The sequence below is a fragment of the Halomonas sp. IOP_14 genome (genome assembly GCF_021021315.1).
GTDB classification, from domain to species: domain Bacteria; phylum Pseudomonadota; class Gammaproteobacteria; order Pseudomonadales; family Halomonadaceae; genus Vreelandella; species Vreelandella titanicae.
Map to the genome: position 1 here is coordinate 1 of NZ_JAINWD010000029.1, position 56,493 is coordinate 56,493.

Annotated in this window: 53 protein-coding genes and 2 pseudogenes (1 of these 55 only partly in view); 24 read left to right on the plus strand and 31 right to left on the minus strand. The window is 53.9% G+C overall.

The window, feature by feature from the left end; translation table 11 throughout:
• Nucleotides 1-266 precede the first annotated feature (266 nt).
• Together thpD and K7H09_RS16980 are read left to right on the plus strand one after the other, a co-directional pair.
• Nucleotides 267-1,178, plus strand: coding sequence for an ectoine hydroxylase (gene thpD / locus K7H09_RS16975; RefSeq protein ID WP_141440350.1), 912 nt, complete (start codon nt 267-269; stop codon nt 1,176-1,178).
• 5 nt (nt 1,179-1,183) lie between these two features.
• Entirely contained in the window at nt 1,184-2,176 is a 993-nt protein-coding gene (locus K7H09_RS16980; RefSeq protein ID WP_141440351.1) for a 2-hydroxyacid dehydrogenase, read from the plus strand.
• A gap of 22 nt (nt 2,177-2,198) precedes the next feature.
• Here K7H09_RS16980 and argE read toward each other — a convergent pair whose 3' ends face one another.
• From argE to K7H09_RS17000, 4 genes are read right to left on the minus strand one after another with little or no spacing between them, the layout of a single operon-like run.
• Nucleotides 2,199-3,386 carry an acetylornithine deacetylase gene (gene argE, locus K7H09_RS16985; protein WP_141440352.1) on the minus strand — a complete coding sequence of 396 codons (1,188 nt, stop codon included), beginning with the start codon at nt 3,384-3,386 and terminating at the stop codon, nt 2,199-2,201.
• A 35-nt stretch (nt 3,387-3,421) separates the two neighbouring features.
• Nucleotides 3,422-4,894, minus strand: coding sequence for a tripartite tricarboxylate transporter permease (locus tag K7H09_RS16990; RefSeq protein ID WP_039857670.1), 1,473 nt, complete (start codon nt 4,892-4,894; stop codon nt 3,422-3,424).
• 25 nt (nt 4,895-4,919) lie between these two features.
• Nucleotides 4,920-5,423 carry a tripartite tricarboxylate transporter TctB family protein gene (locus K7H09_RS16995; RefSeq protein ID WP_035555025.1) on the minus strand — a complete coding sequence of 168 codons (504 nt, stop codon included), beginning with the start codon at nt 5,421-5,423 and terminating at the stop codon, nt 4,920-4,922.
• 59 nt (nt 5,424-5,482) lie between these two features.
• On the minus strand, nt 5,483-6,448 hold the full coding sequence (locus tag K7H09_RS17000) for a Bug family tripartite tricarboxylate transporter substrate binding protein (RefSeq protein WP_035555028.1): 966 nt from the start codon (nt 6,446-6,448) through the stop codon (nt 5,483-5,485).
• A gap of 227 nt (nt 6,449-6,675) precedes the next feature.
• Here K7H09_RS17000 and K7H09_RS17005 point away from each other — a divergent pair, with 227 nt between their 5' ends.
• A complete protein-coding gene (locus K7H09_RS17005; protein WP_039857665.1) occupies nt 6,676-7,593 on the plus strand; it encodes a LysR family transcriptional regulator in 918 nt (305 codons plus the stop codon).
• 41 nt (nt 7,594-7,634) lie between these two features.
• A complete protein-coding gene (locus tag K7H09_RS17010) occupies nt 7,635-8,237 on the plus strand; it encodes a glutathione S-transferase N-terminal domain-containing protein (protein ID WP_141440353.1) in 603 nt (200 codons plus the stop codon).
• Between the two features lie 64 nt (nt 8,238-8,301).
• Here K7H09_RS17010 and trmB read toward each other — a convergent pair whose 3' ends face one another.
• From trmB to thiS, 3 genes are read right to left on the minus strand one after another with little or no spacing between them, the layout of a single operon-like run.
• The gene (gene trmB, locus K7H09_RS17015; protein ID WP_141440354.1) at nt 8,302-9,072 is read right to left on the minus strand and encodes a tRNA (guanosine(46)-N7)-methyltransferase TrmB; all 771 of its coding nucleotides are present in this window, start codon (nt 9,070-9,072) and stop codon (nt 8,302-8,304) included.
• A gap of 15 nt (nt 9,073-9,087) precedes the next feature.
• The gene (locus K7H09_RS17020) at nt 9,088-9,897 is read right to left on the minus strand and encodes a thiazole synthase (protein ID WP_041157303.1); all 810 of its coding nucleotides are present in this window, start codon (nt 9,895-9,897) and stop codon (nt 9,088-9,090) included.
• Nucleotides 9,898-9,907: 10 nt separating this feature from the next.
• Nucleotides 9,908-10,114, minus strand: coding sequence for a sulfur carrier protein ThiS (thiS, locus tag K7H09_RS17025; protein WP_022521266.1), 207 nt, complete (start codon nt 10,112-10,114; stop codon nt 9,908-9,910).
• A gap of 137 nt (nt 10,115-10,251) precedes the next feature.
• Between thiS and K7H09_RS17030 the strand changes: the two genes are divergently transcribed.
• Nucleotides 10,252-10,635: a DUF423 domain-containing protein gene (locus K7H09_RS17030; RefSeq protein ID WP_039857659.1), complete on the plus strand. Its 384-nt coding sequence runs from the start codon at nt 10,252-10,254 to the stop codon at nt 10,633-10,635.
• A 478-nt stretch (nt 10,636-11,113) separates the two neighbouring features.
• Here K7H09_RS17030 and K7H09_RS17035 read toward each other — a convergent pair whose 3' ends face one another.
• The 4 genes from K7H09_RS17035 to K7H09_RS17050 form a co-directional block, all read right to left on the minus strand.
• A complete protein-coding gene (locus K7H09_RS17035) occupies nt 11,114-12,784 on the minus strand; it encodes a phosphoethanolamine transferase (protein WP_230805294.1) in 1,671 nt (556 codons plus the stop codon).
• 24 nt (nt 12,785-12,808) lie between these two features.
• Entirely contained in the window at nt 12,809-13,495 is a 687-nt protein-coding gene (locus tag K7H09_RS17040) for a phosphatase PAP2 family protein (RefSeq protein ID WP_035539266.1), read from the minus strand.
• The gene (locus K7H09_RS17045; RefSeq protein WP_230805296.1) at nt 13,477-13,854 is read right to left on the minus strand and encodes a diacylglycerol kinase; all 378 of its coding nucleotides are present in this window, start codon (nt 13,852-13,854) and stop codon (nt 13,477-13,479) included. Before K7H09_RS17045 ends, K7H09_RS17040 begins: the two co-directional genes overlap by 19 nt.
• Nucleotides 13,855-13,931: 77 nt before the next feature.
• Entirely contained in the window at nt 13,932-15,122 is a 1,191-nt protein-coding gene (locus K7H09_RS17050) for a glycosyltransferase family 9 protein (protein WP_230805298.1), read from the minus strand.
• A gap of 217 nt (nt 15,123-15,339) precedes the next feature.
• Between K7H09_RS17050 and K7H09_RS17055 the strand changes: the two genes are divergently transcribed.
• From K7H09_RS17055 to K7H09_RS17065, 3 genes are all read left to right on the plus strand, one after another.
• Nucleotides 15,340-16,002: a response regulator gene (locus K7H09_RS17055; RefSeq protein WP_009286204.1), complete on the plus strand. Its 663-nt coding sequence runs from the start codon at nt 15,340-15,342 to the stop codon at nt 16,000-16,002.
• The gene (locus K7H09_RS17060) at nt 15,999-17,411 is read left to right on the plus strand and encodes an ATP-binding protein (RefSeq protein WP_141440357.1); all 1,413 of its coding nucleotides are present in this window, start codon (nt 15,999-16,001) and stop codon (nt 17,409-17,411) included. Before K7H09_RS17055 ends, K7H09_RS17060 begins: the two co-directional genes overlap by 4 nt.
• 202 nt (nt 17,412-17,613) lie before the next feature.
• Entirely contained in the window at nt 17,614-18,057 is a 444-nt protein-coding gene (locus tag K7H09_RS17065) for a DUF411 domain-containing protein (RefSeq protein ID WP_141440358.1), read from the plus strand.
• Nucleotides 18,058-18,068: 11 nt separating this feature from the next.
• On the opposite strand, the gene K7H09_RS17070 is transcribed toward K7H09_RS17065, so the two are convergent.
• Together K7H09_RS17070 and K7H09_RS17075 are read right to left on the minus strand one after the other, a co-directional pair.
• Nucleotides 18,069-18,485: a PaaI family thioesterase gene (locus K7H09_RS17070; protein ID WP_039857653.1), complete on the minus strand. Its 417-nt coding sequence runs from the start codon at nt 18,483-18,485 to the stop codon at nt 18,069-18,071.
• A gap of 85 nt (nt 18,486-18,570) precedes the next feature.
• Entirely contained in the window at nt 18,571-20,757 is a 2,187-nt protein-coding gene (locus K7H09_RS17075) for a malate synthase G (RefSeq protein WP_230805300.1), read from the minus strand.
• A gap of 217 nt (nt 20,758-20,974) precedes the next feature.
• Here K7H09_RS17075 and K7H09_RS17080 point away from each other — a divergent pair, with 217 nt between their 5' ends.
• Nucleotides 20,975-21,958 (plus strand): alpha/beta hydrolase, encoded by a 984-nt coding sequence (locus K7H09_RS17080; RefSeq protein WP_022521274.1) that lies wholly within the window; start codon nt 20,975-20,977, stop codon nt 21,956-21,958.
• A 72-nt stretch (nt 21,959-22,030) separates the two neighbouring features.
• Here the strand turns inward: K7H09_RS17080 and K7H09_RS17085 are convergent, their stop codons facing one another.
• Nucleotides 22,031-22,933: a LysR family transcriptional regulator gene (locus tag K7H09_RS17085; protein ID WP_009286202.1), complete on the minus strand. Its 903-nt coding sequence runs from the start codon at nt 22,931-22,933 to the stop codon at nt 22,031-22,033.
• A 140-nt stretch (nt 22,934-23,073) separates the two neighbouring features.
• On the opposite strand from K7H09_RS17085, the gene wrbA reads away from it, so the two are divergent.
• Both wrbA and K7H09_RS17095 read left to right on the plus strand, forming a co-directional pair.
• Nucleotides 23,074-23,685 (plus strand): NAD(P)H:quinone oxidoreductase, encoded by a 612-nt coding sequence (gene wrbA, locus K7H09_RS17090; protein ID WP_009286201.1) that lies wholly within the window; start codon nt 23,074-23,076, stop codon nt 23,683-23,685.
• 15 nt (nt 23,686-23,700) lie between these two features.
• A complete protein-coding gene (locus K7H09_RS17095; RefSeq protein WP_022521276.1) occupies nt 23,701-24,336 on the plus strand; it encodes a DsbA family oxidoreductase in 636 nt (211 codons plus the stop codon).
• Nucleotides 24,337-24,413: 77 nt separating this feature from the next.
• On the opposite strand, the gene K7H09_RS17100 is transcribed toward K7H09_RS17095, so the two are convergent.
• On the minus strand, nt 24,414-25,724 hold the full coding sequence (locus K7H09_RS17100; RefSeq protein ID WP_230805302.1) for an esterase-like activity of phytase family protein: 1,311 nt from the start codon (nt 25,722-25,724) through the stop codon (nt 24,414-24,416).
• Between the two features lie 219 nt (nt 25,725-25,943).
• On the opposite strand from K7H09_RS17100, the gene K7H09_RS17105 reads away from it, so the two are divergent.
• Nucleotides 25,944-26,522 carry an NADPH-dependent FMN reductase gene (locus K7H09_RS17105; protein WP_022521278.1) on the plus strand — a complete coding sequence of 193 codons (579 nt, stop codon included), beginning with the start codon at nt 25,944-25,946 and terminating at the stop codon, nt 26,520-26,522.
• A 22-nt stretch (nt 26,523-26,544) separates the two neighbouring features.
• On the opposite strand, the pseudogene K7H09_RS17110 reads toward K7H09_RS17105, so the two are convergent.
• Nucleotides 26,545-27,207 (minus strand): annotated as a pseudogene (locus K7H09_RS17110) (ATP-binding protein); the annotation flags it as partial.
• Between the two features lie 141 nt (nt 27,208-27,348).
• Between K7H09_RS17110 and K7H09_RS17115 the strand changes: the two are divergent.
• The 5 genes from K7H09_RS17115 to K7H09_RS17130 all read left to right on the plus strand — a co-directional run bounded on the left by K7H09_RS17115 (nt 27,349) and on the right by K7H09_RS17130 (nt 33,343).
• Nucleotides 27,349-28,029, plus strand: a complete 681-nt coding sequence (locus K7H09_RS17115) for a TnsA endonuclease N-terminal domain-containing protein (protein WP_120386061.1) — start codon at nt 27,349-27,351, stop codon at nt 28,027-28,029.
• Nucleotides 28,022-29,950: a Mu transposase C-terminal domain-containing protein gene (locus K7H09_RS17120; RefSeq protein ID WP_206477978.1), complete on the plus strand. Its 1,929-nt coding sequence runs from the start codon at nt 28,022-28,024 to the stop codon at nt 29,948-29,950. The genes K7H09_RS17115 and K7H09_RS17120 overlap by 8 nt, the downstream gene beginning before the upstream one ends.
• On the plus strand, nt 29,947-30,831 hold the full coding sequence (locus K7H09_RS17125) for a TniB family NTP-binding protein (protein ID WP_027957960.1): 885 nt from the start codon (nt 29,947-29,949) through the stop codon (nt 30,829-30,831). The genes K7H09_RS17120 and K7H09_RS17125 overlap by 4 nt, the downstream gene beginning before the upstream one ends.
• Nucleotides 30,831-31,919, plus strand: coding sequence for a TniQ family protein (locus tag K7H09_RS24625; protein WP_120386063.1), 1,089 nt, complete (start codon nt 30,831-30,833; stop codon nt 31,917-31,919). The genes K7H09_RS17125 and K7H09_RS24625 overlap by 1 nt, the downstream gene beginning before the upstream one ends.
• Nucleotides 31,920-32,437: 518 nt before the next feature.
• The gene (locus K7H09_RS17130) at nt 32,438-33,343 is read left to right on the plus strand and encodes a hypothetical protein (protein WP_027957958.1); all 906 of its coding nucleotides are present in this window, start codon (nt 32,438-32,440) and stop codon (nt 33,341-33,343) included.
• A 126-nt stretch (nt 33,344-33,469) separates the two neighbouring features.
• Here the strand turns inward: K7H09_RS17130 and K7H09_RS17135 are convergent, their stop codons facing one another.
• The 4 genes from K7H09_RS17135 to K7H09_RS17150 are packed head-to-tail and all read right to left on the minus strand — an operon-like array spanning nt 33,470 to nt 38,790.
• Complete coding sequence (locus K7H09_RS17135) at nt 33,470-34,513, minus strand: L,D-transpeptidase family protein (protein ID WP_035539261.1); 1,044 nt, start codon at nt 34,511-34,513, stop codon at nt 33,470-33,472.
• A 53-nt stretch (nt 34,514-34,566) separates the two neighbouring features.
• Nucleotides 34,567-36,099 carry an apolipoprotein N-acyltransferase gene (lnt, locus tag K7H09_RS17140; protein ID WP_027957957.1) on the minus strand — a complete coding sequence of 511 codons (1,533 nt, stop codon included), beginning with the start codon at nt 36,097-36,099 and terminating at the stop codon, nt 34,567-34,569.
• Nucleotides 36,100-36,103: 4 nt separating this feature from the next.
• A complete protein-coding gene (gene lspA, locus K7H09_RS17145) occupies nt 36,104-36,607 on the minus strand; it encodes a signal peptidase II (RefSeq protein ID WP_027957956.1) in 504 nt (167 codons plus the stop codon).
• Nucleotides 36,604-38,790, minus strand: coding sequence for a heavy metal translocating P-type ATPase (locus K7H09_RS17150; protein WP_027957955.1), 2,187 nt, complete (start codon nt 38,788-38,790; stop codon nt 36,604-36,606). Before K7H09_RS17150 ends, lspA begins: the two co-directional genes overlap by 4 nt.
• Before the next feature lie 86 nt (nt 38,791-38,876).
• Here K7H09_RS17150 and K7H09_RS17155 point away from each other — a divergent pair, with 86 nt between their 5' ends.
• On the plus strand, nt 38,877-39,335 hold the full coding sequence (locus K7H09_RS17155) for a MerR family transcriptional regulator (protein WP_027957954.1): 459 nt from the start codon (nt 38,877-38,879) through the stop codon (nt 39,333-39,335).
• Nucleotides 39,336-39,363: 28 nt separating this feature from the next.
• On the opposite strand, the gene K7H09_RS17160 is transcribed toward K7H09_RS17155, so the two are convergent.
• From K7H09_RS17160 to K7H09_RS17175, 4 genes are all read right to left on the minus strand, one after another.
• Nucleotides 39,364-40,146 (minus strand): ZIP family metal transporter, encoded by a 783-nt coding sequence (locus K7H09_RS17160; protein ID WP_016916429.1) that lies wholly within the window; start codon nt 40,144-40,146, stop codon nt 39,364-39,366.
• Nucleotides 40,147-40,258: 112 nt separating this feature from the next.
• Complete coding sequence (locus tag K7H09_RS17165; RefSeq protein WP_016916430.1) at nt 40,259-41,248, minus strand: M23 family metallopeptidase; 990 nt, start codon at nt 41,246-41,248, stop codon at nt 40,259-40,261.
• Entirely contained in the window at nt 41,248-41,925 is a 678-nt protein-coding gene (locus K7H09_RS17170) for a DsbA family protein (protein WP_016916431.1), read from the minus strand. Before K7H09_RS17170 ends, K7H09_RS17165 begins: the two co-directional genes overlap by 1 nt.
• A gap of 113 nt (nt 41,926-42,038) precedes the next feature.
• Nucleotides 42,039-42,953, minus strand: coding sequence for a cation diffusion facilitator family transporter (locus tag K7H09_RS17175; RefSeq protein ID WP_016916432.1), 915 nt, complete (start codon nt 42,951-42,953; stop codon nt 42,039-42,041).
• Between the two features lie 297 nt (nt 42,954-43,250).
• Between K7H09_RS17175 and K7H09_RS17180 the strand changes: the two genes are divergently transcribed.
• A complete protein-coding gene (locus K7H09_RS17180) occupies nt 43,251-44,078 on the plus strand; it encodes a bile acid:sodium symporter family protein (protein WP_230805306.1) in 828 nt (275 codons plus the stop codon).
• A 110-nt stretch (nt 44,079-44,188) separates the two neighbouring features.
• Here K7H09_RS17180 and K7H09_RS17185 read toward each other — a convergent pair whose 3' ends face one another.
• Together K7H09_RS17185 and K7H09_RS17190 are read right to left on the minus strand one after the other, a co-directional pair.
• Entirely contained in the window at nt 44,189-45,958 is a 1,770-nt protein-coding gene (locus tag K7H09_RS17185) for a hypothetical protein (RefSeq protein ID WP_027957951.1), read from the minus strand.
• An 80-nt stretch (nt 45,959-46,038) separates the two neighbouring features.
• Nucleotides 46,039-46,887 (minus strand): annotated as a pseudogene (locus tag K7H09_RS17190) (YifB family Mg chelatase-like AAA ATPase); the annotation flags it as partial.
• Nucleotides 46,888-47,096: 209 nt separating this feature from the next.
• Here K7H09_RS17190 and K7H09_RS17195 point away from each other — a divergent pair.
• Together K7H09_RS17195 and K7H09_RS17200 are read left to right on the plus strand one after the other, a co-directional pair.
• Nucleotides 47,097-47,432 carry a type II toxin-antitoxin system PrlF family antitoxin gene (locus tag K7H09_RS17195; RefSeq protein ID WP_141440366.1) on the plus strand — a complete coding sequence of 112 codons (336 nt, stop codon included), beginning with the start codon at nt 47,097-47,099 and terminating at the stop codon, nt 47,430-47,432.
• Nucleotides 47,429-47,926 carry a type II toxin-antitoxin system YhaV family toxin gene (locus K7H09_RS17200; RefSeq protein ID WP_141440367.1) on the plus strand — a complete coding sequence of 166 codons (498 nt, stop codon included), beginning with the start codon at nt 47,429-47,431 and terminating at the stop codon, nt 47,924-47,926. The genes K7H09_RS17195 and K7H09_RS17200 overlap by 4 nt, the downstream gene beginning before the upstream one ends.
• A gap of 60 nt (nt 47,927-47,986) precedes the next feature.
• On the opposite strand, the gene K7H09_RS17205 is transcribed toward K7H09_RS17200, so the two are convergent.
• The 4 genes from K7H09_RS17205 to K7H09_RS17220 all read right to left on the minus strand — a co-directional run bounded on the left by K7H09_RS17205 (nt 47,987) and on the right by K7H09_RS17220 (nt 54,350).
• On the minus strand, nt 47,987-48,874 hold the full coding sequence (locus K7H09_RS17205; protein ID WP_230805308.1) for an ABC transporter substrate-binding protein: 888 nt from the start codon (nt 48,872-48,874) through the stop codon (nt 47,987-47,989).
• A 158-nt stretch (nt 48,875-49,032) separates the two neighbouring features.
• On the minus strand, nt 49,033-51,135 hold the full coding sequence (locus K7H09_RS17210; protein ID WP_230805310.1) for a TonB-dependent siderophore receptor: 2,103 nt from the start codon (nt 51,133-51,135) through the stop codon (nt 49,033-49,035).
• A 157-nt stretch (nt 51,136-51,292) separates the two neighbouring features.
• Nucleotides 51,293-52,291: a helix-turn-helix transcriptional regulator gene (locus K7H09_RS17215; RefSeq protein WP_174788334.1), complete on the minus strand. Its 999-nt coding sequence runs from the start codon at nt 52,289-52,291 to the stop codon at nt 51,293-51,295.
• 49 nt (nt 52,292-52,340) lie between these two features.
• Nucleotides 52,341-54,350, minus strand: coding sequence for a TonB-dependent receptor (locus K7H09_RS17220; protein ID WP_230805313.1), 2,010 nt, complete (start codon nt 54,348-54,350; stop codon nt 52,341-52,343).
• Here K7H09_RS17220 and K7H09_RS17225 point away from each other — a divergent pair.
• On the plus strand, nt 54,328-54,657 hold the full coding sequence (locus tag K7H09_RS17225; RefSeq protein WP_230805315.1) for a hypothetical protein: 330 nt from the start codon (nt 54,328-54,330) through the stop codon (nt 54,655-54,657). The two genes, K7H09_RS17220 and K7H09_RS17225, sit on opposite strands and share 23 nt — an antisense overlap.
• 3 nt (nt 54,658-54,660) lie before the next feature.
• Here K7H09_RS17225 and K7H09_RS17230 read toward each other — a convergent pair whose 3' ends face one another.
• Nucleotides 54,661-55,008 carry an accessory factor UbiK family protein gene (locus tag K7H09_RS17230; protein WP_022521302.1) on the minus strand — a complete coding sequence of 116 codons (348 nt, stop codon included), beginning with the start codon at nt 55,006-55,008 and terminating at the stop codon, nt 54,661-54,663.
• A gap of 344 nt (nt 55,009-55,352) precedes the next feature.
• Between K7H09_RS17230 and K7H09_RS17235 the strand changes: the two genes are divergently transcribed.
• Both K7H09_RS17235 and K7H09_RS17240 read left to right on the plus strand, forming a co-directional pair.
• Nucleotides 55,353-55,691 (plus strand): P-II family nitrogen regulator, encoded by a 339-nt coding sequence (locus tag K7H09_RS17235; protein WP_007112359.1) that lies wholly within the window; start codon nt 55,353-55,355, stop codon nt 55,689-55,691.
• A gap of 45 nt (nt 55,692-55,736) precedes the next feature.
• A protein-coding gene (locus K7H09_RS17240) for an ammonium transporter (protein WP_009286189.1) crosses the window boundary here: on the plus strand, nt 55,737-56,493 show its 5' portion. The gene runs 491 nt beyond the window's last position; only the first 757 of its 1,248 coding nucleotides appear in the window; its start codon is at nt 55,737-55,739; the stop codon falls past the right edge of the window.

Below are 56,493 nucleotides of genomic sequence, written 5' to 3' on the forward strand. Positions count from 1 at the left end.
CATTGCTAGTCACGGTCTTTTTGCCGCTCCATTGGAGCGGCTTTCTTTTTTTAGCCCCTGCTACCCTCTCGCTTCCTATACTGCCTTTCGACTCCCGCTCCTCGCTTTCCGTCTCTTGTTTTAAAAACATGAATTTAAAAACGATGATTGCTGGCACGATGAGCCGGCTGACATAGCGTTATTGCTGTGGTGCGTTTTGGCGTCTACGTTTTATAAGTAGCCCCTAAAAGCGTTACTTGACATGGATACTAACGGAGGAGTTTGCCATGAACGATACACAAGACTTATTCCCTACTCGCTTGGAACGAAAGTTGGGAATGTTTGAACGCATCGATCCGGTGGTATACGGCGATGAGTCACAGCTTGCGAATGGCCCCTTAAGCAAATCAGAAATTGATGAGTACGAAAGAAAGGGATTTCTATCGTTTGAAGGATTTTTTGACGCTGATGACATGCAGGTTTTTCTTAAAGAACTGCGCGAATATGAAGACGATGCTGATCTGAAACTTTCAGAAGGCACTATTCTTGAACCTGGGCGTGAAGAGATTCGTACTATTTTCGGCATCCACGATGTTTCAAAACGCTTTCAGCGCTTGACCCAGGATCCCAAGCTATTGGCGATTGTTAAGCAACTTCTTGGCAGCGATGTATATATTCATCAGTCACGGATTAACTATAAACCAGGTTTTAAAGGCAAAGGGTTTGAGTGGCACTCCGACTTTGAAACATGGCATAGCGAAGACGGCATGCCACGTATGCGTGCGTTAAGTTGCTCCATCGTACTCACTGACAACGGTGAATTTAACGGCCCATTAATGTTGATCCCTGGCTCGCATCATTATTTTGTTCCGTGTGTCGGACGAACGCCGGAAAATAACTATAAAGAGTCGCTGAAAAGCCAAGAGGTGGGCGTGCCCCCAGCCAGTAGCCTTCGCGAGATAATGCTAGAAAACGATATCGAAGCTCCCAAGGGGCCTGCCGGTTCGCTGGTGATCTTTGAATGCAATACCATGCACGGCTCGAACATAAATATGTCTTGCTGGCCGAGAAGTAATCTGTTCTTTGTTTACAACAGTGTTGAAAACACGCTGCACGACCCTTACTGCGGTAACCGGCCCAGGCCGGAATTTCTAGCTAATCGTTCGGATTGGGAGCCGCTAAAACCGCTCAACGAGTAAAGCCCATGCGCATCGCCGTGTTTAGTGCTAAACCCTACGACCGCACTTTTCTTACACGCGCCAACTCGGGGCAACGCCACCACTTAAGCTTTTTTGAGGCGCGTTTAACTGAAGACACGGCGACCTTAGCCAACGGTTTTGACGCGATTTGCGCCTTCGTGAATGACTGCCTTGATGCCGCCGTGTTAGAGCAACTGCATAACGGTGGCACAAGATTAGTGGCGCTGCGTTCGGCGGGCTTCAACCATGTTGATTTGGCTGCCGCCGAACGGTTAGGCATCACAGTGGTACGGGTGCCTGCCTACTCCCCCCACGCAGTGGCAGAACACGCGGTCGCCCTAGTGCTGAGCCTTAATCGCATGACTTATCGCGCTTACAACCGTGTGCGGGAGGGCAATTTTGCCCTGGATGGCCTGCTGGGGTTCGACCTGCACGGTAAAACGGTAGGCATTATTGGAACTGGGCATATTGGGCTGATTTTTGCCGATATTATGCACGGCTTTGGTTGCCGGGTAGTGGCCAGCGACCCGTTTCCCAGCCCGGATGCTAAATCCTTTGTTGAGTACGTGCCGCTAGCAACGCTGTTTGCCAGCGCCGACATTATCTCGCTGCACTGCCCGTTGACGCCTGAGACTCACCATTTGATTGATGCCGATGCCATCGCGCAAATGAAGGAAGGCGTCATGCTGATCAATACCGGCCGCGGAAGGGTGGTCGATACCCAAGCCGTCATAGCAGGCCTGAAAAGCGGCAAAATCGGCCGCTTAGGGCTGGATGTCTATGAAGAGGAAGAGCAGCTGTTCTTCGAAGACCTCTCTCAAGGCGTGATTAACGATGACCAGTTTATGCGCCTGACGACCTTCCATAATGTACTGATCACCGGACACCAAGCCTTCTTCACCGCCGAAGCGCTAACCAATATCGCCGAGACGACGTTGGCTAATATTGACGCTTTTGAACGCGGTAGCGGAACCCTTCATCGAGTGACTACCCCATAATTCACCTTCACTCATGGGGGCGTTAGCGTTTCATCCAAGCATTTAATTCATCTAAGAATGCTAGGCACTGGCTAAGTTGATCAATTTCTATGAACTCATCGGGCTTGTGGGCTTGGCGAATAGAGCCGGGCCCAACAATCACTGAGGGTATGCCGCCATCGATCTCGAACACGCCGCCTTCTGAGCCATAAGATACCTTGCCGCCACGCTCGGGAAGAATGGGTTCAAGCTTTTTGAACATATCGCTGTCGGTGGCGTCCCCCATGGCGGGGTAGGCAAATAGCTCTTGCCACTCAATGGCGGAATCGGCTGATTGGCGCTGCATTTCGGGGAGTAGGGCAGTCTCTATATCGCGGATCAGTGCTTGAATGTCCGTGGCGGCTGCTTCCTGATCAATGCTGCGTAGCTCAAAGATAAAGCTGCAGGTATCAGGGGTAACGTTGGTCGCCACACCGCCTTCTATTATGGTGGTCAGCGTTGTGGCGTGGGGGACGGTAAAGTCGTGGTCGAAGGGGCCATCTTGCTCATATCGTCGTGATCGCTCGGCGATCATGGTGATGATACGCGAGGCATACTCCACCGCATTGACGTGTTGAGGGGAGAACGATGAGTGGCCCCCTTCTCCGCGCACCGTCACCCGCATGGCGATTTTGCCCTTTTGGCCGTTGATCAGTTTCATTTCGCTGGGTTCACCGATAATCGCCAGAGCTGGTGGCACCTTGAGCTCGGCTAAGTGACGAGCAATGGCGGGGGCACCCAGGCAGCCTACTTCCTCATCATGAGAGAAGCAGAAATAGAAAGGTCGGTGTAGTTCGCCGTTGGCAAACGCCGGTGCCGCCGCCATAACGCAGGCTGCAAAGCCTTTCATATCGCAGGTACCACGACCAAACAAGCGGTTGCCGCGTTGCTCCATTTTGAAAGGGTCGCTCTGCCAGTTCTTCGGGTTGGCGGGTACGACGTCCGTATGACCAGAGAGGACGATGCCAGCTGCGTCGGCCGGCCCCAGGCGGGCGACTAAATTGGCCTTTTCGCCGCTCTCATCGGGCAGCACCGTCACATCCGCGCCAAGACTGGCGAAGAACCTCTCGATGTGATGAATAAGCTCGAGGTTGGAGTAAGCACTCGTTGTGTCGTAAGCGATAAGGTCGGTGAGGTGTGATATTGCGGCTTCCAACTGCGGGTGAGCGTTAGGCGTAGCACTAGCTTGCATAGCGTTAAATCCTTGGCAATAAGGGAATCTTTGGCTCAGACCTTGGCTTTTTTAAGCTGCTGACGAATTGTCACTACCACCACGAATATCGCCAGCGAAGCGAATAACCAGGTGATAGGCGACGACACCAGGATGCTTGGATCACCGCGAGAGAGCGCAAGGGCACGACGCAGGTTCTCTTCCAGCATCGGGCCAAGAATGAAGGCGATTAAAAAGGGGGCGGCGGGAATGGCGAACAGGAACATGAAAAAGCCAAATATGCCCATCGCTAGCAGTACGATGACGTCATACATACTGTTGGAGATCGAAAAAATACCGAATACGCACAGAGCAAGTACGATCGGCGCCATTAAGCCGGGGGGAATGCGCGAGATATGCGAGAAAAAGCGCATCGTTGCTTTACCAGCACCAAACAGCAAAACAGAAGAGAACAACATGCCAATAAACAGCATGTAAACCTCATGAAGGTTGTTCTCAAATAGCATAGGGCCTGGGGTCATGCCGTGAATCATAAAGGCGCCCAGCATCACGCCCGTAATCACATCGCCCGGCACGCCCAGTGCTAACAAAGGGATCATGGTGGAGCCACAGCAACCATTATTAGCGGACTCTGATGCTGCGATCCCTTCTAGTTCGCCCTTACCAAAGTTCTCGCGATTCTTTGAGCTACGCTGTGCTTCCCCGTAGGAGGAGAAAGCCGCCGCCGAAGGCCCTATGCCGGGAATGGCCCCCATCACAACACCAATCATGCTGCCTTTGAGCATTGCCTTTAAGGATCGGCGCAGCTCGTCTCGCGTTACGCGGTTATCGCCCAACTGCATGGGCTTATGGCTTTGATTGTTACGAAAGACAATAATTTTAAGCAGCTCTGGGATCGCAAACAGACCAATGAGTACGGGGGCAACGGCAAGACCGCTCTGCATATCCACGGTTAGATCAAAGCGGAACGAGCCGTACATATCTTCGCCCACTGTGGCTAGTAGTAGCCCTAAGCACGCCGATACAAGCCCAAGCAGCAGCGAGCGCCCTGACACCCCAGCGACGGTGGTAAGTGCGAAAATCATCAACATAAAGTATTCGGGTGGCCCAATACGCAGCGCAAGTAGCGCCAGTGGCGCGGCAATAAAAATCAGCGAGAGATTGGAAATAAAATCCCCGGTACAGGAGGAATAGAGCGCCATGTTGAGGGCTTTGCCTGCCTTGCCTTGCTGGGCCAATGGGTAGCCATCAAGGGTGGTGCAGGCAGCCGAAGCAGTGCCTGGCGTTTTGATCAATATCGCGGATACCGAACCGCCGTAGGTCGAGCCTTTGTACAGTGCGACGAGTAACAAAATGCTCGGAATCGGCTGCATATAAAAAGTAAAGGGCAGCGCCAGCGTCACCGCCATGGTGCCGGTCATGCCTGGAATAGCGCCGATAATCACGCCGCCCCAAATACCGGCGGCCATGATCAGAAAGTTCTCAATGGTGGCAACCGCCTGGAAGGCAACCAGCAGGTCGTTGAGCATAGTGGTCAGTCCTATACGCGGTAAGTTAAATACCGATAGCCTTGAAAAGGCTGCCGACAGGGAAACGCGTATTGAGTGCGCTGGAGAAAAACAGGTAGAGGACCAGTGGGAGTGCAACGGCAACGATGGCCGCCACCACTTTGTGGCGCCAATAACCCGTCAATATCAGCATCGCCATTAACAGCAGAATGCTCGATAGCAAAAAACCGAGCAGCATCACTGAACCGATAAAGAGCGCAAAGGCGAGTACCGTCCAGCCGAAGCGGGTGAGCAGCGTGACAAGTGGCGTGTCACCGCGGATGGTGCTGGCATCTTCAGGGTCAGCGATTGCTTCGGTTTTGCGTGAAAAAGAAAGCCCGACGAGCAGTATGCCCAGTGCCATGCCGAGCATGGATACCGTGCGTGGCCACATATCAGGCGGTGGCGCGAACCCTGGAATAAAGCGCGGGCGGGGCACATAGGCGGGTATCAGTAAAAACAGCACGATACCGAACAGCACCGTAATAACTAAACCGCGTGTTATACCCATGACCCCTCCAGTGATGAAATGATGTATGCAGTGACGACAACGTGGTGCCTAACGCTGACTCACTCTAGATAGCCAAACTGTTCCGCTAAGGTGCGATAAAACTCATACTGCTCTTTTGCGTAGGTCTCCATATCGACGCTGCCAATAGTGGAAATTGAGCCACGATCGTCAGCACGACTGAGCCACATTTCATCTTCAGCCACCTGCTCCATTACCTCTGCCCAGGTATTCATGACCTCTTCAGGTAAATCTGGCGGGCCATACAGCGCGCTCCACCCCATCACCTGGCCAGCCAACTCATAACCCAACTCTTCAGCCGTCGGCACGTCCGGTAGTGCTTCCATGCGCTCTGGTGAGAACACCATTAACGGACGCATGTCACCGCTCTCGATATGCGGCATCAGAGAGGCTGCCGCGATGGCGAGAAAATCAACATGCCCACCCAGTAATGCTGTTGCGAGTTCGCCGCCCCCACGGTAGGGAATCAACGTAGCCGCCGTCAGCGGATCCATTTTCGCGTCAGCCAGTAGCGACTGCACCGTAAAGCCATCAATGGCGGTGGCGCCGGAAGCGGCGTAGCTCATCGCACCAGGGTCGTTTTCGATGCCTTCCAGTAAATCCTCAACGCTTTCATAGGGAGAGTCTTCAGCCACGGCAAGAATCATCGGTGTGGCTTCAAGCGGGCTGATGAAGGTGTACTCATCCCAATCAACACTGCTGTTTTCGTTGACCGCCGGTGATAGAGCCATGCCGACGCGGGCTAACAGCAGGGTGTAACCATCGGCGTCAGCTTGTGTCACATCGCGAGCGCCGGTCATTCCACCTGCGCCAGCTTGATTGACGACCGTGACAGGCTGTCCTAAATATTCGCGAGCCGACTCCGCTAGCGCCCGACCGGCCAGATCGGAGGCGCCGCCTGGGCCATAAGGGACTACCAGTGTGACGGGTTCGGAAGGGTAGCTCTGAGCATAGGCGGTGGAGGCAGCGAGCAGCGTTGCTGCCGCTAAGCTTAAGGTGAGTTTCATACTTATCTCCGCAATCGTTGTTGCATAGCTTTCATGGAGTGGATTTATTAATAGCATTTTTGAACCCAGCGCTTTTAACATAGACAGGTATGAAATTTGTTGCAACAATTCGATTTAGTATTCGATTTTGTTCTAGTGGTGAGCCAAAGTTGCAAGCTTATTGTTTATAAACGTTGTTTTTATTCGCTGTTTATTGAGTAAAAGACTTCTTGAGTGGGATTAACACCATGAAAATAAAAGAAATTGAAGCTTTTGATGCATTCATGAAGCATGGCACCACGAAAGCGGCTGCAGAAACGTTAGGAATCAGCCAGTCAATGGTAAGTCGTTTGCTCATCGGGTTAGAGGACGAGCTGGGTTTTGCTTTGTTCAAACGTGCCCGCAATCAGCTTTCGCCAACGTCAGAAGCGTTTTTATACCACGCGTCCGTTTTACGGCTAATGGCGAGTATTCGAGATACTCAAAAAGACGCGGATGCTATTGCTAATAACCAATTGGGCAGTGTCGTAGTCGCTGCACAACCCATTTTTTGCGATACCTTTTTACTCGATGTCATTAAGCGCTTTAAACAAAATCACCCTAATGTAGGCGTTCGGGTCATCGATGCCGGGTTGCAAGAGTTGCTTAAAATGATCGACAACAATACCTGTGATGTGGCGCTGGGAATAACGCTTGAAGCAGACACTTATGGAGCAACGGTTAGTAGTCTTGCACGCTGTTCTGCCAGGTGCATCATGCATCGTACGCACCCCCTTGCTAAGCAAGATGTGGTGGCGCTTACTAGCTTACAAAACCAGACATTCGTAGAGCTGATGGCGGATAGTCCTCTGCGTGCCCGCGTGGATTACATTATGCAGACAGTGGATATAAAGCGGCATATTGCCGCTGAAATGCGCCATATGCGGGGGGTGTGCGCATTAGTTGATCGCGGACTTGGGGTCGCAGTGATTGATCCCATTGCAGAACTGCTGTTGCAGGGAACAGCCGTTGTATCAAAGCCTATGGAGCCAACCATTGAGTGGGAAATTGCCTTACTTAAATCTAAACACAAGCCGTTAAGTAATGTGGCTGAATCCTTCTGCGAAGAGATATACGCTGAAATCGATAGCTTGCATCAAATGGGAATACTAACTTCACTAAAATAAAACAGTAACGACAAACATATGACTTAACAGGAGACCGCCCCATGCAGCTCTATTTAAATACCTCTTCTCCCTATGCACGTGTTGTGCGCGTGTGTCTCTATGAAAAGCAGCTGATCGAGCGCACTGAGCTTTGCTGGTGTGACCCTTGGGCGGCGGATAGCGAGCTTGTACAGATTACGCCGCTTAGCCGTATTCCAACGCTGGTAACCGATGAAGGAGACGTCATCACCGAGTCGTTGTTGATTGCTCACTATCTGGATGCAGTGGGTGAAGGGCCATCTCTGATGCCCAGTAAAGCACTAGCTGAAACCCTGGCGCTGGCAGGGTTGGGGCAGGGCTTGATGGACGCCGCTTTCAACGTGGTGATCGGCCGTAAGTATGCTGGTAATGAAGTGGATACGACGCTGTTGGGGCAGCGCCGTTTAAAAGCGATCGAACGCACCTTGATAACACTCAATGCCCACCCCAGCGTGCTAGCGGGCAGTGCCCAGCGCACCCTAGGGGCGATTACCGTTGCCGTTGCGCTGGCGTATATCAGCTTCCGCTTACCAGCCTTTGATTGGCAAAACCGCTACCCGACGCTACACGCCTGGCAGGCGAAGGTGGTGGAGGGTGAGAGCTTCGCGCTGACTGAATTTGAGTAGGAACCCACTATTTCAGATAGCGCATAAAGACTAGGCCATCGCGAGGTGGAGACAGCCCGTAGATTCACCCCTCCCGGCGATAGATCAAATCCCAAACCCCATGGCCGAGTTTCTCGCCGCGGGCTTCAAACTTGGTCAATGGGCGGAACGCCGGGCGCGGCACATACGGGGCGGTTTCCGCGCTGGCGGTATTGGCATAGCCGGGGGCCGCTTCCATTACCTCGGCCATCCACTCTGCGTAGGCTTCCCAGTCGGTGGCCATATGGAAGGTGCCGCCAGGCATCAGGCGAGTGCGAATCAGCTCAACAAAGGCAGGCTGAACGATGCGCCGTTTGTGGTGCTTCTTCTTCGGCCAAGGGTCGGGGAAGAACAGCTGCAGCGTGGTTAGTGAGCCTTCGGGAAGGCACTGTTCGAGCACTGCCAGGGCGTCCTCGCGGTAAACGCGCAGGTTGGTGAGACCACGCTTATCAACTTCATCGAGCAGTTTGCCAACGCCAGGAGCGTGGACTTCGATGCCGATAAAGTCGGTGTCTGGGTGAGTCTCGGCCTGTTCTATCAGCGAGTTGCCCATGCCAAAACCGATTTCTACTACCCGCGGTGCCTGACGGCCAAACAGCGCGTCCAAATCTTGGCGGCCGTCTGCGATGGTCAGGCCAAAACGCGGCCAAATATCTTCTAAGCCACGGTTTTGCGCCTGGGTCATACGGCCCGCGCGGATCACATAGCTTTTAATGCCGCGGCGATGCAGCGGTGCATCCGTACCTTCCGGCCCTGTAGTGGCGTTGCTTTCGGGCGCGGTGTGACTTTCTGGTACGGTATCGTTGGGTTCAGTCATGGGGTCTCGAATCAATTAACCGTTAATACGGCCAGCGAAAGGTGAAGAAGGATCGGCGGCTTGGCGGCGCGGCATACGGCCGGCTAGAAACGCATCGCGCCCGGCCTCCACGGCCAGCTTCATGGCGTTGGCCATGCGTAGCGGCTCGCGGGCGTGGGCAATGGCGGTATTAAGCAGTACGCCGTCGCAGCCTAGCTCCATGGCCATGGCAGCATCAGAAGCGGTGCCAATGCCCGCGTCCACGAGTACCGGTACCTTGCTCTGTTCCACAATCAAGCGCACGTTGTGTGGGTTCTGAATGCCATGGCCCGAACCAATCAGTGAGCCCAGCGGCATGATGGCGCAGCAACCCATAGCTTCTAATTCGCGTGCCACAATAGGATCGTCGCTGGTGTACACCATGACGTCAAAGCCATCGGCGAGCAGCGTTTCAGCGGCTTTTAGCGTCTCGACCACATTGGGGTAAAGCGTATGATCGTCGCCGAGCACTTCCAGCTTGACCAGATTGTGACCGTCGAGCAGCTCGCGGGCCAGGCGGCAGGTGCGCACCGCATCTTTAGCGGTGTAGCAACCGGCGGTATTGGGCAGCAGGGTGTAGCGATCGGGGGAAATAGCGTCTAACAGGTTGGGCGCATCGGCGTCCTGGCCTAAATTAGTACGGCGTACCGCAAAGGTCACAATTTCAGCGCCACTTTGGGCAATGGCGGCGCCGGTTTCGGTAAAGTCTTTGTACTTGCCTGTGCCCACCAGCAGGCGCGATTGAAAATCGCGTCCGGCGATGGTTAGCGGGGTATCGGCTAGCGCTACATGCGTTTGTTGGGTCATAGTGTTTCCTCTAACCGCCGCCAATCGCGTGGACAACTTCTACGTGGTCGCCATCGACCAGGCGGGTGTCGGCGTGCTGGCTGCGGGGGACGATCTCTTCGTTAATTTCGACGGCGATACGACGACCGCTAAGGCCCAGCTGTTCAACTAAGTCAGCGGCGGTTAGGCCGGTCGACAGCGTATGGGGTTCACCGTTTAGACGTATCTGGATAGACATAGATAGGCGTGTCTCATTCGTCGTGGTAGTTCGTTCTCTAAGGCATTCTCTATTGTAGCGGTTTCACACCGCGCAAGGTAAGCCGTAGGTGCAAACAGCGTGATGTATGCCAACCATAATAGGAGTAGGAGAGCAGCGTGCAGCGAACAGATAAAGTGTGGTGGTGTATAGCGGCCCTTTCAGGCGCCATACTGGTGATGCTAGGCGCCTATGCAGCCCATGGTTTGGCGGCGCGCACCACAGAAGCGATGGTGAGTGCCGTTGAAACCGGTGTGCGTTACCAGGCCTGGCACACGCTGGCCATCATGATCGTGCTGGTATGGCGCCAAGTGCAGCCGCTTGCCGGACAGCGTTGGGTGCTGGCGCTGTGGGCGCTAGGCATGGGCTGCTTTTCAGGCTCGCTCTACCTGATGGCGCTGGCAGGACTGAATCTTGGCATTGTCACTCCCATTGGCGGGCTGCTGTTGATGGCCGGTTGGCTGGCGCTTGGGGTGATAGCGTTATTATGCAGCCGCACTTAACAGGTAAGGGCTATTCGCGCAGAGCAGTTAGATTAAAAGATATAAAACAACCACAGTACCAACGCCTGCCATACCTATCGCGTCCAGTGTCTCTATCACCTCGCCCCGTAAAGGGTAAATACGGCTACACATAGCTGTGCTTGTATTGCCTAACCTCAATAGCTGCGCTGTGCTGCTAACCCCAATACTGAAAATAGCGATAATGACTTCAAGTGACTCTATCTCAAATAGCATAAGGAGAGCGCTTAGCAAGCTGATTAAAACTACGCATAACCGAAATGAAAACCATTGCTTGAAAATGAGAGCAGTATCATCCTTATTTATCGAATCCTCAGGTGCTGTCTTTTTTGTTGATAAGAGCCGCCTTTCAAAAAACGGGTGAGTCTTTGATAAAAGAGTTATGAGCATGCCGACGCACCTGAGTTGTGATGAAGCTGAATCAATTTTGCCACTGAATAATTACCGATTACTTACGCGTTTAACTGCTGTTGGGTTGTCGGCACGTTTGGCTAATATCTTGTTCCTGCTGATAGACAGTACTTGATACGCCAAGCAAACCCAACACGCTGTGAAATAGGTTGTCGTGTGAGGCGGCTTTGTCGGAAATCTGGTGTAAGCAGTCCGTATCTAGCCCTTGCTGCTGTGAAAAGGTGCTGGAAAGCCACCAAACCATAGGCACATGCGTCTGTTCGTCGGGGGCAATGGCGTAGGGAATGCCGTGCAAATAAAGCCCTTTTTCACCCAGTGATTCACCATGATCAGAGAGATAGATCATCGCAGCTGCGTAGTCATCCTGACGCTTTAACGTCTCAATTACCTGATTCAACACAGTGTCGGTATATAGAATGGCATTGTCGTAGCTATTGGTAATGGCATCTCTTGAGCACTTCGCTAAATCAGCGGTGGTGCAAGCAGGAACAAAACGTTCGTAGTCAGCAGGGTAACGCTGGTAATAGCTGGGGCCATGGTTGCCTAGCTGATGCAGCACTATCACCTGATCAGTTGGGGTGCTGCTAATTTGCATGGTTAAGGCTTGAACCAGTGCCTCGTCCAAGCAGCGCCCATCTTGGCATAAAGAAGCGTAGTCCTCTGGAGAGAGTGCTTTTGTCGTCACTCCTTCGCAGACGCCTTTGCAGCCCGACTGGTTATCAAGCCAGGTGACCTCTAAACCGGCGTGTGCTAATACGTCCAGTAAGGATTCATGTTGCTGAGCATAGAATTTAACGTAATCGGCACGCCCCGGTAATGAAAACATGCAGGGTAATGAGGCAGCCGTGCTGGTGCCGCATGCGGTAACGTCTGAAAAATTAATAACGTCGGGCTGTTGGGCAAGTTTGGGCGTGGTTTGACGTTCATAACCATTTAACCCCCAATTCGCCGCCCGCGCCGTTTCGCCCACCACGATGATGAGCAGCGTGGGTTTGTCACCCACTTGTGAACTGATACGGGCATCTTCTCCCACTGGGGAGCGCACCGTATTTGCGGAAGCGTGCTGGCTGAAAACTGCCTGCGCCATCGAAACAATATAATTGCCTGGAGTCACCAAGTAGCGAAGCTCTTTATTGTTGCGCATGAGTGACGATACTTCTTGATAAGATAAGACGATCGCTAACAGCAATATAGTCGTACTGGCGAGGTAATAAGCTGAGCGGCGCAAAACAGCCTTCTTCCAGGTTGAAGGCGCGATTTTAACTCTCCAAATGATAAGGGTAGGCAAACCAAAAAAGATTGCCAAATGAATCAGCAAGCCAGCTGTAAGAAGCTCCCGTGCTTCGTTAGTATCCGTTTGAAGCACATTGTCTAACATTGAAGTATCAAAATAGGTGCCATAGTAAGTGGTAAAGTAGCTGACGAAGGCGGCTATTAGAAACAGTAAGGTTAATAGGGGCTTTACCAACGTTCGAATAACAAGGCTAACGAAGACCAAAAAATGAATGCAGGTCATTACCAAAAACATATTGGCGAAGGTAAGCCACGTCTGAACTGCAAGAAGATCATAGCCAACAAGGGCTTGTTGCCAAAAAGGCGCATTGTAAAAAACACTGAATATGACAACGGCCCATAAGACAAGTTGCTCCGTGCTCAATATGGGACGATAATGCCCAGCGGTGTAAACAATTTTTAAAGGCAAGGACAACAAAGGGGGCATCGAAAGGCTCTCTGTGTGAAAAAATTAATGCACTCTGGGAGGTAATAAAAATCTTGAAAGGGCAAAGCTTACAGTCCAGCAAATCATGATGGTCCAGAGGTCGTGGGACAGAAAGTGCGCCCCGCGTAACTGTTGAGTGATCCCAAACGTAAGGCCAAGCCCTAAACCCAGCACAAGCCCTGCCCATCGCCAGCGGGGCAGTGTGGCGGCCAAAAAGAAGTAAAGTGCTATCCACGTATATCCTGCGCTGGCATGCCCGGCTGGAAAGCAAGCGGACGCTGGCATTACAGGAGGGCGTATGTCGAGCAAGCCAATAAAGTTTCGTTCCCCTCCATAGCGAATTAAATCCCAAGGGCATTCCATGCTCACCAGGTGCTTAATAGTCGCCACAAGTAATGCCGAAACAAGCGTTGCAGAAAAAAGATAAAAAAGTGGAGTGCGATAGTCTTTAAGACGAGTAGCAGTGGTGCTTAGTATCAATAGAAGAAGTGTGGCTAACCCCATAGCCAGACTTAGCCACTTACCGCCTTTGTGAAGAATATCTTGGGTAATCAAGGTGTCTTTCCATGCCCAAGTATTACCCTGAAGATGATATATAAAATCAGCTAGTGAAAAATCTATGCCTAAAACACTAAAAACTGACATGGCTGCCAAAAATAAAAGCCAAACAGTTACCAAGGGTTTGAGGGAGTTTAGTTTAGCAGTACGCATAGCCACACACCGACCATCATGAAAATTGTCAACATGACGGCGGCTGCTCCCATGTCTTTAGCTCGCCCACTAAGTTCGTTATTTTCAAGTCCGATGCGGTCAATAGTGTTTTCGATGGCGGAGTTGATGAGTTCCACTATCAATACAGATGTAAGTGAAAAAAACAGCAACGCTTTTTCCACGCAAGTGACATTAACAAAAAATATAAAGGGGTAGAGGATGAGGCATAGCAATACCTCTTGCCTAAAAGCGGATTCATTTTTCCAGCAAGCTTCTAAACCAGAAACTGCATTAATAGAAGCACGGAAAATACGTTTAAAACCCTTGCCATTGGGTTTTGGCGTAGTGGAAATATGCAAGGCGGTAGACTCGGTGACGTAATATTAGGGCCACTATAAAGCGCAAAACTTAACGAATAGTTATGCGCTTTCATTCATTAACGGGCGTACGTATGGACTGCACTAGGTGGTGGTGTTACGTACTGTTTTGGATAGTATTTTACAGAGGTCGGCTGACCGGGGGGCGTTGAGGCTTGCCCGTCAACATTAGCTTGTATGGCTTCTACTACCGTGTTGATCTCTGGGCGCCAAAGGATGGTGTCATAGGATTCTCGAGGTACGAAGGCGAGAGATTTTTGCTGGCGTACCAGGGATATTGTGGGGACGTCGAGCGCTGCCGCTAAATGCATAGGCCCTGAGTCTGGTGTCACGAGTAATTGGGCACGCTCCAAAACGACGGCAAAGTGACGGATAGGAAGAGGTGGGCATAAGCTGCCGTAGAGGGAGGACTTTAAACGCTGCTCAATAGGTGCTAGAAGCCTAAACTCCTCGGGCCCAAGGAAAACGACATAGCGTATTTTGTGGGCTTCCATGGCATCGATGAGCATTAGCCAAAATGCTAACGGCCAACGTTTGTTTTGATGCCCACCTACGAAGATAGCAATAAAGTCAGTATCTGATGGGTGATCGCTATGAAGACTGGTTAACTGTCTTATCTTCGTCATTGCCTGAGAGCGCTCCTGCTTCGTTAGCTGGAGCAATGGCCGATTACGGCAAGCGACACCGAGCTGATGTGTTAAATTAATGATGGCATCGTAGGCATGTGATGACTTCCCTTCCGCCTCAATGCTGTACCATCGCTGGTGACCTTTACGTGAACCCATGCTATACCGTGCCCCTATTAACTGGGTCACTATAAAACCGCTCGTTGATCCTCCGCTCACTTGTACCGCTAGATCATAACGTTGAGCCCTTAGGCGTCGTAATAATGTCACACACTTCCAAGGACGAAGGATCGTGGATCTCGACAGTAAATAAAAATGGTCAATAGGTCGTTGTTGCAACAGTGGAAAAGTTTTATCCGTCGCTAGATAGTCTATGCGTGCGGAAGGAAAACGTTCACGAAAAGCATCAATGACAGGGGTGCTGATTAGCGCATTTCCCAGACGAAAATTGGGGCGAATAATTAGAATTTTTTCTATACCCACAAGGCTGTCGATGGTTTCTGGCGCAGGCGGTTTGACGATATACCGTATACCTCTCAGTAAATATCGTTTCATTCCTTTTTCTAAACCACGAGCCATTATTTTTAAATAATAGTTTGTTCTAATGAGGGTTAGTAAATGCATGCTCTGGCGCTCTTTTGGCTTTTCCCACGGCGGAAGAGGCAGCATGAGCCTAATAACTTAAAGAAGAGTTAAACTGTGTAAGAGCTTTACAAAAATAGAGTGGTAGGCTTACTGGTTTAGTTTAGACGAAACTACTTTGTGGGTTATAAGTCTCCGTATTTAAGAAAAGCTTAAGTTTTGGCATCCACAATAAAGGTTTGACGATTGAGGAAGCAGAATGCGCGCACTGCTGATAGAAGACGATCCCCTGCTTGGGGATGGCATTAAGACAGCCCTGGAGCGAGAGGGGTATACAGTCGATTGGTTTATGCTTGGGCGTGAAGCAATCAATGCTGTCAATAGCGAGACCTTCAGTGTGATTATTTTGGATCTTGGGCTGCCCGATATGGACGGTATGCAGGTACTGCATTTACTCCGTCAGCAGTCAACTCTGCCTATTCTGATTTTGACGGCCCGTGATGCGATGGAAGACCGTATTGGCGGCTTAGATGCTGGGGCGGATGACTATGTACTCAAGCCATTTAATTTGCAGGAGTTACTTGCCCGTTTGCGTGTCGTAATGCGGCGCGCTGAGGGACGCGCCTCGCAGATGTTGACGCTGGGTGCACTGAGTATTGATGAGGCTCGTCATGCGGTGAGTTGGCGGGGCAAAGACGTAAAGTTGGGCCGACGGGAGTATGCCTTGTTGTTAGAGCTAGCTAGGCATCCCGACAGAGTGCTATCTCGTCCTCGTTTAGAAAGTTTGCTTTACGGTTGGGGCGATGAGATAGAGTCCAATGCGGTGGAAGTTCACATTCATCATCTGCGTAAAAAACTTGAAAAACATTTGATCATTAATGTGCGCGGAATTGGCTACCGGCTGGATAGCCAAGCACAATGATATCGATACGGCGTTATCTACTTCGTACCCTGGCCATTACCATGGTTGTCGCCGGGGGAGTCGCGGTTACCGCGGCCTACTTAATTACGGATCACGAGCTAGAAGAAATTCTCGATACACAGCTTAGTCTGCATAGCCGGATTGTGGCTGGCCAACTCGATCCCAACGCGACCATTGACGACTATGTTCGACTGGCTTCGCGCATGGGCCTTCCAGAACATCCGGCTCAGCTATATCGCGACGGTAACACAGTGCCCGACAGCAGCTTTGAATCAGGTATCAAGCTTTACCACGAGGAAGAGCTTAAATTAGTACTGGGTTTTTGGAATGCCGATGGCTCACCCAGGCTTCTAGGGGGCAAATGGAATGATGCCGGGCCTTTCCCCGCGCCTTTAGAGGAGGGTTTTCGCTGGGAAAGCTACGATGGTCATCGTTGGCGGGTTTTCAGCATGTTCGATGTTGCCAGCAATACCTGGATCAGCATGGGGCTGCGAGGTTCGTTTCATGATGAAGTGGTGGAGCGCATCACCTGGAACAATTTATTGCCGATGCTCTTTTTGCTCCCACTCCTCCTTTGGCTGATGAGTCGTATTATCCGGCGAGGTATTGCGCCCATTCAAGCGCTTTCCAACCAGGTACAAGGCCGCTCCGCCCACGACCTGCGTAAAATTGATGACCCGGTTCCTCAAGAGCTTAATGAATTACGCCAATCGCTAAACGACTTTATCGCCCGGTTGAAAGAAACGTTAGAGCGCGAGAGGCGCTTTACAGCAGATGCGGCCCATGAATTACGTACTCCCTTAGCAGCGCTGAGAATTCATCTGGATAACGCGCAGGAGGGGGGAGAGCAATCATTAAAAAAGGCTTATATCGGAGTAGAACGGCTGCAGCGGGTGGTAGAACAACTGCTTATTTTGGCTCGTTTGGATCAAGTAGCCACAACCTCACCGGCCACTATCGATCTCTATCCTATTGTTGCTGAATTGGTAGCAGAGCTATGGCCACTCGCTGAAGAGCGAGATCAGCATTTGAGGCTAACAGGATTAACCCGGCTGGAGGTGCGTGCCGACGAAGTCGAGGTGGGAATTCTCTTTCGTAACTTACTGGATAATGCCTTGCGCTATACGCCAGAAGGCGGCTGGGTGGAGGTAGAATTGGCGCTTGATGAGGGTTTTCCTCAACTTATTGTGAAAGATACTGGCCCCGGACTCCCCGAGGCACTATTGGATAAAGTCACTGAGCGCTTTAGGCGTGCATCTGGCCAGGGCACCACCGGTAGCGGATTAGGTTTATCGATTGTCTCGGAATTAGCCCAGCGACAAAGCGCACGTCTTACGCTTAGCAACCGCACGACCAGTGGGTTAGAGGTCAGTGTGACGTGGTGCCAAAGTCAGCGAGAAACGGAATAATGGGCATTATGCTTGCCCTTAGTTGCCCTGGTTACCAATGTTTTGTACCGAGCTAACCTGAAAAACGCCTGACATCAGTTCCCTAAATTGACCCGTGACAAAAAACAAGTTGAGGTAAATACTGGCTGTTAATGTCTTTTATGACTCTTGTCGTCCTGCTAGCCAGATAACTGTTTAGCCATACACCCCAAGGAAATCGCTCATGAAACGTTTTACCGCTACGGTTTTATCTAGTGCTTTGGTTCTGGGGGCCACCTCGGCCCAGGCGGCACTGCCTGACGAGGCCACGCTGTATAAAAATCCCCAGTGTGGCTGCTGTGATGCTTATGCGCGCCACCTCGAAGAGCTCGGCGTAGAAGTAACGATTATTGATGACGTAGAGCTAGGCGATATCAAGCAGCAGGCGGGTGTGCCCTATGGCCTGGGGTCGTGCCATACCATCAAGATGGGCGAGTATTGGATCGAAGGTCACGTACCGATGGAGGCCGTTCAGGCGTTGTTTGAGCAACAGCCTGATGTTGGCGGTATTGGTTTGGCGGGTATGCCCATTGGCACTCCGGGTATGCCGGGGCCTCAGGATGAACCCTATAACGTCTACGCGTTTAGCGATCAGCAAGATGAGCCGTTCATGACGTTGGCGCCGTAATTGACGGTCCCTTAAGGCTTTTCGGGCAGCGCATAGCTGGCGGTGACATGCACCACAGGGCGCGTTTCGTCGCTGACTGAGAAGAGTTGAACTTCGCCCACCGCTAAGCGGCGGCCGAGTTTGATCAGCTTGGCGTGGGCGATAATGTCATGATCACCTGACGCTGCGCGGAGGAAGTGGCAGTTTAAGTCGCTGGTCACCGCCATGGGTTCGGGGCCAATCTGCGCCAATATCGCCACATACATAGCTACATCCGCAAAGCCCATCATGGTGGGCCCGGAAACCCGTGGACCGGGTCGCAGATGCTCGTTGCCTATCTTCAAGCGCAGGGTGGCCGTCATTTCGCCCACGCTCTCTATCTTGCCCATCCGCTGGGGAAACACTTCGTCTAAAAAGTGTTCGATTTGCTCGGCAGTCATTACGGTCATTGTTGTTTTCCTTTATAAAAAAGCCCCGAGGGATGAACCTCGAGGCTGATTACACCATAAAACGAACTTACTATGCCTTATGCACCTATGCCTTATGCACCTGGGCCTTATGCACCTGACGCCACTCGTGGAGTAGCGGCTCGGTGTAGCCGGAAGGCTGTACGCGGCCTTTGAAGATCAGGTCGGAGGCGGCTTTGAAAGCCGTGGAGCCTTCAAAATTGGCGCTCATGGCGGTGTAGGTGGGGTCGCCAGCGTTCTGCTCGTCGACTACCTTGGCCATGCGCTTGAGGGTCTCTTCCACTCGCGGTGCATCGACAATGCCGTGGTGTAGCCAGTTGGCAATGTGCTGGCTGGAGATACGCAGCGTGGCGCGGTCTTCCATCAGGCCTACGTTGTGGATATCCGGCACTTTCGAGCAACCGACGCCGTGCTCTACCCAGCGAACTACGTAGCCGAGAATACCCTGGCAGTTGTTATCCAGCTCCTGCTGCTTCTCTTCATCTGACCAGTTGGCGTTTTCCGCTACTGGCACGGTGAGTAGGTCGTCCAGGTAGTCGGGCTCACCCAACGCTTCCAGCTCGCGCTGAACGTCGGTGACGTTGACCTGATGATAGTGCAGCGCGTGAAGCGCAGCGGCCGTAGGTGAAGGCACCCAAGCCGTGTTGGCACCCGCTTTCGGATGGCCGATTTTCTGCTCTAGCATGTTGTGCATCAGGTCAGGCATGGCCCACATGCCTTTACCAATCTGGGCACGACCGCGCAGACCGCAGGCAAGGCCCACTTGCACGTTGCTCTTCTCGTAGGCCTGAATCCAAGCGGCGCTTTTCATGTCGCCCTTGCGCACCATGGGACCCGCTTCCATGGCGGTATGCATTTCGTCGCCGGTACGGTCGAGGAAGCCGGTGTTGATAAATGCCACCCGTGAAGCCGCTTCAGCGATACACGCCTTGAGGTTAACGGTGGTGCGACGCTCTTCGTCCATGATACCCATTTTCAGGGTGTCGCGGTTCATGCCCAAAATGTCTTCAACGCGGCTAAACAGCTCGTTGGCGAAGGCAACTTCTTTAGGGCCGTGCATCTTCGGCTTGACGATATAAACAGAGCCAGTGCGCGAGTTGCGCGGCTGGTCAGCGTCTTTCTTCAGATCATGCAACGCGAGCAGCGAGGTAACCACGGCATCAAGGATACCTTCCGGCAGCTCGTTACCGTTCTCATCCAAAATCGCCGGTGTGGTCATTAAGTGACCCACATTGCGCACGAACATCAGCGAACGGCCGGGTAGCGTGACGCTGCTGCCATCGGTGGTTTGCCAGGTGCGGTCGGCGTTCAGCTTGCGGGTAAACGTCTTGCCGCCTTTTTCGATCTTCTCTTCCAGATCGCCCTTCATCAGGCCCAGCCAGTTGCTGTAAACACCCACTTTGTCTTCTGAATCCACTGCGGCAACGGAGTCTTCGCAATCCATGATGGCGGTCAGGGCGGCTTCTACCACGACATCTTTAACGCCTGCCGGGTCGGTTTTGCCGATGGCGTCGTTAGGGTCGATCTGGATTTCCAGATGCAGGCCGTTGTTACCTAACAGAATCGCGTCGGGCTTGGCCGCTTCGCCGGTAAAACCAATCAACTTGCCGGAATCCTTAAGGCCCGTCTCACGACCGCCTTCCAGCGACACCACCAAGTGCTCATCACGAATGGCGTAGTTCACCGCATCCCGGTGCGAGCCAGTCGCCAGCGGTGCCGCGCGGTCAAGCACGCCACGGGCGTAGGCAATCACTTTGGCGCCACGTTTGGGGTTAAAGCTGGTGCCTTTCTCCGCGCCATCCTCTTCGGAAATCGCATCGGTGCCGTACAGGGCGTCGTAAAGGCTGCCCCAGCGGGCGTTCGCCGCGTTCAGCGCATAGCGTGCGTTGCTCACCGGCACAACCAACTGCGGGCCTGCCTGAACGGCAACTTCACGGTCAACGTTGGCGGTGGTCGCTTTTACGTTAGCCGGCGCTTCTGCCAGGTAGCCAACCTCTTTCAGGAAGCGGCGGTATCCCGGCATATCGGTGACCGGGCCGGGGTTTTCCCGGTGCCATGCATCTAGCTTCTCTTGCAGCGTGTCGCGCTCTTCGAGCAATTGACGATTTTTAGGGGTCAAATCATGAAACAGGGCATCCACACCGGCCCAAAAGGCGTTTTCATCAACACCTGTTCCCGGTAGCGCCTGCTCATTTATAAAACGATCTAGATCGGCTGCCACCTGTAAACGGTGGCGCGTGATACGCTCGCTCATGGGGTTTCTCCTGTGAGGATGCCAGTGGGTGATGTGTTTGCTACGGTCAGCGTAAAATGTATTTATGGAAAATAATTCCACACCTGGCCGGGCATGTAAACAGCGTAGACCCTAATGCGCTAAAATGCTCGACCAAATGACTAGGCATTTGGTTCTGAAAGCGCGAAACATCAGCCGTGCCTAGGTCAAAGGACAATGGCGTTATGGAGAAACATCGATGAGTGATTTCCAACATCTGGAAGGCTTGTTTCGCCACGCCTCGGGCGATACCGCCCTTAGCCGCCTGTTGCCTGGGGAAGTATTGGCAAACGCCATGCAAGACTATTTCCACCACTATGGCTTGGAAGCACTGCTGTTAGATACCAGTGAAGTGCATGCAGGCTTTATCGATACGGGGCGCTTTGCGCTGTGGTGCCAAGTGTGGAGCCCCCCGCAGCCGGTGGGCACTGCCTTTGTGGTACATGGCTATTTCGATCATATGGGGTTATATCGCCATTTGCTTGAACGCCTGCTGGCTAAGGGCTGGCGAGTGGTGCTGTGGGATCTTCCCGGCCACGGCCTTTCCAGCGGTGCGCGGGCGGCAATAGAAGATTTCGATGATTATCAGCACTGCCTGGCTCACTTGCAGATGACTCTAAAGAGCCAAGGCATGGCGCCTGAGCCGTGGTTAGGCGTGGGCCAGAGTACCGGTGGGGCGATTCTGGCTACCGATGCACTCACCCGTCGTGGGGCTTCCGGCTGGTCGGGTTTGGTGCTGCTGGCGCCCCTGGTGCGGCCTTGGGGATGGAGCCAAACCAGCTGGCTGCACTTGATTGCCAGCCCTTTTGTAAAAGAGTTGCCGCGTAAATATCGCCCCAACTCTACCGACGAGCAGTTCACCGAGTTTCTACGCGAGGGTGACCCGCTGCAGCCCGAGCGTTTGAGCGTTGCCTGGGTGAGCGCCATGCGCCGCTGGATGCCTCGCCTACTGGCCCAGGAGCCCAACCCGCTGCCTACCCTGATACTCCAGGGCGAGCAGGATTTGACCGTTGATTGGGAGTGGAATTTAGCGATTTTGGCGAAGAAGTTTCCCAATGCCGAAATTCACCGCCACCCGGAAGCTCGCCACCACTTGGTAAATGAGGCAGATCCCATTCGTGAAGTGCTGTTTGAAGCGCTGGATAATTTTGTAGATGGGTTTGTCGATAGTGTTAGTAAATAACGTCGGCAATTCCAGACCCTAGAGGTATCCCTGGATCTAGGGCCCTGTTCTACCCTCTCAATGAGCCCTGCTTTACCCCCAGGGCGGTGTGCCGCCGAGCTGATTTACCATGAAGTCTACAAAGCAGCGTACCTTTGGCGAGAGGTAGCGGCTGGCTGGATAGAGAATATAGAGGCCTTGCTCAGGGGGGCGGTATGTCGGCATTATTTCAATCAAGCGCCCAGCCTTGAGATCCGCACTGACTACGAAGGTCGGGGTTAGAGAAATGCCCATGCCCGCAAGCAGCGCTTCTCGCAGGGCGATGCTGCTATTGGCGGTCAGGGTTGCTTTCACTCGCTGTTCGATAGTCTGCCCTGCATAGCCAAGGCGCCACACTTCCGGTGCGGCGCCCAGGCTGTAGAGCAGGCATTTATGCTCAGAAAGTGCTTGAGGTGTTGTCGGTTCGCCGAATCGCTCGAGATAGCCTGGCGAGGCGCACAATACGCGATGAATGCTTTGTAGTCGGCGTGCGATCAGTGATGAATCTTCCAGTGGGTCACCGGCACGTAAGGCGACGTCAAATCCTTCCTCCACCAACGCTACGCGGCGGTCATTCATAACCAGTTCGATGTTGATTTCCGGGTAGCGCTCGGCAAATACGGGGATCAAAGGCGCGATATGCAAAAGCCCCAGCGACATGGGGCAGTTGATCTTAAGAGATCCCCGCGGGATTGCTTGGTGAACTCCCAACGCTAGCTCGGTTTCTTCAATGTCGTCGAGGATGCAGGCGCAGCGTTCGTAGTACGCCCGCCCCGCATCGGTAAGGCTCAGCCGCCGGGTGGTACGCGTCAACAGCGTTACCCCAAGGCTGGCCTCCAGTTCCGCTACCTGTTTACTCACAGCGCCGTTGGAGAGCCGCTGGTCGTTCGCGGCCGCAGAAAAGCTCTGCAGCTCTACGACTCGCCGAAAGGTGCGCATTGCCGTCAGCTTATCCATGCATTGTTTCCAGTAAGGAAAATATCATTTTCGAATACTACTGATTATCTCTATTTAAACAAAGCTTATCCTGGGATTCATGGCGTCGACGAGATCGCCTACTCAGAACGTATTCGAATAGCAACGCATGGAGAATCACGATGACCCGGGTACTAGTCCTTTATTATTCAACCTATGGCCATATCGAGACGATGGCTGACGCTGTAGCGAAAGGCGCGGCCAGCATCCCTGGCACTGAAGTGACCATCAAGCGCGTGCCAGAACTGATGCCAGAAGAGGTCGCCCTCAAGGCGGGGGCTAAATTGGATCAGTCTGCGCCTATCGCCGAGCCGAGTGAACTGGCTGATTACGATGCCATTATTTTCGGCACGCCCACTCGCTTTGGCAATATGGCCTCCCAGATGCGCAATTTCTTAGATCAAACCGGTGGACTCTGGGCTAAGGGGGCGCTTATCGGCAAAGTTGGTGCAGCATTCACTTCCACCGCGAGTCAGCATGGAGGTCAAGAGAGCACCCTATTGTCCTTCCATACCACCTTGTTACACCACGGCATGGTCATCGTGGGTGTACCTTATTCTTGCCCCGACCTTACGACGATGGACGAAATCAGCGGAGGCACACCCTATGGCGCATCAACCTTGGCGGCGACAGATGGCTCGCGGCAGCCGTCGGTGGTAGAGCTGCGCATTGCTGAATTTCAGGGTCAGCACGTGGCATCCATTGCGCGTTCGCTCAGTTCACACAACGATTAGAGGGGGAGGTGAGACATGCATCCATTAAAGGTGGTGTTTGTGCACGATGTTGTTTGCGGTTGGTGTTACCTTCTCTCTCCCCGGCTGCACTCGCTTGCCAAGCAGTTGAACCTGGATGTGCATCACCAGTGCTTTACGCTTCAAGCAAGTAGAGAAGCCATGCTTGAAGCCTTCGGCTCTATGGGTGATGCCAAAGAAACAATTCTCGGTCATTGGGAAAAATGCGTTGCCGCAGAGGATACCCCGCGTATCAACATTGATGGTATGCGTGCTCAAACCTTCGAGTATCCTCACGGGATGCCTGGCGCGCTGGCGTGTAAGGCGGCTGAAATGCAGGCAGGTCAACAAGGGCACTGGCGTATGTTTGATCGTGTTCAGTACGCGCACCTGACGGAGAGCCGCAATATCGGTGATAGCCAGGTGCTGCGATCACTGGCTGAAGAAATCGGGCTCGACATGGTTCGTTATGATCTAGACGTGCTCTCGGAAACAACTCAGCAGGCGGTGGAAAAGGATCACCACCTCGCGTCCAAGTTGGGAGTTCAGTCGGTGCCGACATTGATTGTTGAAGACAGATGGCTGATTAATGGTGCGCAACCGATAGAAAGCCTGCGTCTCCAGTTACAGGAAGTCCGCCAGCATATTGGCTGAATTTGTCGAGAGATTGCTGACGTTTTAACGTGAGGCTAGGGTCATAATTGAGCGCCCCGGCCCCACGCTTGCTCACATTACTGGGCGTTCAGGAAGTCCTCTACATCGAGCAGTATTAGCTCATTATCATCGGCGCGGCCTTGCTGGCGGCCAATCGAGAAAGGGTAGTTGTTGTCATTGGCGACCACGATAGTGCTCTCATCGACACGATCCACGTTCTCAATGGTCACAAAGGGAAAGTTAAAGGTGCCGTTGATCGTGCCACGGGGGGCGATGCCGTCTGGATCCTGGATGTTCATCAGGTCGATATAGGCGATTTTTTCAAGCACACCCTGCTCATTTGTGCGGTTGAGATCGACGAGATAGATGCGTTTGAACTCGGCAGGGTTGTCTGCCCACTCTTCTCGCGGGTCGCCCTGGCGGCTATCACGCTCGATGATCAAGCCGCGAGTTCCGCCAATGAGGTTGAAATCGCCGATGGCGTGATCCGCTGATTCCAAGGGGTAGTAGCGGGTTGTGTCGCCCCATTCGCCGGTTTTAGTGTTGAGCTCGAACATTCTTAATACGGGGGTGCCATCAATCGTTTCCGGGGCGTTGGCGTTGCTATCCCAGATGGGCTTTTCCAGTAAGGGGTAGAGGGTTGTTTGGTCTTCGGAGAGCGCCATGCCCTCATAACCACCGGAGCGAAACACTCTCACATCATCAGCGAGAGGCGCGCCAGGGTTCGGGGTGAGGGCAAAGGCATTGTCGGGGGAGCGCATCAGCGTCCCACCAGGATTGGTGGCCAGCACTTGCAGAACTTCGCCCTGATTATCCACCTGGATAATCCACGGGCCAAACTCATCGCCAATCCAGTAGCTATCGCCCACCGGCTGTATCGATTCAATATCGAAATCAGCCCCGGTTAAAAAACGACCAGGAGTGGCTTCATTCATAATCGGGAAGGGCACTTTGCGGTTTGGATCCGAGAGTTGAACGGTTTCCTCGATGATGACACGCCCAGTGTCCCAGTCGGTCTTTATGATGTTAAACATCAGAATGACGTCGGAGGAGTTCGCCTTGGAGCCAAAGCCGTTATCGGTCAACACCAGGAAACGGTCATTGCCAAGTGAGCGAATACCTGAAAAACCCTGCAGGGGCTGGCTGGGGAAGGGTAGCGCTAAGCCGGTGGCTTGCATGTTCGTATACAACTGCTCAACGCGGCCCTCTTGGCCAGTAAAACGGCCTGAGACGTTATAGTGCTCAGCGGCACCGGAAGGAGCTGCCACAAAGGTGCTGCCGGGTAGCTGGGCATGGCCGGACAATGTGGCGGGAAAACTCTGCTGGGCGTGTGCCGCACTGGTAAACGCAAAGGCGAGTAGAGCAGTCGCTAGTAACGGCTTTGTCATCACTATTTCACCATTTCGGAGGAAAAATTAGGGCAGGTGCAGCTTTTGCTAATTTTCATCCGTAATAGTGATAGTTGAATGACAAAGTGCAGACGTTTTAATGGCAGCAGGGTTTCACGTCGAGTCTGGCCCTGAGTCGTAAAATACGTCTTGCTCAACAGGCGTAAATATTAATAAATGGTGTGGCTTTCAAATACATTATTCAAAGAGGAAATGGCAATGGGATCATCGGTCAAAAAGGTACTGGTCTTTGCAGGCAGTGCCCGAGAAGCGTCACTGAACAAGCAGCTAGCCAAGCTGGCCGCCAAGCGTATTGAGGCGCTTGGCGGGGAAGCAACCTTTATCGATTTAAAAGATTATCCCTGCCCACTGTTTGATGAAGATATTGAAGCCCGGGGCGTGCCGGAGAATGTGCTCAAGCTGCGTGAGATTCTGGCGGATCACCAAGCAGTGATGATCGCTTCGCCAGAGTACAACGGCTTTATCACGCCGCTGCTGAAAAACACACTGGACTGGCTGTCACGACCTTATCAGGATACGCCGGGGCTCAAGTTATTTGCCGGTAAGTGGGCAGCGCTGGTGGCGGCTTCCCCTGGTGGGCTAGGTGGCATCCGTGCGCTACCGCTTGGTCAGCAACTGTTAGCCAATCTGGGGTTGGTCGTGCTGCCACAGCCATTGTCGCTGGCGAAAGCGGGCAGCGCTTTCAATGATAGTGGCGCGTTACACGATGAAACCACGGGGCAGAAGCTGGATGCGCTGTGTCAGCGCCTAGTGGACTCACTGGCCGCCACGCACTAACCGCCCAGTGGCTTTCGGGGGCTTACGCCCCCTTTAGCATCCGATCCAGCTGGCGGTAGCCAATGGCCTCAATTAGATGTGGCTGGGTGGGCTTGGGTTCGCCCTGAAGGTCGGCAAGGGTCAGGGCTACGCGCAGTACGCGGTGATAGGCGCGGGCGGAGAGCTTGAGCTTTTCCAGCACGCCCGCGAGCCAGGCGCGCTCTTCATCGTTAAGCGCGCAGGCGGCTTCCAGGGCTTTGCCGCTTAGCTGGCTATTCAGCGCGCCACGGGCCATTTGGCGTTCTCGGGCGGCCATCACCCGCTCGCGCACGGCTTCTGACGACTCGCCTTGGGTTTGTGCGGTGAGCTGCTCTGGCGGCAGCGCGGGCACTTCCACTTGCAGATCGATACGGTCTAGCAATGGCCCGGAAAGCCGTGCTTGATAACGCTGGATTTGGCTGGCGGTACACTGACAGCGCTGGCGTGGGTCACCCAAGTGGCCGCAGGGGCAGGGATTCATTGCGGCTACTAACTGAAATTGAGCAGGGTAGCGACGTTCATGACTGGCGCGGGCGAGATGAATCTCGCCGGTTTCCAGCGGTTGCCGAAGTACCTCTAGCACATGGCGGGAAAACTCCGGCAGCTCATCCAAGAACAGCACGCCGTGGTGGGCCAGCGAAATCTCACCGGGTTTGGGTTTTGAGCCGCTGTCATTTTCAGCAATTGATGCGACCCTCAGGGCGTAATATCGGGCTATTATGGTAGTCTGTACAGGATTGAGTGCGACAGAATTAATAGCAATTGATGCGACAGGCCTTGTTTTATTCAACATTTGGTGCGACTACCCATGCCACTGCCTACATCCGTTCGTAAAATCGGCCCTACCCGACGAAGTGTGTCTGGCTACTATGCCTTTCGCGGGGAGGAGTCTATTGCGTTCGAGTCGACGCTCGAACGTGATTTCCTCATCAAGGCTGACTTTGATGTGAGCGTCCTTGGTGTGATTTCCCAGCCGTGCGAGATCCCGTTTCATCATCCCGTGACCGGTAGGCGCTACACCTACACACCTGACTATTTGGTTTATTACCGTCTCGGTAACCGTCATTACAGGGATTACCCAAAACCTCTCCTGGTGGAGGTCAAACCACGGGAAAAGTGGCAAGCACATTGGCGTGAATGGTCGCCTAAATGGAAGGCGGCGATGCGGCATGCCAACAACGAGGGCTGGGCGTTTCGCATTCATGATGAAAGCCGCATTCGTGATAAGACCTTGGACAACATTACCTTCCTAGCGCGCTATAAGCGGATGGTGTTTCCCTCTGTCGAAAGCCAGGCAGTCCTCAACACGGTGAGGGAAATGGGGGTGGCGACCTTGGATTACCTGCTTTCTCGGTACTTTATGGGCGATATTTACCGGGCAGAGGGGATTGCGCATTTATGGCATCTACTGGCGACTCGGCAGTTAGATTGCGATATGGCCCAATCCTTCAGTCCTCTATCAGAGGTATGGGTACCCGATTATGAATAACCATCGTGGCAGCGCAACTGAACCCAATAACGGCGTCGCCCAAACACGCCAACACTTGCAGATTATGGTGGGTGAGCAGGTTCAGAAAGATGGCACCGTTTACCGAATTTCCCAGGTGCTCGATTTTGAGACAGTCATTGGCATTGCCGTTGAGTCCGGGCGTAGTTGCCCGCTTCGCATCAAAGAACTAGCGCCTCTCAATAGCGGGTCCGTATCCCCTGAGCAGGATATGTCCGAGATTGGGGATGCCGATTGGCGGGAGGCCGAGCATCGCTTTTCCATCATTAAGCCCTTGGTGGATCGCCATACGGTGGGGCGGGATGCAGCGGAGGAGCGTGCGAAACAAACGGGGGTTGATACGGCTACGATCTACCGTTGGTTGAAGCGGTATAAAGCGACGGGCTCGGTGCTTGCATTGATTCCTCAAAAGCCAGGGTGGAAGAAAGGAAAGTTGCGTATCCCCGCGCATGCCGAGGCGGTGATTCAGGAAGTCATCAAAGAGGTGTATTTGACGCTGCAGCGTCCGTCCGCACAAAAAGCGGTACAGGAAGTCATGCGGCGCTGCCATGAACGGCGCATCGACCCGCCGAGCCCTGGTACCGTTCGTGCTCGTCTGCGTGATATCCCAGAGCGTGACCGGTTGCGTGGCCATGGTTTTAGAGACAAAGCCATTAACAAGTTCCAGCCGGCTGCCGGAAAATTTCCCAATGCGGACTATCCGTTAGCCGTTATGCAGATTGACCACACACCTGCCGATATTATTTTGGTCGATGACGTGTATCGCAAGCCGATTGGTCGCCCATGGATTACGTTGGCCATGGACGTGTTTACTCGCATGGTCACGGGGTATTACTTGTCGTTTGACCCGCCCTCTGAAACATCTGTCGGCATGTGTGTGGCGCACTCCATGCTTCCTAAAGATGAGTGGTTGCTACTGCATAATGTGGAGGCTGAGTGGCCGGTATGGGGCACACCCGCCACGATTCATGTCGATAACGGCCCAGATTTTCGCTCTGAGACGTTTCGGCGCTCATGCCTAGCCTATGGGATCAACCTTGAGTTTCGGCCTGTTAAGCAGCCTCGTTATGGTGGCCACATTGAGCGGGTACTGGGCTCTCTTCTAAAGGAAATCCATAACCTGCCTGGGACGACCTTCTCCTCCATTAAAGAGAAAGAGGGATACGATCCAGAGAAGCACGCGGCCATGACGAAAAGCGAGTTTGAAGAGTGGCTGGTGACGTTGATTTGCAAGGTTTACCACCAGCGCCTTCATTCTGGGATTGGTATGTCGCCGATGAAGAAGTGGGAAATTGGTGTGTTTGGCAATGCGGATGTGCAGGGAGTGGGATTAGCGCCGAGGCCTGCTGACAGGCTCTCTGTATTGCTCGATTTTTTGCCCAGCTTTCAGCGTACGATCCAGACCTTTGGTGTGACCATCGATGGCATAAACTATTACGATGAAGCGCTAAGACCTTGGATCAATGCCAAAGATCCAGACATGCCAGACAAGAAACGCACCTTTGTTTTCCGGCGCGACCCTCGCGACATTAGTGTCATTTGGTTCAAAGACCCGGAGCTCGGGCACTATTTTCGCGTGCCCTTTGCCAATCTTGCCCTCCCCTCGATGAGTGTTTGGGAGTATGCCCAAGCTAAAGCGCGCCTTCGGCAGGAAGGAAGAAACTCGGTCAATGAGACTGAAATTCTACGCGCTATTAGTGAGCTGCGAACCCATGTGGAGGAGTCGCAAGCACGTACTAAGCGAAGTCGCCGTCAGGCACAACGACGTAAAGAGCATGAGAAGAAGGTGACGCCTGCAGATCCCCTTTTACATGCGCCCTCAACTGCTGCCCCTAAAGAGACACCCGCTCAAGGGGACGGTCTTTTAACGGGTGATATCGATGTGAACTGGGACATAGCATGAGCACACACCTTCATCCTGATCTTCGTCACGTCTTGGGGCTGTCCGCTAAAGAGCGAATGGAGTTTATGGATCAACCGCGCTGGTTGGGCTATCCATTGGCCAATCGTGTCATTGAGGTCATGCGTGGGTTGATGGAGAAGCCCAGTCGTCCTCGTATGCCTAACCTCTTGCTCGTGGGTGACTCCAACAACGGAAAGACAACCATCGTTCAACGGTTTCGTAAGCAGTACGGTGAAGGCTACGTGAATGAAGACGTAGAGCCCGTGAAGCCTGTTGTTGTCACTCAGGCTCCCCCGAGTGCCGATGAGAAAAGTCTGTATATCGCAGTGCTAGAGAGTTTCTGGGCTCCCTACCGGCCTACAGATCCTGTTCCCAAGCTGCGCTACCAGGTGATTCATCAACTGCGTGCTTGCCATACCCGCTTGTTGATCATCGATGAGTTTCACTCTCTGTTAACCGGTGGTGCTGTTAAGCAGCGCGAAACGATGAATGCCATTAAGCTTTTATGCAATGAGCTAATGATTCCCATCGTTGGTGTGGGGACGCAAGACGCTGTGCGTGTGCTGCATTCAGACCCACAGCATGCGAGTCGCTTTGATGTGGTCGCGTTACCAAAGTGGGAGCTCAATCAGGAGTTTCAGAAGCTGCTCGCTGGCTTTGAGAAGATATTACCGCTCAAACATCCTTCCCAACTGCATGAGCCCCAATTGGCGACCCAGCTCCACGCGATCTCTGGCGGCAATTTTGGCGACCTGCACCGGCTGCTGATTGAGTGTGCCAATGCCGCTATTTTGTCCGGGGCTGAGCGCATCGATGAGAAAATTATTCAGAGTAAATCATGGGTGCGACCTACCCGTGGCATTAGGGAAGTGATGCTGTAATGCCCTGGGCGCTGAGTGTGCCTCTGTTGCCTGAAGAGTCGCTTTCTTCATGGCTGGTACGGGCGGCGTTGAGACAGGGGTGTGATCCCTTGTCGCTCACTGGGGCTATCTGGCCAACATGGCGTATATGGACAAGGGATATTGATAGGGAAATTCCCCTCGTAAGAATGCGCCCATTAGTCAATGCATCGGGGATATCGTCCGCTGAGTTTCAGAAAGCTGGGATGCGGGACGATTGTGAGAAAGTGGCCGGTTACTCATTACTGGAAACGCGGACTTGGCCCTGGTTGTTGGCACTCGGCAGCCGAAATCGAACTCGCCATGGAGGACAACAGATTTGTGCATTGTGTTTGGCAGAGGACTCAGCCCCCTACTTGCGCCGACACTGGCGATTCGCTTGGCACACTGGGTGCCGCTTTCATGGGGTGCAACTGATAGATGAGTGCCCGGTATGCAAGGCCCCTATAGAGCCTCATCGCCTGTCAGCAGAAGATCAACATTTAGCTCAGTGCAGCCGGTGTTATAACGATTTTAGAAAGGCGGTATGCACGTCGCCTTTACCAGAAGCGTTCAGTTTCCAAGTGATGGCTGATCGTGCTTTAACAAGAAGCAACGTGACGTTTAGGGAGGCCCCTATCGCACCCGCCGATTGGTTTTCTATGGTGACCTTCTTTGTTGGCGTTGTTCGGCGTGCAAGTCGGCGGCCTGCGTCACCCCTCGCAGATGCGCTTCTAACATTGGGCATTTCGATGACGGATAGCCAAATGCCTGTGTCTGGGTTGGCGTTTGAGCTGCTGCCTGTCAACGAGCGTTGTGCTTTATTAGCGGCGGTGGAGCGTTTGCTCAGTATAGGCGTTGAAGAAACGTTTAGCGCTCTGGTCGCTTGTAATGTCAAAACGAGCGCGCTTCATGATCCCCGAAAGTCACCCCCCGTTATGTTGTTGCCGTTGTTATCGCGGTTATCTCATCACCCCCATGGGCCGCATCGCCGCCGTGCTCTACCGGCTCATCGCCCCATGTCGGAACGCGCAGTGAGAGCCTCATGGGCGCGCTTAAAACGGAGAATGAAAGCGGAGCCAACCTCTTGAAGCAACACAAAACGGTCGACTGCGATGAGTGTGGTCGAGAAGTCTCCAAATTGTGGCGACGCCATAAAGGGCATGGTTACTGTTCAACTTGCTATGCTCGTGTGTTTAAGCGGCGAATGTGCCCACGATGTGGTGAGTTAGCCCGTCTGCCTAAGAATGACCCAGACGCCGTCTGTCGTCAGTGCAACGTCGACAAACCGTGTGCACGATGTGGAAAAGCCCGTTCAGACTACAACATCGGCAAGGTCACTCCCTACGGCCCTGTCTGTATCGCCTGCGCTCCCTATTTCAAAGAACCAGAGCCCTGCGAGGCGTGTGGGAAAGCATCTCAACGTCTTACCCGAGTGGCGCGTATGGGGCATGATCATCGCTTATGTCCACGCTGTTCGACAGCAGACCACGGTACCTGTTCTGCATGTCGTCGACATCGCTTATTGGTCATGACATCCAGCGGTGACGCATTGTGCAAAGCCTGTAATGAGCAAGGGGAAATTGCCTGTCCATTGTGTGGTAATCCCATGCCAGCGGGTCGAGGCGATGCCTGTGAGCCCTGCTATTGGACGCGCACATGTCGTAAGCGGATCATCATTGGCCAAGCCGGTATCACCACCAAAGCGTTACGTGAGGCCTTTGGGGAATTTGGTGAATGGCTGATTCGTACCACAGGGCCGCATAAGGCTGCCCTCAAGATCAATCATTTCTTCTCGTTCTTCCTTGAGATCGACCAGGCATGGTCACGGATACCGAGCTATTCGGAGCTGCTTCATCACTTCGGTGCGGAGGGGTTGCGGCGTGTAAGACTTCCTATGCGATGGCTGCATGAAGAGCAAGGGGTAGAGCCGGATCACCAAGCAAAGAAGATCGACTCAGAGAAACGACGTATCAAAGCGTGTCTCAGGTCTATGCCGTCCGCTTCTTTATCAGAAAAAGCGCTGCATGCTTATTGGCAGCAATTGGAAACCCGTATAGAGGCGGGCAAAACGTCCCACACCTCCGCACGACTTGCACTAAGAGCGGCAGCCGCATTGCTACTCGCTACTGACCGGGAGGGGCAGCGACTGCCTCAACAGGGCGATGTGGACAACTATTTGCAGGCGGTGCCCGGACAAGCAGCCTCGGTCACGGGGTTTACTAATTTCTTAAATCGCCAACATGCCACCACGTTGGCTCCTCGGGTGGATGTAAAACGGGCAAGAAAGCGGCGAAAAGAAACACTAGCCCGCACCCTGATGACGATGGCCCGGTGTGCTGATCAAGGAGAGGCCTGGAGGGAGGCATGGATCGTTGCTGCCATGGAGTATTTCCATGACACAAAATTAACGCAGAAAATGCTTCGACAACAGACCGTAGAGCGGACGACAGACGGGATACAGGTGGTAGTGGGTGGCGTTACCTACTGGCTGCCTCTGGATATTGAGTGCTAAGACACTGATAGCGCGCAGTCACTTGGAGGGCCCCGCGACTCTGTAGGCGAATGTCGCCCCGCCGTTTGGACGGGGCTATGGCTCTCTACCTATATGCCAGGGCTCAACGGGGTGCCAAAAGGCGTGTCATGACCGTTGAGATGACGTCAAAACCAGGTCTTCATAAATGCCCTTGATAGCCTTCTCTTCTGGGCTGTGGCGCTGTGGCTCCTGTTCCTGCTTTGGATGTAGTGGGGTTATAAGCCCGTTAGAGAGTGACAGGACATCGCTGAGCTGCTCGTAATCGAGGTTTACGTTATCGACATTGTATTGGTTAAGGCGTGTCATGGTCTCTGTGAGTGCGGTCATACTGTGCTCTTCTTCTCCAAGCGGCGGAAAGGCTTGAATCAGCGGCTGACCGCCTTCCCAACCTATCTTGATCGGCTGATTGATGATGTTGACTTGGGTGCCGGGTGGAATGCGGTCAAATATAGATTCGATGTCTTTGGGTAACATGCGGATACAACCTCGGCTTGCGCGCATGCCAATGCCATCGGGCTGGTTGGTGCCGTGAATCAAATAGCCATCGAAGCCTAGGATGATGGCATGGTCTCCTAGCGGGTTATCGGGGCCGGGTGGCACAACGCTGGGCGCGGTTTCACCGCGTGCTTCCGCTTCGCGTTTTACCGACTCAGGCGGGTACCACGCGGGGTTTTTAATGTTCATGGTGGTCTCGGTCACGCCTAGAGGAGTATCAAACCCTTCGCGACCAATGCCAATAGGATAGGTCTCAACACGCGGTGTCTCACCGTTTTTGACATCTGGGTAGTAGTAAAGCCGCAGCTCGGCGATATTGATGACGATCCCAGTACGCTCCACATTCGGCAGAATAAAACGTCCCGGAATAGTCACTTCCGTGCCCACCCCTGGAACCCAGATGCTAACCTCTGGGTTTGCACGGATCATCTCCAAATAGCCAAGGTTGTGACGCCTGGCAATATCTATCAAGGTATCGTCGTAATCCTTTACGATAAAGGTGTCAGCCTCTCCGATAATATTACCTTCCTCTGGTAGCGGGTAATGCCCTTTGGGCCATTCCGTCTCCTGGGCAGTGGAAGGTTGTGCCGCCATGGCGACAGGGAGCCATGCCAGAAACGAAACCATCACACTCACGATGAAGCCGATCTGCATTGGCCATGGGAGGAATCTCTTAAGTATTGCTGCGTTCTTTGCCAAGAGCATCGCTAGGTTCCTTTTTCATCTAATGCGTCGTTTTTTGATCGAGATAAGTTCAGTTGTAACCCGAGCAGTGTCAGCACCGCAGCGAGTATCCAAGCGGGGCCACTACCGGTGCGTGTGAAAGGAGTTAGGCCCTGCATCGGGGTCACCTCGCCAGTTAAACTGGCCGGTTCAAACTGTGGGGCACGGGCTGTGACGTGGCCTTGTGAATCGATGATGGCCGTCACGCCATTACTGGTAGCTCGAAGTAGGTGACGACCATTTTCTAAGGCACGTAGACGCGCCATTTGAAGATGTTGGTGTGGGCCAATGGAGCGCCCAAACCACGTATCGTTGGAAACCGTTAATAGCAGCTCGGCATTACGCGCCTGTTGGGCGACATGGTCGGCAAAAATGATTTCGTAACAAATGGCATTGCCAATGGTGGCTCCAGCCACGTGTAACGGAGCCTGTTCGCCTGTCCCTGGGGTCAGGCGAGGTACTGGCAAGTCGAAAAAAGCAAGGGTGCCAGCGAGGAGACTTTGGAATGGCAAATACTCGCCAAAGGGCACCAAGTGCGCCTTCTGGTATTCGCCCTGCACATCATTTAGCCCTATGACGCTGTTATAAGAGCGCCCTTCACTGTCGCGTTGCAAAATGCCGGTCAACAAGGCGGTGTCAGGCCCCAGGTCGGACGCTACTTGCTCAAGTATTTGCTGTGCTTCCTGCTCAAGCATGGGAAGGGCTGCCTCGGGCCAAACGATGAGATCGATATCCCTTGCTTGCTCCCGTGTCATCGCCGTGTAGATACTGATCGCCTCGCGCTGCCCTTGGGCAGTCCACTTAATGCGCTGGTCAAGATTCCCTTGCAGCAATGCCACCCGGATGGGCTTGCCAGCCGGGGTTGTCCATTGGGCGGGCAATAGGAATGGAACGATCCACAAGGCGGCCATTGGGACAAGGAAACCCCAGCGGCGACGCAGTACCTCTACCCCTAACGTACCTGTCAGCGCGGTCATGAGTGACAGCAAGTACACACCACCAACGGGCGCCCATGGGGCTAGTGGAGAATCTACCTGAGAGGTGCCCAGCAATAACCAGGGAAAGCCGGTGAGCAACCAGGTGCGTAGCCATTCGCTCACCACCCACATACCGGCAAAGCTAAGACAGGCTAACCGTGGCCCCGTGATGCGCCGATAGAGCCCAAAGGGGATTGCAAAGAAGAGCGCCAGGGCGCTGACAAAAAGAGTGGTGAGGAGCATCGCCACCAAGGCCCCGGTGCCACTGAAATCGTGAATAGCAACGAAGACCCATGATGTGCCAGAACCGAACAGGCCTACCCCATAGCACCACCCACGCAGGGTGGCCATGGCGGGCGTTAGCGACTGTATCTTCCAATAGACCAGTGCCACGGCCACTGGGCCAAGCCACCATAGGGAAAAGGGGGCGGCACTCAAGGTGGTCATTACCCCAGCGGCGAGCGCTACAACGCAATCGACTATTGGTGAGGAGCGCCCAGCAAAAAGCGTATATTCTTTATCTTTATCGACCACATCCATAGCGTTACTCAGAGCGCTTAAAAGCAGGACTTTCACGCCATAACGCCACTGCGAACATCAATACACCTGCAAACAGAGCGATATCGGCCATGTTAAAGGCGGGCCAATGCCATTCGCCCCAGTAAATGTCCAGATAGTCGACGACGTACCCTCGCGCTAAGCGATCAACAGTATTACCGAGCGCGCCGCCAAGAATCAGGCTGTACGCACAGGCCTCCAAGCGCGACAGGGGTTTGCATAGCTGCACAACCAATACGACGACCACCACCAACGCTAAACCAAGAAAGAGGTAGCGCTGCCAACCCCCTGCTTCTGCGAGAAAGCTGAAAGCGGCTCCTGTGTTCCCGGTATAAACCCAGTTAAAAAACGGCGTTAGCGGAATGACTTGGCCAAACGACATCTGGGCGTGCACGATTTCTTTGACCAGTTGATCGGCTAGAGCCAATACGCAAGCAAATGTGAACCATGGCCAACGTCGTGAAGGGCTATCGTTTGGCGCTGTTCTCATGACGTTGTTTTTCCTTGTGACAGGCCTGTCATTGCGGTACTGGGCGAAAAGCGGTAACCCAGCAGTCGCATGGCGTTCAACGTCACCAGGACGGTAGCACCGGTATCGGCCATCACCGCAATCCACATGCCGGTAATACCCAGCGCCGTTGTAACTAGGAAAATGGCTTTTAAGCCAAGGGCGAGAACAACGTTGGTTTTCACATTGCGCAGTGTGGCACGAGAGAGGTCTATCAGCTCAGCGATGCCGGTAACGCGGTTCTTGAGCAAGGCTGCATCGGCGGTTTCCAACGCCACATCCGTGCCGCCCCCCATCGCGATACCCACATCGGCTGCCGCGAGTGCCGGTGCATCGTTGATGCCATCGCCTACTTTACCGATGGGGCCACGGCCAGCCGCTTGCCAGTCTCGAACATACGCTGCCTTGTCTTCAGGCATTAGTTCGCCGTACGCTTCAATGCCTAAGCGACCCCCCGTGGCAGCGACGGTGCGGGCATTATCACCGCTGAGCATGACCGCCTGTACGCCCAAACGGGATAGCGCCGCTAGGCCTTCAATGGCATCTTCGCGTGGCTCATCGCGAACCGCGATCAAGCCCAGTAAACGCTCGCCTTCGACGAGGAGAGCGAGGCTCTTACCGGCTTCTTCTAACGCGACAATCCGAGCACTGAGACTTTCCTCAAGGATGACTTTCTCGTGAAGGTGACGAGGCGTCATTAAGCTCAGCTCGCGACCCTCCACCTGGCCGGAAACACCGCGCCCCGCCAGAGCGCGGCCGCCGGTGACGGTGGGGAGGTTGATGCCCGACTGTCGGGCATGCTCAACGATAGCCGTGGCGATAGGGTGACTGGAATCCCGCTCTATTGCGGCGGCGAGCCGCAATACGCTGTTATCGTCTTCCTCAGCAATCCAAGACTCCACATCTGTGACTCTTGGGGTACCCGCAGTGAGGGTGCCCGTTTTATCTAATGCCACCAAGCGAAGCTTACCTAACTGTTCAAGAACGGCTCCCCCTTTGATCAGTAGTCCGCGCCGAGCTCCCGCCGAGAGACCGGCGGCGATGGCGGCTGGGGTGGAAATGACTAACGCGCAGGGGCATGCGATTAACAGCAATGCTAACGCACGGTAAATCGACTCCGACCATGCCATGGTCGATACCAGCGGTGGCACTATCGCCATCAGTAGGGCGAGTAAGACGACGGCGGGCATATAGTAATACGCAAAACGATCAATAAAGCGTGCTATCGGTGCCTTGGCGGCCTGTGCTTCTTCAACCAGACGAATAACGCGTGCGATCGTATTGTCATCAGCGCCTCGTGTTACCTCCACCTCCAGGGCGGCATCAAGATTCACTGTGCCAGCAAAAATGTCATCACCAGGCGCTCGCGAACGGGGTATGGACTCGCCGTTTACCGGCGACTCGTCAATGTCGGAGGTGCCCACCAGGATGCGTCCATCGCAGGGTACGCGATCACCGGGCCGCACCAGCACACGCTGCCCGGGTTTAAGTGACTCCGCCGAGACGTCACGCAGATGGCCATTGTCCATCAGCCTCGCCGTTGAGGGTGTTAAATTTGCCAAGGCTGAGATACTGCGGCGCGCTCGTGAAGCAGCTACCCCTTCGAGTAGCTCACCTACGGCGAACAAGAACACGACCATCGCAGCTTCAGCGGCAGCATTGATGGCCAATGCGCCAAGCGCAGCGATGCACATCAGCATCTCTATGGTAAAGGGATTGCGCATTTTGAGGGCGCCCCAGGCACTCTGCGCAATGGGTATTAAGCCGACTAGCGTGGCCAAAATGAAAGGCATATTACCCAGCGCAGGCCATGCTAAACGAAGCGCGAAGGCTACGATCAGCAAATTGCCTGTGATAATGACCAAGCGCCCTTTAGCGGTTTGCCACCAAGAGGATGAAGCACCAGGTGCGCGTGTTTGGCCATCATGGGAAGCCACTTGATAGCCTAGTTCGTTCAGGATGCCCTCAATGGTCTTTCGCGAGGGGGCCCCGTGATCGTGGTGGTGAATCTTCACTGATCCCGTGACCGAGCTTGCCGTGACTTCCTCAATGCCTTCCAGTCGCTCTAGCGCCGATACAACCTTGCGCTCACAACCGCCGCAGTCCATGCCTTCAACACGCAGCGTCAAGGTGGTAGGCGCTGTTGTCGGCGTTGATGTTTTCATGGTGCCTCTCCTGCCAATGGGCTATGGTTTTTAAGTGTAAACCTTGTAGCAACTACAGCTTCAAGCCCTGCCTAAGGAGTTTTACCATGTCGATGATCGGCCAAAGTATCAGCATTGGTGAGTTAGCACGACGAGCCGATTGCAAACCTGAAACGGTTCGCTATTACGAGCGTATTGGGCTGTTGCGCGATGCGACACGAACCGGTGGGGGGCAGCGCCGCTATGGAGACGACGCTGTGCGGCGCTTGACCTTTATTCGTCATGCCCGTGACTTTGGCTTTTCGGTGGAGTCAGTGCGAGAGCTTTTGGCCATGTCAGATCAACCTGATATGCCTTGCCAAGAAGTCGATGCCATCGCCACGCATCACCTAAAGAAAGTGGAGTCCCGCCTTCAACGACTGTCCATACTGCGTGAGGAGCTTCAACGGATGGTCACGCAGTGTGCCGGTGGTAAAGTGGAAAGCTGCCGAATCATTGAGGTCATCAGTGATCATCAACTCTGTATCACTGAAAAATCGCACGGAGGGGCTCTCGACTTGGGTTAGCACTAACGCTACGCCCCACGCCCAATGGTCAGCCCAGCGAAACATCCAAAAACAGCATGAGTACCAATCCGATGGAGAGGCCCAGCGTGGCCTTTTTTTGGTGCCCGCTTCGATGAGTTTCGGGAATAATCTCATGACTGATCACATACAACATCGCCCCCGCTGCAAAGGCCAACCCCCAGGGCAGTAGCGCTTGTGACATGCTGATGACTCCAGCGCCTAATAAGCCACCCAACGGCTCAACAAGCCCCGTAAGGGCGGCAATCGTCCATGACCGCCAACGTGAATAGCCCACGCCTAGCAGTGATACTGCTACGGCCAGTCCTTCTGGGGCATTCTGAAGTCCAATGCCAATCGCTAGTGGAATGCCTCCTTCGCTTCCCCCTGCGCCGAAGGCCACGCCAACGGCTAGCCCTTCTGGCAGGTTGTGTATCGTAATGGCAATAATAAACAACCAGATACGACGTAGTGAGGCAGCCTCTGGCCCTTCTCGCCCCTGTTCGAAGTGCTCATGAGGTAAGAGTTCGTTCAGTAGTGCGACCATTCCAATCCCTAGCAAGATGGCCGCACAGGCAATGGCAGCAGGTACCACGCTACCTCCGTAACGCAGCTCCGAGGCTTCTAAGGAGGGTATGATCAGTGAGAAGAAAGAGGCCGCTAGCATGACGCCAGCGGCGAACCCCAACGCTAAATCGCGAACACCACGATTCGGTCTTTTGGTAAACAAGATAGGAAGCGCCCCGACAGCCGTCATCAAGCCCGCGGCAAGGCTTCCCAATACCCCCATTGTGACGAGAGAAACCTCTTCCATACCGATTACCTGTCTTGTGGTAGATGAGTGATCACAGCGCTAGGGTTCCATAACGAGGCAAGCACACGTTCACGTTACTAACAATCCATGCAACGTTGCTAAGCACGGGTGGTTACGGCTCGTTAAACGAGATCAAGTCATAAATGGACGCCGTGCCGATAGCTTGTTCCAAGCGATCTCTTGCCTCGTAAAGTGACGCTTGATATTCACCTTGAGTCGGCTGCTCACCCAACATGATGCGTTGACCTTGACCAAGGGGATCAACAGGCTGGTTATTGACTCTCACTTCGTAATGCAGGTTGGGGCCCGTGGCGACCCCGGAGGAACCTACCTCTCCGAGCGACTCTCCCGCATTGACTAAATCCCCAACCACTAGCTGTGGGGAGAATCGGCTAAGGTGTGTGTAGCGACTAATGGCCCCTGTGTCGTGCTCCACCTCGATCACCTGCCCATATCCCCCTTGGCGACCCATAAAGAATACGCGCCCAGGTGCGGTGGCAATGACCGGCGTTCCTGTCGGCGCAGCCAAGTCAATTCCATTATGAGGACGCATCCCTCCATACACAGGATGTCGCCGATTCCCAAAGCGAGACGTTAAGCGGGCACTAAGCACGGGCAACCGCAACGTGCCTAGCAGGGTGTCGCTTTTGAAAAGAGCTACGTCCCCCTTTTGGGTGACCGGCCATATGACCTCCAAGGGCTCTGCCTGATCAGGCAGAGCGGCATAACTGAGGCGTGGTGGCCCAACACGGGCGCCGTCCTGGCGTCGATCTTCCTCCCACACTAATTGAATACGTTCACTGCCAGAAAACTCCAGCGGCGCTGCGATAAACTCGCTGAGCAGTGTTTCCAGTTTAGTGGCGAAACGCGTTGGGACACCTTCTGCTGCCAAGGCCTCGTAGAGGGTGGTATCAATGACGACATCACGCCCAAAGGTTAGGGTATCAACGCTATCGAGCGGTAATGTGCCTTCTTGCTCGCTAGCCGCCTGTAACTTGACAGGGCTAAGTTCAGACGGAGGCAATGACAGATGCGTTTGCCAATTGGCTTCGGCTAGCAAGGGGTAAAAGCCCACAAAGCCTAGTAACCACCAGCGCTGCATCACTGGCCATCCTCTTCCCCAGAGATCTCCGCTACTTCACTCTCAACGGCATCAATCAGCTCTTGCATACCAAAGGGGTCTAAAGGCTCGCCATTGACAAAAAAGGTAGGTGTTTGGCGAATCTGATTGGCTCTGACATCCGCCATGTCTTGGTCAATCACCGCCTGCACCTCAGCAGAAGTCAGTTGCTCTTCGGCAGCCGCTAAATCAAGGCCTCCTTGGCTCGCGATATCGAGGATAGCGGATTCATCAAAACTGCCATGTGAAGCCCATTGATCCTGGCGAGCCAGCAGCCTCTCCAGTACCGGTTCAAAGACGCCCTGACGACGAGCAACTTCTAATACCCGAATGGCCTTATCAGATACGTCGCCGTGGAAAGGAGTGTAGCGCACGATGAGCCGCACTTTTTCTGGGTAGGTTTCCAGAATACTTTTTGTCAGGGGATAGAAAGCACGGCAGGCTTCGCAAGCCGGATCGAAGAATTCCACAATCGTCACCGGCGCGTCTTCTCGTCCCAAGATGGGGGAGTGTGAGCGCACCAAGGAGTCCTCTGCCTGGACACTGCTCTCCTTTGCTGCCTGAGCTTGCATATCTAAGAGGGCAGGTTTCGATACGGCGACGATCGCAGCGGTCAGCATTAACGTACCGGCCAATATAAAAGACGCTTTTTTGAACATGTTTCTCTCTCTTTCTCAACGATGGGGTGGAAAAGTAGGGTTGAAAAATAAGCCAATCGCTATGGGAGTAAGCCGCTCGCTACCTACCTGAGCCGGGAGTCGGCCTCGGTCTATCACTCGTGCCCATATAGATTGGCATTTTGATGCGCGTGGTCACTATGCTCAAACTCTAGGCTGGAATGAGCAATACTGAAGCGCATTTTAAGCTGCTCCTTGATCTCTGCTTTGACGGATTCAAGCTGCTGCCAGCCGGTTTCTGTCAGAACCACGTGGCAGTCAAGGGCTGCCATGTTTTCCTGCATCTGCCATAGATGCACATGGTGAATATCCTGGACTCCCTCGATATCTCGTACGGTCTCAACGACTGCCTGCCCGTCAATGTCCGGGGGAGATCCCAGCATTAGCGTACGGATAGGGCCGCCAATTTCAGAGAAGGCTAGGTAAAGAATATATAGCGCAATCCCTATCGTGATCGCGGGGTCCACCCAGCGCATGTCGTACAGTAAAATAAGCGAACCACCGATAATCACGGCGATGGAGGCAAACGCATCCGATAAGTTATGCAGAAAAAGGGCGCGGATATTGACACTCTCTTTTTGCATTGACCACGTGAGCATGGCGGTAAGGGCATCGACGACGAGCGCGACGCCACCAATAATCACGATCGTCCATCCCTCTATCTCAGGGGGATCGACCATCCGCATAGCGCCTTCGTAAATCAGGTAGACACCGACAATAATGAGGGTGGTGTAATTGATGAGTGCTGCCACTATCTCGATGCGGCCATAGCCAAAGGTCATATGCGCATCGGCAGGCCGTCTGGCGATTTTACGAGCAGCAAAGGCAATGACTAATGCTGCCATGTCAGAAAAGTTATGTAACGCATCAGCGATCAGCGATAGGCTCCCCGCCATAATGCCACCGACGATTTGAGCGATGGTTAAGAGCCCATTGGCCCAAATGGAGATGCTGACGCGCCGGTCGCCAGAGGCAGGATCAATGTGGGGATGATCATGATGATGTCCCATCTGTTACCTTCTCTCGAATTATCTGTTCTTGGTACTATAAAACCTCTAGCAACTAAAGCTTCAACCCTTGAGCATTATCTATTTGCATCGCTGGATTGGGAAGCACGTCCCTAGCTACCAAGGAGCCTTTGTGTGCTGGGCCGAAGGTGATCATGTTTTAGGTGCGGGGCTCAATCCACTTCAACCGGTAACGTCCAATCCACCATGGGTAGATTCATTTATTTTGTCGAGGCGCACCTTGTCTGGTTTGTAATCGTCGTCGCGGGGGGAGGCTTACTCTTTCCGGCCACCGGAATAATGCTTAAGTTCGCGATTGGGCCATTACTGGCATTACTGATGTTGATTATCAGCCTCACATTCGATGCGCATGCAGTGCGCATCGTGTTCCGAAAGCCGTCACGGCAGTTGTTGGCATTGGGGCTGGTCTATGGGCCTATGTCGATTGCCGGGTGGCTAACGGGCCGTCTATTTTTTGGAAGCGGCCCGCTGGCTGCTGGCCAAACCTTGCTCGGCACGCTGCCGACAGATGTGTCTTCTCCTCTTTTGGTACTGATGGCGAAAGGCAATGTGGCGCTTGCCGCTGTTTTCAACGCAGTCAACACCGCGTTATGTCCGTTTATTGTTCCCTTCCTGTTTTTATGGCTCACCGGCCTTCAGTTAGACGTGCCGCTTGGATCAATTATTCTTGAATTAACACTAATCGTGCTTCTTCCTACCGTGATTGGGGTCAGCTTGCGTACAAGGTTCTCGGCTTTCTTTGCACGGCATGATTCAGCGTATGCAGGGATAGGGTCGATTCTGTATCTGCTGATCCTACTCGCCGTGGTCGGGCCGAATGCCACCACGATCATTGGCTATGGCTGGTATGCGTTTGTGATTGCGGGCGCGGCCCTGTGCCTCAATTTGATTGGGTACCTGGTAGGTATGTCCTCACGGTTACTCACCTCTGATCGCAAAGAGGTGATTACCTATCTTTTCACGGTCAGTAAAAAGGAATTCAGCATCGCTGCAGCGTTTGTCGCTGCTTCTGGCTTGCCATCAGAGATCGCAATTCCAGCCGCTTTTTTTGCCGTGATTCAAATGATCACTTCGCCCATCGCAGCGAAGATCCTCGCCCGCCACTGAAGGGATGGCCGTATCGGCTCTTCGTCAGAAGAGCAACCTGCACACGGGGTGTACAGGTTGCTCTTACCGACAAAACAGACACCGCTACTCATAAAGGTGGCAAATAGTACCTATGCTAAGTCACTGCGACCAATACTGACCTTGCTAAAAGCATTTAACACAGAGGCTTCGCAGGGTATCTGTTCCTTTTTGGATTTAGGGTGCTTGAACGTATCGGCGAATCCTGGGCAGTGACCAACTAGTTTTTGGACAACACCTTCTACGTGCCGCACGTTAGACAGCACTTGGCGTAACCACTGCTCGAAGCTGCCTTGGTGGCTCAGCGTGAAGACTAAACCTTTATAGGAAGGAGGCTTGGATGCCTCCTCGCTACCGCCAGCTCTGGGTTTTGGAGGGCGTCGTTGGATCTCCATGAGATAGAGCGTTTGATCTAACACATGCACCCGAACGACGAGCACCCCGCGAGGTACCTTGGTCTGAGTATCAATGTAAACCCAATTAGCGACTGACGTTTCCACCTCCTCGTCTATTTCGAAAGGTTCGAGGCTGATTAACCGAGGGTCAGGAGAAGTGCTGAATCCGTCTTCAAAGGTAAACCAGCTAACGCCACGAATCGTTGCGGGATAGGCCGATTGTAAATAGAGAAGCGCATTCCACATATCACGTAGAAAGCCCTGTGATTCCAGTGTAATAGGAGCATGAATAGACGCTTGTCCCACTCCCTTCCCTGACCCATGTGGCTCCCCAGTGGAGAAAATGGTTTCGTCACCCGGAACGGGGACGCCTCGTGTATCGGGCACGTTTTTTCGGGTATATCGTTTATCCAAGACGGCGCGAGGCTTACCTAAAATAACGAATTCGTCCTCAGTAAGGTCTAGCCAGGAAGAACCATGGTCGGGCTCGTCATCATCCGTCAGGTCAATGACATCGGGGATGTCTTGAAGCTGATGATAGGGGAACTGAGAGGGGGCATCGTCGCCATCGGTGGCTGGTACTGTCGTTGATTTCTCTCTTTCACGGTGGATCGTGGCACCATCGGGCTGCGTACAGCCTAATATCTGCAAGCCTAGGAATGTGTTGCCACCATCAATTGGAACGCCAGAAACAGAGATTTCCCCGCTGCCTTGAAACCATGGAGTGACTTTTAAAAGCATCTTATCTTGGGGGAAGCTGGCTTCAGTCTGCGCATAAATATCTCTGGCAGCTTGTTCGGCATAGGGGTCGTACAGCATGTGCGCGAGCAAAATCGCATCGTGCCTATGAACACGATATGTAAATCTGACAGGCCAGGTACCTGGCGATGGGGGCGCATTAAGCGGTCGATAAAGCCGTTCTTTGACCTCCTCCCAACAGTAAGTGGCGAGCACACGCTTGATTTCAGATGATCGACCGTAAACGCGTGCAAAAAATTCGGTGCAAGGGATGAGCAGATGTTTGCCATCTGGGAGGTCAAATTCAATCAGGTACGATTTGTGTTTTCTGTCCAGCGGTAAATAGCTTGCCTCATGAAAGGAGGTATAGAGGCTGCGCCCTGCTTTGTGCAAGTCGTCTAAGGAGACAATCCGCCAGCCGCCCGGAGAGAACGAAACAGGGAATGTTTTCTCCTCAAATGCGATGCGGGAGTTGCTCACGCCCTTTTCCCAGACGGAGCCGATTCTCAATAGTCCGACATGCGTTAAGACCGTCGTTCGCTTAATCACGTCTCCTAATTTGTTCTCCTGATCAATAGGTCTTAAAAATACATAAATTTTAGGGACGCTTTGTGAGCGGATATTTTTGAAGATAGGCCCGTACCACCAAACGACCAAGCGCTCAGTTTCGTCTTTAAGGGTGCCATCTTGAAAGCTAAAGGTTCTGGATTGTTTGAGAGAAACGGTCACAAGGGCGTGCTCTATGTAAACTCAACATAGAGATTGTCGCAGCAATTATTGTTTAGTCGCAACAATTGTTGAAAATGACAGCCGCCACCTACCAGGGCGGCGCCGCTGGCACTGTGATGGGGCTGTCGAAATGGCCTTCTTCCCCAGTCCGCTTCCAGCGGTAACCCGCAAACCGAGCGCACAGCAGCGACTGCCAGAGCATCCTCCTCAGAGAGCGGCGGCAGAATGCCCGGCAGGCGGCTGGCCAGCATGGTTTTGCCGGTGCCAGGAGGGCCTGCAAACAACAGGTTATGCCCCCCGGCCGCCGCGACTTCCAGCGCACGGCGAGCCTGCTGTTGGCCGCGCACATCGGCAAGGTCATCCACCGGGGCGGTGGTTTTCACCGAAGCGCTGAGCTTGTGCGGGGGTATCTTCTCTTGAGCGAGTAAGTGCGCCACTACCTGCCAGAGAGTATCGGCAGGCAGCACCGGCAAATCGCCTGCCAGGGCGGCTTCATCGGCGCAGTCGCGGGGAATGATCAGTGCTTTTTTCGCCCGCCGGGTGGCCAGGGCAAAGGGCAGTATGCCCGGCACCGCGCGCAGCTTGCCATCCAGGGCCAGCTCACCAGCGCACTCCATACCTTCCAGCGCTTCCACGGGAATTTGCCCGGAGGCGGCGAGGATACCTAGGGCAATGGGCAGATCAAAACGGCCACCCTCCTTAGGTAGATCGGCGGGGGCGAGGTTTAAGGTAATACGGCGGGTATTAGGAAAATCAAAGCCTGCATTAACCAGTGCACTGCGCACCCGTTCGCGGCTCTCTTTTACCGCCGTTTCCGGCAAGCCCACTAGCGTTAGGCCCGGCAAGCCGTTGGCCAGATGTACCTCAACATGCACCGCCGGTGCATCTAAACCTACGCCTGCGCGCGTGGCTACGATGGCTAGCGTCATCGCACTCCCTCGCTGTCGTTTGCTAAGAGCTTTAGCCCCAATGTAAGCGAACTCTACTTTACTTTAAATGCTTAACCTATCGTAATTAAGAACGCTTTGGTAGCGCTCAAGTGACCGATTTAAAGAAGCGGAGGCAGCTTGACGAGGTAATGCGCTTGCATTAACTTTGTATGCATTACCTTTGCATTGCTATCAGGCGGGGAGCGACAGTGAGCACGCTTATCGAAGACGATTCAACTCTGACAGATCGCTATCAAACGACTGTTCCGGCATCGATTCGCCGGGCGCTAAAGCTGAAACGCCGAGACCGTATCCATTATACCGTGCGTCCAGATGGTGAAGTGGTGCTTTCCCGGGTAAGTGATGAGGTCAAACACGACCCTGTGATGGTCAACTTCCTTAATTTTCTGGAGCGCGATCTTCTGGCGCATCCAGAAAATATTCGCCCGGTGACCGCGAGTAGCTTTGCCGAGGCCGAACGCCTTACCGCAGGTATTGAGGTAGATCTCGAAGAGGCGCTGGAAGAGGATGATGACGACGAATGAAACCTCTGGAGGTTAATGGATGGACAATCTATGCCCATCCGTTGTTCTTGGAACAAGTCGAAGCACTCACCGTGAAGGTGAGACATCTTCAATCGAAAGATCCTGCCGGTTATCGCAATAAGGCGGCCACCAAGCGCCTAGCCGCGATCATGAAACTGGCCTTGAATGATATTCCGCAGGATCCATCAGGCACTCAATACCGCCAAGGAAACACCCTCGGCACAGAGCATACACACTGGCAACGAGCTAAGTTCTACCAACAGTATCGGCTGTTCTTTCGTTACGATGCTGCGAGCAAAATTATTATTTACGCGTGGGTCAACGATGACACTACAAAGCGCGCTTACGATAGTAAGCATGATGCGTACAATGTCTTTCAGAAAATGCTCAACAATGGTAATCCGCCGGACAGCTGGAAAGCCTTACAGAAAGCCTCAATGAGGGAAGTTGATCGCATCAATGTGCTCTTTGCGGCAGATGGTGACGAAAACTAATGGCAGCATGATGTGGTCGCGCTATCGTTTATTAGGCTTCAAATCCCGCTACCCACTGTCCTAATGGCTAACCGCTTGCGCTGCCTCTAGCGCCATCGTCAGCTCACGGGCAAAGCGCTGGGCGGAGGGAAGTGCGCCGAAGCTCCATACCGGCGGCAGGCGAACTATCCTGTCGTGTCTGACGCTGGGGAGCTGCTGCCACAGGCCGCTTTTTGCCAACTGCTCTTCGGCTCCGGCGGGCAGTGGGTCGATGATCACCAGCGTTGCTTCTGGGTAGCGTGCCAGCGCTTCAATCCCTACCAGCGCAAATCCCCAGGCATTCGTGGATTGATCCCAGGCATTGGGGAGGTCGAGCTGCTCCAGAACGGCGTTGTACAAACTGTTTTCCCCAAACACCCGCACGTGGCGGGCATCCATAAACTGCACCATCAGCAGCGGCGCGATTTCTGACTGAGAGAGGGGGCGGGATTCGCGCAGCGTGGCCATCAAGGCTTGGGTCTCTTCAATAAGCTGCTCGGCCTGGGGCTGGCGCTCGGTTAACTCGCCTAGCTGACGGGTCAGGGTTTGCATTTCCTGCCAGGTATCGGTGCCGGGGGAGTAGAGCGAGAACAAAGTGACCGGCGCAATTTTCTCCAAGCGTGGCGTTAAACCCGCGAACATGGGCGAAATCAGCGTCTGCTCTGGTGGCACCTGGGCTAGCAGCTCCAGGTTGGGCTGGGTGCGCAGCCCCATATCGCTAACATTATCAGGAATGCGCGGTTCGCCTACCCAGGCACGGTAGTCACTCTGCTGGGCGACGCTGCTTACAGGCGCGTCAATAGCCAGCAAGGTTTCGGCAATCGTCCAGTCCACCGTTGCCCACTGGGCCTGGGCGGTTGACAGGTGCAGCATACAAACGGCAAATAGCCCGCAGCGCGCGAGCAAAGAGAACAGGTTGGTGTGGCGCATGGTGGTGAGAGGCCATCCAGAAAATAAGGAGTGTATTTAAACGATAATATTTATTGTTTGCAAACCTCTATTCAAGCTAAAGGGCCCAGGTAAAGTGGCCTGGGCAGGTGTGTTAACAATTACTTAGCAATACTTAGTCAAGGACGTAGAGCAGAAGCTTAGAAACGGTAGTGGACGCTAGCGGTGATGCCGCGCTCGGCACCGAAGTAGCAGTACTCCAGGGAGTTGCAGGAGGCCACGTACTCTTTATCCAATAAATTGTTCACGTTTAAACGTGTTTCGACCCCTTCTACGCCGAGTTGGCTGAGGTCGTAGCCAATGGTGGCATCCACCAGAGTGTAGTCGGGCACGGTTTCGGTATTGGCCCGGTCAGCGGCGATATCCGCGTAGTGACGCACGCCGACACCCATATCCACGCCGTTTAGCCAGCCCTTGTTGGCCTCGTAGCGGCCCCAGAGCTGTACTTGGTGGCGGGGGGAGTAAATGGCGTTGTTGCCCTGGTTACCGTCGTCGCTTTTGGCGTAGGTGATGTCGGTGAAGCTATAGCCTGCCTGAACCGATAGGGTATCCGTTAGCTGGGTTTGTGCTTCCAGCTCCAACCCTTGGGATTCGATCTCCCCTACGGCTCGGTATGGGTCGGTGGGCTGCTCTTTGGTGGCGACGTTCTCCTGACCGATATGGAACAGCGCCGCGCTGTATTGGTTTTGGCTACCGTTAGGCTGGTATTTAACGCCGGTTTCCCACTGTTCGCCTTCCATGGGCTGGAGCAGATCGCCACTCTCATCCACGAAACTGGTGGGGGTGAAGGCGGTAGAGTAGCTCAGGTAGGGCGCTACGCCGTTATCGAACAGGTAGACCACCCCGGCGCGGCCACTGAACTGGGTGTCGCTAAGGGAACTGGTATCACCGCTATCGCGGTTGGCATTGTCGATATTGACCCAGTCGTAGCGGCCACCCAGGGTGAAGCGCCAGTTATCGAGGGCTATCTGGTCTTGCAGGTAAACCCCGGTCTGGTCGATCTCATGGCGTTCGCGCACCGGGGCGTAAAACTCGATGGGGTCGCTGCCATAAACCGGGTCAAACGCATTGAGCGGCGGGAAATACCCAGTGGGCCACGATACGTCGTTTTCCCGCTGCTGGTAATCCACTCCAAACAGCAGCGTGTGATCCATAAAGCCGCTGCTGAGTGTGGCTTCAAGCTGGTTATCGAGTGTCCAGGCTTCCAGAGATTCATTGCTGCCGGAGTAGTAGCGGGTGAGCTCGTCAGAGGTCGGTGACGTCCAACCAAAGCCGTAGACCTGATTGAGCACTACGTCGGAATTGAGATAGCGCATCAATTGACGGCCGGTCACCTGGTCGTTGAAGCGGTGTTCCAGGGCGTAGCCGAACATGCGTTGGGTTCGCTCGTAGGTGTCGTAATCCTCTTCACCATCAAAGAAGTTGTTGCTGATCTTGTGGCCATTATGGGCGACCACGGCCCCCTCATAGGGTACGCCGGAGTGGTAGCCGCCTTCGGGTTCATCCTGTAGGTAGGCTTCTACGGTGAGGCTGGTGTCATCGGTGATATCCCAGGTGAGCCGGGGCGCAATGGCATAGCGCTCCTCTTCTGCCGGGCCAAACTGGGTATCCGCGGCGCTGGCAATCCCGGTCAGGCGAAAGGCCACCCGCTGCTCTTCGCCAATAGGGCCGGTGAGGTCAAAAGCGGCGCTGCGCTGGTTATTATTACCCACTCGAAAACGCAGCTCACCGCCCTGTTCAAATTCTGGCCGCTTGCTGTTCAGGGCGACTACCCCGCCAGGGGAGGCGCGTCCATAGAGTACCGAGGCGGGCCCGCGCACCACTTCAATGCTTTCCAGAAACCATGGGTCAATGCGCATACTGCTATGGGAGTTGGCATCCCCCATTACTTTCAGGCCATCCAGGAAGGTATTGCTCAAGCTGCCGTCAGAAAAACCGCGCAGTACCAGGTAGTCGAAGCGATTGGAGGCGCCTACCTGATTGCTGTAAACACCTGGCGTGTAGTCGGTGGCGCGCTGCACGGTACTTACGCCGCGGTTATCCATCTGTTCGCGGGTGATCGTGGAAACGCTCTGGGGTATTTCGATCGTCGGCGTTTCCACTTTGGTGGCAGCCTGCTGGGCAGTCACCGTGACGGTGGCTAACTCGGTGCTTTCTTGAGCGTATACCGGGGAAACAGCCAGTGCCGAGAGAACGGCGACGCTAAGCGGAGAGCGTAGAAAACGGTGATGGGGGATGAGCATGGAGGCACCTGCAATAAGCATCAATTAACCAATGTGTTAATGAGAATTATTGCGCTTAATGGCTACTGAAAGGTATGCGCAATGACAAAGGGAGTATGCGTACTGCCAAAAAACGTCCAACAGAGGAACTTAGCGCTCCAAAAACAACCCTGCGGCTTTAATGGCGATGGTGTACTTCATGGGGCGCAATGCCAAAAGCGCGCTTAAAGGCGGTGGCAAAATTGGTGGCGTGGCGGTAGCCACAGGCGTGAGCGGTTTGCTGCACGCTATAACCTTTGCGTAAGTACGCTTGAGCTTGGGTCAGGCGACAACGTCGTAGGTAGTCGAATATCGAGCAGCCGTAACAGCGGTGAAACTTGGTGCGTAGGCTGCTCGGGCTCATCGCGGCATTGCGGGCCAACTGCTCAAGCCGATAATCCTGGTTGGGGGAGTGTTCGAGCTGCTGACGCAAGTGCTCCAGGCGCTGGTGGTCGCGCTGGGTTAAACCCGGTGGCAGGCTGACTGCCTTTTCTTCGTCGCTGGACTCAAGGGAGGCGGCAGGCAGCCCATGAGCTAACAACTGGAGCGCGAGCCCCTGCCATAGCAGGCGCTGCCGCTCTACTGACCAGTTCGAAGCCAGTGCTGCCTCCAGGCTATGGATAAGGAACTGCGGCACCTGCCAAGTATGCAGTACGGGCGCTGCCGGAGGGGCAACATTGATAGGCGAACAGCTAATGGGCGAGAAAGAGAGAGGCTCTGTGCAAGCCAGAATCGATACGTTGAGAATGCGCAATCGTTGTGGCGCGGGCTGGAAGACCTCAAGCCCGGTCTGCTCGTTGAAATGGGCACTGAAGGCGTCGCCGGCCTGCAACTGAAACGACTGGTGCCCTAGGCCGACTTGGATATGGCCCTCGAGTATCACGCTGAGAAACCACGGCGCGGCACGCCGGGAAGTGGAGGCGTAAGCGTGCAGGACATCAAGATCAGAGTGTGTCACCCGCAGCGTGGGGTCTACCTCAACGTCCATCACCCGCCCATGGGCAACACAAGGCGCTGGCTGGGAGCGGTCAGGCGCTTCGGGAAAGCGGTAGTCGATCCCGAAGCGCTGACCAATAGCCAGCAGGTCATGGGTGGTTAGTGGTACGCAAGATGGCGTTATTGAGCCGAGTGTAGCCATCCCCGTTACCTCACCCTTGAGCGGTTGTCAGCGAGTAGCGAACCAGCACTCAGTACTCCATCGACCAGTTCAGGGTGTAAGTACGCCCGCGGCCCTGGTAGTCGTAGAGGTACTCTGGGCCGTAGTAGGGCGAATAGAACATGGCGGCTCGCTGACCCCAGACGGTGGAGTACTGATCATCCAGCAGGTTCTGCACTCCCAGGCTTAAGGTGCCAAAATCGGTTTCCTGGCTGAGCGATAAGTCGAGGGTGGTATTGCCATCGATCTCGCGGTCGGCATCGTCTTTCAGGTCGAAGTTGTGGTTGGCCTGCAAGCGAGCCGAACGTACATAGTCCGTCCAGCCAATAAAGGCAGTGGCGGAAGAGAGCGATGCATAGCGGGCGTCACGCTTCTCCCACTCCCCTTGGTCGTTCTCCTGCTCGGAACGCACCAGGTGCAGGGTGCCCCCTGCCTCCAGGCCATTATCAAAGTAACGGGTCACGGCGCTTTCCAGGCCGAAGTCGCGTTTCTTCTCATCGACGACGCTGACGCTTAAATCCTCGGCGTTCTCTACCGCTTTGTCCGACCAGGCGTAGTAAAGCGCTGTTTGGGTCGTCCAGTTGCCACCCTGGTAGCGCCAGCCTAGCTCTATCTGATCCGTCTCGATGGCAGATAACGGGTTGTTATCGACACTTACGTCGGGGCTCTTGCCGTAATATTTGGCAGGATCTGGCAGTTCGAAGCCCTGGCTAAACTGCAGCCAGTTCTGGTGACCGTTGCCGTAGTCGTAGAGGGCGCTGGCATTGAAGAGCGTTGCTTCATAGTCATTCTCGCCGCCAGGAATCCCCTGGAATTCATCCACCTCGACGTCCATATGCTGCTGCCGCAACCCTGCGGAGAGCTTGAGCGCCTGGGTGGCCTGCCAGTCGCCCTGGAGGAAGCCTGAAAGCCCGTCCACTTGATAACCGGGGTAGCGAGGCTCAACCCCCGATGCCTGCTGAACCAGGCCGCCGGAAGCATCCGATATGTCGGTATCGAACAGCATCTGGCTGGCATCGAAGGTTTCACGATCCAGATCGAGGCCGTAGGTTAGCGAAACGTCATCACCCAGGCGCGATTCAAACAGCGCTTTGATGCCGCTTAAATCGGTGTTTTGTTGCGAGGCGCGAAATTGCAGGCCGTCGGCGACTGGGTAGGGAAATGCCTGGAAGCTGGACTCCTCCTCCCGGTGGAATGCCTGCAGGTAGAAGTTTTGCCCCCACAGGTTGGCGTGGTGATAGTTGACGTTGACGAGCTTACGGTCGGTTTCCGGATCGCGCTGTGAACGGTAGCCATCGCGAATTTCGGCATCGTTCAAGTTGGGCGTGGCAGCGTCGAGGTTGGGAAAGTAAACACCCCGGTCACCTTCATAGCCTGAACGGTACAGCTGGGCACCCAGTTCCAGACTCTGTTCATCGGTCAAGCGGAAAGAGAGGTTGCCCAATACATCAATGCTGCGATTATCCTGTAGGTCGGTCTGGGCGATATCGGGAAAGATTTCCTGGCCGCTGCCGTCATAGTGGCGGCCGTTGTCGCCAATGGCGGTACCCAGATAGCCTTGAACCCGCTCGTTACCACCGCTGATGGATTGTGCGAGGCGTCGATCTATGTCATCGCTGTTGTTGAAGCCGGTGGTGATGCCTGCTTCAGTACGCCAGTTCAGGCCTTCTTCACCTTTGCGGGTAATGATATTGATCAAGCCCCCCGTAGCACCGCCGCCATACAGGCTGCTGGCGCCGGAAAGCACTTCCACGCGCTCAATATTGAAGGGATCGATGGCATCGAACTGTCGGGAAAGCCCACGGGAACTGTTCAGCGATACGCCGTCGATGAGCACCTGCACGCCCCGGCCTCGCATGTTTTGCCCATAATTGGTGCGCCCTTGAGGCGCCAGATCCAACCCCGGTACCAGATGCCCCAATGCTGTCTTTAGGTCTGCACCATTGCGGGTCTGCTGTTGCAGCATCTCTTTGTCAATTACCCATACAGCACCGGGAATTTGACTGATCTGACTAGGAGTGCGCGATCCAACGACCACCATGGTCTCGTCGGCGCTAGACGCAGTATTTTGGGCGAAAACGCCATTGGAGAAGCTCAGTAACAGGCCGGTGCCAACAAGCCCAGATATTGAAACAGACGACGGCGAAAAGAAAGGCTTTGCAAAAGGCAGCTTTGCAACAGATAGGTTTGATAGTGACAGGGCGTGCATAGTGAACAATCCGCAGACGGTAAGAAAATCAAAGGCGGAGAGTATCACCACGAAAAACAAAGTCAACGATAGTGATTCGTATTTATTTTGCGGTGCGCGCAGCAATAGCCATTTCCCTATTGCTGCTAATGAAGCTTGAACGTTAAGCGGGTTTATTCTTCTCGTCTTCTGCATCTGATTCCGGCGCATGCTGCTCTGGAACTGGTGGGGCTTCAGCTTCGAGCGGCGTGGACGTCGTTGGCGCGGAGGCATCAACGGCTGCTTCAAGGTTAGCGACTTGGCGCTCTAACGCCTCTACCCGCGAACGGGTGCGCTGCAGTACATCCATTAAAATGTCGAAATCTTCCCGTGAGACAAGCTCCAGGCGGTCGAAGGCGCCACGCACGACTTGCTGCACGCCCTTTTGAATATCTTCTGGCGCCTGGGAGGCGTTTTGTAAACGGTCACCAATCTGCTGGGCCAAGCGGCTAATACGGTCTTGAGGCGCCATCGTTCTCTCCTAGATAAACCTGCTTTAAATATTGCTTACCGGTAAGGATACGCAACAGTTGGCGAATTCGCATGTATCGCGTGCTTTTACTGCTTAACCCAGGGTGTGCATCGAAATAGAGCAGGCTACTTTTGCTTACGCTCTTTTTTGGTGCAATAGCGGTGGTGTGAGAATGGATTTGCTCAGATTTAGCGCTGAGCTGCACTTTTGATGACGGCTAATTGGCTGACTTATAAGCAAAAAAAGTCAGCTGGCACAGTATGCGCATTATCGGTTCAGGTGCTTATTCTGGCGGCTGTGCCGCTACCAATCTAGCAGGACTTATCCAGCAGGGGAGATCCGGGATGAAACTCATCACCGCTATCATCAAGCCATTTAAGCTCGACGACGTTCGTGAGGCATTGGCCGACAACGGCGTTCAGGGCATTACGGTCACTGAAGTTAAAGGTTTTGGCCGTCAGAAAGGGCATACCGAGTTGTATCGTGGCGCGGAGTACGTCGTCGACTTTCTACCCAAGGTAAAAGTGGAAGTGGCCGTAGACGACGCCCGTTTGGAGAGCGTATTGGATGCAATCTGTAGTGCGGCTAACAGCGGCAAGATCGGTGACGGCAAGGTGTTTGTGACACCGCTTGAAGACGTTATTCGGATTCGGACAGGCGAGCGCGGTGCAGACGCCGTTTAACGCTGCTTTTTCGGATCATTTCTATAGTTCAACGGGGAACTTACAATGAATGAGTTGACTGATCTGAGCTACGCGCTCGATACGTTCTACTTTCTAATTTGCGGTGTGCTCGTCATGTGGATGGCGGCAGGCTTCTCCATGTTAGAGGCGGGCTTAGTACGCTCCAAAAACACCGCTGAGATCCTGACCAAGAATATCGCGCTGTTTGCCATTGCCTGCACCATGTATCTGCTGGTGGGCTACTACATCATGTACTCCAGCAGCGCTGGCGGCTTCCTGCCCAATCTGGGCTTCTTGATTGGCGCTGAAAACAGTGTGGATGCGGTTACCGCAGGCGGCGATGACGCGCCCTACTACTCCATGCGTTCTGACTTCTTCTTCCAAGTCGTGTTCGTGGCAACCGCCATGTCAATTGTGTCGGGTGCCGTCGCTGAGCGTATGAAACTGTGGGCATTCCTGGCCTTTGCTGTGGTAATGACCGCGTTTATCTATCCGGTGTCTGGCTACTGGACTTGGGGTGGCGGCTGGTTGTCTGAAGTGGGCTACTCTGACTATGCGGGTTCCGGCATTGTGCACCTTGCCGGTGCGGCGGCTGCGTTAGCGGGTGTGATCGTGCTAGGCCCACGTAAAGGTAAATACGGTAAAGACGGTTCTATCCACGCTATTCCCGGTGCCAACATGCCGCTGGCAACGCTGGGTACCTTCATTCTGTGGATGGGCTGGTTCGGTTTCAATGGCGGTTCCGAGCTTAAACTTGCGGCTGTCGATTCTGCTAACAACGTGGCACAGGTGTTTGTAAACA

Bases quoted from the DNA above. Each gene is read 5' to 3' on its own strand.
- K7H09_RS17010 (WP_141440353.1), top strand. From the start codon at position 7,635: ATGCAGCTCTATTTAAATACCTCTTCTCCCTATGCACGTGTTGTGCGC.
- K7H09_RS16980 (WP_141440351.1), top strand. From the start codon at position 1,184: ATGCGCATCGCCGTGTTTAGTGCTAAACCCTACGACCGCACTTTTCTT.
- K7H09_RS17165 (WP_016916430.1), bottom strand. From the start codon at position 41,248: ATGCAGCGCTGGTGGTTACTAGGCTTTGTGGGCTTTTACCCCTTGCTA.
- trmB (WP_141440354.1), bottom strand. From the start codon at position 9,072: ATGACTGAACCCAACGATACCGTACCAGAAAGTCACACCGCGCCCGAA.
- K7H09_RS17120 (WP_206477978.1), top strand. From the start codon at position 28,022: ATGAATAACCATCGTGGCAGCGCAACTGAACCCAATAACGGCGTCGCC.
- K7H09_RS17175 (WP_016916432.1), bottom strand. From the start codon at position 42,953: ATGGGACATCATCATGATCATCCCCACATTGATCCTGCCTCTGGCGAC.
- K7H09_RS16995 (WP_035555025.1), bottom strand. From the start codon at position 5,423: ATGGGTATAACACGCGGTTTAGTTATTACGGTGCTGTTCGGTATCGTG.
- thiS (WP_022521266.1), bottom strand. From the start codon at position 10,114: ATGTCTATCCAGATACGTCTAAACGGTGAACCCCATACGCTGTCGACC.
- K7H09_RS17075 (WP_230805300.1), bottom strand. From the start codon at position 20,757: ATGAGCGAGCGTATCACGCGCCACCGTTTACAGGTGGCAGCCGATCTA.
- K7H09_RS17180 (WP_230805306.1), top strand. From the start codon at position 43,251: ATGCTTAAGTTCGCGATTGGGCCATTACTGGCATTACTGATGTTGATT.
- K7H09_RS16990 (WP_039857670.1), bottom strand. From the start codon at position 4,894: ATGCTCAACGACCTGCTGGTTGCCTTCCAGGCGGTTGCCACCATTGAG.
- K7H09_RS17200 (WP_141440367.1), top strand. From the start codon at position 47,429: ATGAAACCTCTGGAGGTTAATGGATGGACAATCTATGCCCATCCGTTG.
- K7H09_RS17020 (WP_041157303.1), bottom strand. From the start codon at position 9,897: ATGACCCAACAAACGCATGTAGCGCTAGCCGATACCCCGCTAACCATC.
- K7H09_RS17160 (WP_016916429.1), bottom strand. From the start codon at position 40,146: ATGGAAGAGGTTTCTCTCGTCACAATGGGGGTATTGGGAAGCCTTGCC.
- K7H09_RS17130 (WP_027957958.1), top strand. From the start codon at position 32,438: ATGCCAGCGGGTCGAGGCGATGCCTGTGAGCCCTGCTATTGGACGCGC.
- K7H09_RS17215 (WP_174788334.1), bottom strand. From the start codon at position 52,291: ATGGCTACACTCGGCTCAATAACGCCATCTTGCGTACCACTAACCACC.
- K7H09_RS17050 (WP_230805298.1), bottom strand. From the start codon at position 15,122: ATGCATTTACTAACCCTCATTAGAACAAACTATTATTTAAAAATAATG.
- K7H09_RS17205 (WP_230805308.1), bottom strand. From the start codon at position 48,874: ATGCGCCACACCAACCTGTTCTCTTTGCTCGCGCGCTGCGGGCTATTT.
- K7H09_RS17040 (WP_035539266.1), bottom strand. From the start codon at position 13,495: ATGCGTACTGCTAAACTAAACTCCCTCAAACCCTTGGTAACTGTTTGG.
- lspA (WP_027957956.1), bottom strand. From the start codon at position 36,607: ATGAGAACAGCGCCAAACGATAGCCCTTCACGACGTTGGCCATGGTTC.
- K7H09_RS17065 (WP_141440358.1), top strand. From the start codon at position 17,614: ATGAAACGTTTTACCGCTACGGTTTTATCTAGTGCTTTGGTTCTGGGG.
- K7H09_RS17000 (WP_035555028.1), bottom strand. From the start codon at position 6,448: ATGAAACTCACCTTAAGCTTAGCGGCAGCAACGCTGCTCGCTGCCTCC.
- K7H09_RS17235 (WP_007112359.1), top strand. From the start codon at position 55,353: ATGAAACTCATCACCGCTATCATCAAGCCATTTAAGCTCGACGACGTT.
- K7H09_RS17035 (WP_230805294.1), bottom strand. From the start codon at position 12,784: ATGCCCCCTTTGTTGTCCTTGCCTTTAAAAATTGTTTACACCGCTGGG.
- K7H09_RS17070 (WP_039857653.1), bottom strand. From the start codon at position 18,485: ATGACCGTAATGACTGCCGAGCAAATCGAACACTTTTTAGACGAAGTG.
- K7H09_RS17150 (WP_027957955.1), bottom strand. From the start codon at position 38,790: ATGAAAACATCAACGCCGACAACAGCGCCTACCACCTTGACGCTGCGT.
- K7H09_RS17210 (WP_230805310.1), bottom strand. From the start codon at position 51,135: ATGCTCATCCCCCATCACCGTTTTCTACGCTCTCCGCTTAGCGTCGCC.
- K7H09_RS17085 (WP_009286202.1), bottom strand. From the start codon at position 22,933: ATGGATAAGCTGACGGCAATGCGCACCTTTCGGCGAGTCGTAGAGCTG.
- K7H09_RS17105 (WP_022521278.1), top strand. From the start codon at position 25,944: ATGGGATCATCGGTCAAAAAGGTACTGGTCTTTGCAGGCAGTGCCCGA.
- K7H09_RS17115 (WP_120386061.1), top strand. From the start codon at position 27,349: ATGCCACTGCCTACATCCGTTCGTAAAATCGGCCCTACCCGACGAAGT.
- thpD (WP_141440350.1), top strand. From the start codon at position 267: ATGAACGATACACAAGACTTATTCCCTACTCGCTTGGAACGAAAGTTG.
- K7H09_RS17100 (WP_230805302.1), bottom strand. From the start codon at position 25,724: ATGACAAAGCCGTTACTAGCGACTGCTCTACTCGCCTTTGCGTTTACC.
- K7H09_RS17135 (WP_035539261.1), bottom strand. From the start codon at position 34,513: ATGCAGATCGGCTTCATCGTGAGTGTGATGGTTTCGTTTCTGGCATGG.
- argE (WP_141440352.1), bottom strand. From the start codon at position 3,386: ATGCAAGCTAGTGCTACGCCTAACGCTCACCCGCAGTTGGAAGCCGCA.
- K7H09_RS17080 (WP_022521274.1), top strand. From the start codon at position 20,975: ATGAGTGATTTCCAACATCTGGAAGGCTTGTTTCGCCACGCCTCGGGC.
- K7H09_RS17095 (WP_022521276.1), top strand. From the start codon at position 23,701: ATGCATCCATTAAAGGTGGTGTTTGTGCACGATGTTGTTTGCGGTTGG.
- K7H09_RS17170 (WP_016916431.1), bottom strand. From the start codon at position 41,925: ATGTTCAAAAAAGCGTCTTTTATATTGGCCGGTACGTTAATGCTGACC.
- K7H09_RS17220 (WP_230805313.1), bottom strand. From the start codon at position 54,350: ATGGTGGTCGTTGGATCGCGCACTCCTAGTCAGATCAGTCAAATTCCC.
- lnt (WP_027957957.1), bottom strand. From the start codon at position 36,099: ATGGATGTGGTCGATAAAGATAAAGAATATACGCTTTTTGCTGGGCGC.
- K7H09_RS17055 (WP_009286204.1), top strand. From the start codon at position 15,340: ATGCGCGCACTGCTGATAGAAGACGATCCCCTGCTTGGGGATGGCATT.
- K7H09_RS17155 (WP_027957954.1), top strand. From the start codon at position 38,877: ATGTCGATGATCGGCCAAAGTATCAGCATTGGTGAGTTAGCACGACGA.
- K7H09_RS17125 (WP_027957960.1), top strand. From the start codon at position 29,947: ATGAGCACACACCTTCATCCTGATCTTCGTCACGTCTTGGGGCTGTCC.
- K7H09_RS24625 (WP_120386063.1), top strand. From the start codon at position 30,831: ATGCCCTGGGCGCTGAGTGTGCCTCTGTTGCCTGAAGAGTCGCTTTCT.
- wrbA (WP_009286201.1), top strand. From the start codon at position 23,074: ATGACCCGGGTACTAGTCCTTTATTATTCAACCTATGGCCATATCGAG.
- K7H09_RS17060 (WP_141440357.1), top strand. From the start codon at position 15,999: ATGATATCGATACGGCGTTATCTACTTCGTACCCTGGCCATTACCATG.
- K7H09_RS17005 (WP_039857665.1), top strand. From the start codon at position 6,676: ATGAAAATAAAAGAAATTGAAGCTTTTGATGCATTCATGAAGCATGGC.
- K7H09_RS17230 (WP_022521302.1), bottom strand. From the start codon at position 55,008: ATGGCGCCTCAAGACCGTATTAGCCGCTTGGCCCAGCAGATTGGTGAC.